General features: G+C 38.3%; 55 protein-coding genes, 1 tRNA gene, 1 pseudogene and 2 other annotated features (2 of these 59 running past the window's edge). Of the genes and pseudogenes, 10 read left to right on the top strand and 47 right to left on the bottom strand.

The window, feature by feature from the left end; translation table 11 throughout:
• Positions 1-710 carry the 3' portion of a sugar-binding domain-containing protein gene (locus PT278_RS00985; RefSeq protein WP_277129581.1) on the top strand. Its footprint begins 238 nt before the window's first position, so the window shows 710 of its 948 coding nt (coding positions 239-948); its start codon lies beyond the left edge, outside the window; the stop codon is at positions 708-710.
• On the opposite strand, the gene citX is transcribed toward PT278_RS00985, so the two are convergent.
• The 17 genes and pseudogenes from citX to PT278_RS00900 form a co-directional block, all read right to left on the bottom strand.
• Positions 703-1242: a citrate lyase holo-[acyl-carrier protein] synthase gene (citX, locus tag PT278_RS00980; protein WP_277129580.1), complete on the bottom strand. Its 540-nt coding sequence runs from the start codon at positions 1240-1242 to the stop codon at positions 703-705. The two genes, PT278_RS00985 and citX, sit on opposite strands and share 8 nt — an antisense overlap.
• An 87-nt stretch (positions 1243-1329) precedes the next feature.
• The gene (citF, locus tag PT278_RS00975; protein ID WP_280927532.1) at positions 1330-2868 is read right to left on the bottom strand and encodes a citrate lyase subunit alpha; all 1539 of its coding nucleotides are present in this window, start codon (positions 2866-2868) and stop codon (positions 1330-1332) included.
• Positions 2858-3772 (bottom strand): aldolase/citrate lyase family protein, encoded by a 915-nt coding sequence (locus PT278_RS00970; protein ID WP_277129578.1) that lies wholly within the window; start codon positions 3770-3772, stop codon positions 2858-2860. Before PT278_RS00970 ends, citF begins: the two co-directional genes overlap by 11 nt.
• Positions 3773-4069, bottom strand: coding sequence for a citrate lyase acyl carrier protein (gene citD, locus PT278_RS00965; RefSeq protein WP_277129577.1), 297 nt, complete (start codon positions 4067-4069; stop codon positions 3773-3775).
• Positions 4059-5114 (bottom strand): [citrate (pro-3S)-lyase] ligase, encoded by a 1056-nt coding sequence (citC, locus tag PT278_RS00960; protein WP_277129576.1) that lies wholly within the window; start codon positions 5112-5114, stop codon positions 4059-4061. The genes citD and citC overlap by 11 nt, the downstream gene beginning before the upstream one ends.
• On the bottom strand, positions 5102-5899 hold the full coding sequence (locus PT278_RS00955) for an alpha/beta hydrolase (protein ID WP_277129575.1): 798 nt from the start codon (positions 5897-5899) through the stop codon (positions 5102-5104). Before PT278_RS00955 ends, citC begins: the two co-directional genes overlap by 13 nt.
• 12 nt (positions 5900-5911) lie before the next feature.
• The gene (locus PT278_RS00950; protein ID WP_277129574.1) at positions 5912-7378 is read right to left on the bottom strand and encodes a DASS family sodium-coupled anion symporter; all 1467 of its coding nucleotides are present in this window, start codon (positions 7376-7378) and stop codon (positions 5912-5914) included.
• A gap of 19 nt (positions 7379-7397) precedes the next feature.
• The gene (locus PT278_RS00945; RefSeq protein WP_277129573.1) at positions 7398-8096 is read right to left on the bottom strand and encodes an RraA family protein; all 699 of its coding nucleotides are present in this window, start codon (positions 8094-8096) and stop codon (positions 7398-7400) included.
• Positions 8097-8110: 14 nt separating this feature from the next.
• Positions 8111-9040 (bottom strand): L-lactate dehydrogenase, encoded by a 930-nt coding sequence (locus PT278_RS00940; protein ID WP_277129572.1) that lies wholly within the window; start codon positions 9038-9040, stop codon positions 8111-8113.
• Positions 9041-9240: 200 nt separating this feature from the next.
• Positions 9241-10641 (bottom strand): flavocytochrome c, encoded by a 1401-nt coding sequence (locus tag PT278_RS00935; protein WP_277129571.1) that lies wholly within the window; start codon positions 10639-10641, stop codon positions 9241-9243.
• Positions 10642-10657: 16 nt separating this feature from the next.
• A complete protein-coding gene (locus PT278_RS00930) occupies positions 10658-12061 on the bottom strand; it encodes a class II fumarate hydratase (RefSeq protein ID WP_277129570.1) in 1404 nt (467 codons plus the stop codon).
• A 249-nt stretch (positions 12062-12310) separates the two neighbouring features.
• A pseudogene (locus PT278_RS00925) lies at positions 12311-12862 on the bottom strand (isochorismatase family cysteine hydrolase).
• A 111-nt stretch (positions 12863-12973) separates the two neighbouring features.
• On the bottom strand, positions 12974-15013 hold the full coding sequence (locus tag PT278_RS00920) for a copper-translocating P-type ATPase (protein WP_277129569.1): 2040 nt from the start codon (positions 15011-15013) through the stop codon (positions 12974-12976).
• Positions 15014-15155: 142 nt separating this feature from the next.
• Positions 15156-16532 carry a branched-chain amino acid transport system II carrier protein gene (gene brnQ, locus PT278_RS00915; RefSeq protein WP_277129568.1) on the bottom strand — a complete coding sequence of 459 codons (1377 nt, stop codon included), beginning with the start codon at positions 16530-16532 and terminating at the stop codon, positions 15156-15158.
• Positions 16533-16986: 454 nt separating this feature from the next.
• Positions 16987-18369: a branched-chain amino acid transport system II carrier protein gene (brnQ, locus tag PT278_RS00910; protein ID WP_277129567.1), complete on the bottom strand. Its 1383-nt coding sequence runs from the start codon at positions 18367-18369 to the stop codon at positions 16987-16989.
• A 113-nt stretch (positions 18370-18482) separates the two neighbouring features.
• Positions 18483-18731, bottom strand: a binding site (T-box leader).
• A gap of 134 nt (positions 18732-18865) precedes the next feature.
• Positions 18866-20281 (bottom strand): DASS family sodium-coupled anion symporter, encoded by a 1416-nt coding sequence (locus tag PT278_RS00905; protein WP_277129566.1) that lies wholly within the window; start codon positions 20279-20281, stop codon positions 18866-18868.
• Positions 20281-22074, bottom strand: a complete 1794-nt coding sequence (locus tag PT278_RS00900) for an FAD-binding protein (RefSeq protein WP_277129565.1) — start codon at positions 22072-22074, stop codon at positions 20281-20283. The genes PT278_RS00905 and PT278_RS00900 overlap by 1 nt, the downstream gene beginning before the upstream one ends.
• A gap of 213 nt (positions 22075-22287) precedes the next feature.
• Here PT278_RS00900 and PT278_RS00895 point away from each other — a divergent pair, with 213 nt between their 5' ends.
• A complete protein-coding gene (locus tag PT278_RS00895) occupies positions 22288-23175 on the top strand; it encodes a LysR family transcriptional regulator (protein ID WP_277129564.1) in 888 nt (295 codons plus the stop codon).
• A gap of 32 nt (positions 23176-23207) precedes the next feature.
• On the opposite strand, the gene PT278_RS00890 is transcribed toward PT278_RS00895, so the two are convergent.
• From PT278_RS00890 to PT278_RS00850, 9 genes are all read right to left on the bottom strand, one after another.
• Positions 23208-23930, bottom strand: coding sequence for an MIP/aquaporin family protein (locus PT278_RS00890; RefSeq protein WP_277129563.1), 723 nt, complete (start codon positions 23928-23930; stop codon positions 23208-23210).
• A 429-nt stretch (positions 23931-24359) separates the two neighbouring features.
• Positions 24360-24920: a signal peptidase I gene (lepB, locus tag PT278_RS00885; protein WP_277129562.1), complete on the bottom strand. Its 561-nt coding sequence runs from the start codon at positions 24918-24920 to the stop codon at positions 24360-24362.
• A 125-nt stretch (positions 24921-25045) separates the two neighbouring features.
• Positions 25046-25765: an MIP/aquaporin family protein gene (locus tag PT278_RS00880; RefSeq protein WP_277129561.1), complete on the bottom strand. Its 720-nt coding sequence runs from the start codon at positions 25763-25765 to the stop codon at positions 25046-25048.
• A 120-nt stretch (positions 25766-25885) separates the two neighbouring features.
• On the bottom strand, positions 25886-26257 hold the full coding sequence (gene dhaM, locus PT278_RS00875; protein ID WP_277129560.1) for a dihydroxyacetone kinase phosphoryl donor subunit DhaM: 372 nt from the start codon (positions 26255-26257) through the stop codon (positions 25886-25888).
• A complete protein-coding gene (gene dhaL, locus PT278_RS00870) occupies positions 26254-26838 on the bottom strand; it encodes a dihydroxyacetone kinase subunit DhaL (RefSeq protein WP_277129559.1) in 585 nt (194 codons plus the stop codon). Before dhaL ends, dhaM begins: the two co-directional genes overlap by 4 nt.
• A 12-nt stretch (positions 26839-26850) precedes the next feature.
• On the bottom strand, positions 26851-27201 hold the full coding sequence (locus PT278_RS00865) for a dihydroxyacetone kinase subunit DhaK (protein WP_277129558.1): 351 nt from the start codon (positions 27199-27201) through the stop codon (positions 26851-26853).
• On the bottom strand, positions 27167-27850 hold the full coding sequence (locus PT278_RS00860; protein WP_277129557.1) for a dihydroxyacetone kinase subunit DhaK: 684 nt from the start codon (positions 27848-27850) through the stop codon (positions 27167-27169). Before PT278_RS00860 ends, PT278_RS00865 begins: the two co-directional genes overlap by 35 nt.
• A 121-nt stretch (positions 27851-27971) precedes the next feature.
• The gene (locus PT278_RS00855; RefSeq protein ID WP_277129556.1) at positions 27972-28454 is read right to left on the bottom strand and encodes a nitroreductase family protein; all 483 of its coding nucleotides are present in this window, start codon (positions 28452-28454) and stop codon (positions 27972-27974) included.
• Between the two features lie 19 nt (positions 28455-28473).
• The gene (locus PT278_RS00850; protein ID WP_277129555.1) at positions 28474-29118 is read right to left on the bottom strand and encodes an SLAP domain-containing protein; all 645 of its coding nucleotides are present in this window, start codon (positions 29116-29118) and stop codon (positions 28474-28476) included.
• A gap of 200 nt (positions 29119-29318) precedes the next feature.
• On the opposite strand from PT278_RS00850, the gene PT278_RS00845 reads away from it, so the two are divergent.
• Together PT278_RS00845 and PT278_RS00840 are read left to right on the top strand one after the other, a co-directional pair.
• The gene (locus PT278_RS00845) at positions 29319-30173 is read left to right on the top strand and encodes a glycosyltransferase family 8 protein (protein ID WP_277129554.1); all 855 of its coding nucleotides are present in this window, start codon (positions 29319-29321) and stop codon (positions 30171-30173) included.
• A gap of 168 nt (positions 30174-30341) precedes the next feature.
• Positions 30342-30623, top strand: a complete 282-nt coding sequence (locus PT278_RS00840; RefSeq protein WP_277129553.1) for an HU family DNA-binding protein — start codon at positions 30342-30344, stop codon at positions 30621-30623.
• A gap of 55 nt (positions 30624-30678) precedes the next feature.
• Here the strand turns inward: PT278_RS00840 and PT278_RS00835 are convergent, their stop codons facing one another.
• The 6 genes from PT278_RS00835 to PT278_RS00810 all read right to left on the bottom strand — a co-directional run bounded on the left by PT278_RS00835 (position 30679) and on the right by PT278_RS00810 (position 35223).
• Positions 30679-31380 (bottom strand): methionine ABC transporter permease, encoded by a 702-nt coding sequence (locus PT278_RS00835; protein WP_277129552.1) that lies wholly within the window; start codon positions 31378-31380, stop codon positions 30679-30681.
• Positions 31373-32434: a methionine ABC transporter ATP-binding protein gene (locus PT278_RS00830; RefSeq protein WP_277129551.1), complete on the bottom strand. Its 1062-nt coding sequence runs from the start codon at positions 32432-32434 to the stop codon at positions 31373-31375. The genes PT278_RS00835 and PT278_RS00830 overlap by 8 nt, the downstream gene beginning before the upstream one ends.
• 16 nt (positions 32435-32450) lie before the next feature.
• Complete coding sequence (locus PT278_RS00825; protein WP_277129550.1) at positions 32451-33305, bottom strand: MetQ/NlpA family ABC transporter substrate-binding protein; 855 nt, start codon at positions 33303-33305, stop codon at positions 32451-32453.
• 15 nt (positions 33306-33320) lie between these two features.
• The gene (locus tag PT278_RS00820; RefSeq protein WP_277129549.1) at positions 33321-34175 is read right to left on the bottom strand and encodes a MetQ/NlpA family ABC transporter substrate-binding protein; all 855 of its coding nucleotides are present in this window, start codon (positions 34173-34175) and stop codon (positions 33321-33323) included.
• A 43-nt stretch (positions 34176-34218) separates the two neighbouring features.
• Positions 34219-34458 (bottom strand) — a binding site (T-box leader).
• 61 nt (positions 34459-34519) lie between these two features.
• Positions 34520-34711, bottom strand: coding sequence for a hypothetical protein (locus PT278_RS00815; protein WP_277129548.1), 192 nt, complete (start codon positions 34709-34711; stop codon positions 34520-34522).
• Positions 34708-35223, bottom strand: coding sequence for a dihydrofolate reductase (locus PT278_RS00810; RefSeq protein ID WP_277129547.1), 516 nt, complete (start codon positions 35221-35223; stop codon positions 34708-34710). Before PT278_RS00810 ends, PT278_RS00815 begins: the two co-directional genes overlap by 4 nt.
• A 200-nt stretch (positions 35224-35423) precedes the next feature.
• Here PT278_RS00810 and PT278_RS00805 point away from each other — a divergent pair, with 200 nt between their 5' ends.
• The gene (locus PT278_RS00805; protein ID WP_277129546.1) at positions 35424-35735 is read left to right on the top strand and encodes a TipAS antibiotic-recognition domain-containing protein; all 312 of its coding nucleotides are present in this window, start codon (positions 35424-35426) and stop codon (positions 35733-35735) included.
• Between the two features lie 55 nt (positions 35736-35790).
• Here the strand turns inward: PT278_RS00805 and PT278_RS00800 are convergent, their stop codons facing one another.
• From PT278_RS00800 to pnuC, 3 genes are all read right to left on the bottom strand, one after another.
• Entirely contained in the window at positions 35791-36705 is a 915-nt protein-coding gene (locus PT278_RS00800; RefSeq protein ID WP_277129545.1) for a proline-specific peptidase family protein, read from the bottom strand.
• Between the two features lie 24 nt (positions 36706-36729).
• Positions 36730-38496, bottom strand: a complete 1767-nt coding sequence (locus PT278_RS00795; protein WP_277129544.1) for an oligopeptide ABC transporter substrate-binding protein — start codon at positions 38494-38496, stop codon at positions 36730-36732.
• 280 nt (positions 38497-38776) lie between these two features.
• Positions 38777-39490, bottom strand: coding sequence for a nicotinamide riboside transporter PnuC (gene pnuC, locus PT278_RS00790; protein WP_277129543.1), 714 nt, complete (start codon positions 39488-39490; stop codon positions 38777-38779).
• 229 nt (positions 39491-39719) lie between these two features.
• Between pnuC and PT278_RS00785 the strand changes: the two genes are divergently transcribed.
• Together PT278_RS00785 and PT278_RS00780 are read left to right on the top strand one after the other, a co-directional pair.
• Positions 39720-39808: transfer RNA gene (locus PT278_RS00785), tRNA-Ser, on the top strand.
• Positions 39809-39922: 114 nt separating this feature from the next.
• Positions 39923-40765, top strand: a complete 843-nt coding sequence (locus tag PT278_RS00780) for a hypothetical protein (RefSeq protein WP_277129542.1) — start codon at positions 39923-39925, stop codon at positions 40763-40765.
• Positions 40766-40818: 53 nt separating this feature from the next.
• On the opposite strand, the gene PT278_RS00775 is transcribed toward PT278_RS00780, so the two are convergent.
• Entirely contained in the window at positions 40819-41151 is a 333-nt protein-coding gene (locus tag PT278_RS00775) for a type II toxin-antitoxin system PemK/MazF family toxin (RefSeq protein WP_277129541.1), read from the bottom strand.
• A complete protein-coding gene (locus tag PT278_RS00770) occupies positions 41151-41411 on the bottom strand; it encodes an AbrB/MazE/SpoVT family DNA-binding domain-containing protein (protein ID WP_277129540.1) in 261 nt (86 codons plus the stop codon). The genes PT278_RS00775 and PT278_RS00770 overlap by 1 nt, the downstream gene beginning before the upstream one ends.
• Before the next feature lie 253 nt (positions 41412-41664).
• Here PT278_RS00770 and PT278_RS00765 point away from each other — a divergent pair, with 253 nt between their 5' ends.
• A complete protein-coding gene (locus tag PT278_RS00765; protein ID WP_277129539.1) occupies positions 41665-42246 on the top strand; it encodes a phosphatase PAP2 family protein in 582 nt (193 codons plus the stop codon).
• Between the two features lie 38 nt (positions 42247-42284).
• Here the strand turns inward: PT278_RS00765 and PT278_RS00760 are convergent, their stop codons facing one another.
• Positions 42285-43115 (bottom strand): DegV family protein, encoded by an 831-nt coding sequence (locus PT278_RS00760; protein ID WP_277129538.1) that lies wholly within the window; start codon positions 43113-43115, stop codon positions 42285-42287.
• 236 nt (positions 43116-43351) lie between these two features.
• Between PT278_RS00760 and eno the strand changes: the two genes are divergently transcribed.
• Both eno and PT278_RS00750 read left to right on the top strand, forming a co-directional pair.
• The gene (gene eno, locus PT278_RS00755; protein ID WP_277129537.1) at positions 43352-44638 is read left to right on the top strand and encodes a phosphopyruvate hydratase; all 1287 of its coding nucleotides are present in this window, start codon (positions 43352-43354) and stop codon (positions 44636-44638) included.
• Between the two features lie 195 nt (positions 44639-44833).
• Entirely contained in the window at positions 44834-47107 is a 2274-nt protein-coding gene (locus tag PT278_RS00750) for an HAD-IC family P-type ATPase (protein ID WP_277129536.1), read from the top strand.
• A gap of 78 nt (positions 47108-47185) precedes the next feature.
• Here the strand turns inward: PT278_RS00750 and PT278_RS00745 are convergent, their stop codons facing one another.
• The 9 genes from PT278_RS00745 to ribF all read right to left on the bottom strand — a co-directional run.
• Positions 47186-47704, bottom strand: a complete 519-nt coding sequence (locus PT278_RS00745) for a GNAT family N-acetyltransferase (RefSeq protein WP_277129955.1) — start codon at positions 47702-47704, stop codon at positions 47186-47188.
• 128 nt (positions 47705-47832) lie between these two features.
• The gene (locus tag PT278_RS00740; RefSeq protein ID WP_277129535.1) at positions 47833-48360 is read right to left on the bottom strand and encodes an adenine phosphoribosyltransferase; all 528 of its coding nucleotides are present in this window, start codon (positions 48358-48360) and stop codon (positions 47833-47835) included.
• 100 nt (positions 48361-48460) lie between these two features.
• Positions 48461-50737, bottom strand: a complete 2277-nt coding sequence (gene recJ / locus PT278_RS00735; protein ID WP_277129954.1) for a single-stranded-DNA-specific exonuclease RecJ — start codon at positions 50735-50737, stop codon at positions 48461-48463.
• Positions 50738-50760: 23 nt separating this feature from the next.
• On the bottom strand, positions 50761-52599 hold the full coding sequence (lepA, locus tag PT278_RS00730) for a translation elongation factor 4 (protein WP_277129534.1): 1839 nt from the start codon (positions 52597-52599) through the stop codon (positions 50761-50763).
• A 127-nt stretch (positions 52600-52726) separates the two neighbouring features.
• Positions 52727-53872: a molecular chaperone DnaJ gene (gene dnaJ, locus PT278_RS00725; protein WP_277129533.1), complete on the bottom strand. Its 1146-nt coding sequence runs from the start codon at positions 53870-53872 to the stop codon at positions 52727-52729.
• 81 nt (positions 53873-53953) lie between these two features.
• Entirely contained in the window at positions 53954-55807 is a 1854-nt protein-coding gene (dnaK, locus tag PT278_RS00720) for a molecular chaperone DnaK (RefSeq protein WP_277129532.1), read from the bottom strand.
• Between the two features lie 17 nt (positions 55808-55824).
• Positions 55825-56397, bottom strand: a complete 573-nt coding sequence (gene grpE, locus PT278_RS00715) for a nucleotide exchange factor GrpE (protein ID WP_277129531.1) — start codon at positions 56395-56397, stop codon at positions 55825-55827.
• Between the two features lie 12 nt (positions 56398-56409).
• Positions 56410-57459, bottom strand: coding sequence for a heat-inducible transcriptional repressor HrcA (gene hrcA / locus PT278_RS00710; protein ID WP_277129952.1), 1050 nt, complete (start codon positions 57457-57459; stop codon positions 56410-56412).
• Positions 57460-57613: 154 nt separating this feature from the next.
• Positions 57614-57671 carry the final stretch of a riboflavin biosynthesis protein RibF gene (gene ribF / locus PT278_RS00705; protein ID WP_277129530.1) on the bottom strand. Its footprint extends 872 nt past the window's final position, so only the last 58 of its 930 coding nucleotides appear in the window; the start codon falls outside the window, past its right edge — the gene reads right to left on this strand; its stop codon occupies positions 57614-57616.

The following is a 57671-nucleotide window of genomic DNA, read 5'->3' as shown; positions in this document are numbered from 1 at the left end:
TAGAAGACTTAGAAACTAAGAATCAAGATAACGAGATGATCGTTAATTACGCTGCTAAACAAATTCAAAATTATACTAAATCGGCTCACGTAGTTGGCCTAACTTGGGGAACTTTAATTCGCGATATTATTAATAACTTTCCTGAGACTGAACGTGAGGATTTAACTTTTGTACAACTAGTTGGTCAAGCAGTTAATGCAAGCAAACGCAAAAACCAGCTAGTACAACAGGCTGCTGATAAATTTGGCGCCAACTGTCTAACTTTCCCAGCTCCGCTTTACACAATTAATCCTGATTTTGTAAAAGACATTCTGAAAGAGCCGTTCTTTGAATATATTAAAACTTTTTATCCAAGAATAGATCTAGTCTTTGCAAGTATTGGAACCCCGCAATCGTTAGAATCCGGACAATTTTTCATGGATTATTACGCAGATAAGATATTTAGCCACATTGACCGCAGTAAAGTTGCCGGCATGATTTTTGGGCGACCATATGACATTGATGGTAACTTCTTTAAGCCGATTGAAACACACATTTGTGGCATTAGTTTTGCAGAAATTATGCAAATTCCTAACCGCTTTGTGATTGTCAAGAATCGTTTTAAAGAAGATGCCCTCCTAGGTGCATTAAGAAGCGGGATAGTTACCCACTTAATTACAACTAGCGGTATTGCAGAACGAGTAATTCGCAAGAATATTGAGTTTAGTTAAACTCTTCCTCATATATTTTACTAATATAATCCTGTAATTCTGCAACTTGGTGACGGCGTGAACGGGCACATTCTTTAGCTGGCCGCTCACATAAAAAGCAGTGTCGTATGGGGAATCCTAACTTTGATCGTGATAAGGCTGCTGGTTGATCTTTAACTAGCACATCAGCATCAAACAGACGTCCTAATTTGTTTTTATCTTCAAATTCAATTGCGACTTCTTTTACAGACTTGGCAGCATCATTTAATAAGTAGAAATTTTCACAACCGCTTGACCTGTCCCAGCTATTTACCAAGAAATACTTGAGTCCTTGAGCGGTTAAGTCTTGCTCTAAAGCTGCACAGCCTTTGGCAAATAATTTTTGTAAATAATGATTATTTTTAATTGGCCCCGGGATATTTAGCTTTACATCTAGCAGTGTACCTTGCGGATTTTGACTAAAAATCTCTGCTTGCAATGCTGCACGCTGATCTTTAGCAGCCAATACATCAGGAATACTTTGCGGTTCACCCGTTAAAAAAATTGATTGCATTATTATAAACTTCCTTTTATCATTATTATAACTAAAAAGCGTGGAAACGAGCTATTACTTATTTCCACGCTTTTAATTTATAATTTTTTAGTCTTTAACTTGCTTGATAGTATCAATAATTGAACCATCACGATATTCAACTAAAGCAACTGTTCGATCAGTATATTCAAGCGGCTTTGGTACACCAACTTGCTTTTCAGCCATCTTTTGCAAATCCTTAATATCAAGAATTTGCAAACCAGGAACCTTACTAAACGCAGCGATTAAATCTTGCCGTTTAGGATTAATGGCAATCCCGCGTTCAGTTACTAGTACGTCGATGGAGTCACCTGGTGTAACCACTGTTTCAACAGATGGCACAACTGTTGCGTTACGTCCACGAACAAGTGGCGCGGTAATAATTGTCATTTTGGCATTAGCTGCATCTTGGTGACCACCAATCGCACCCCGAATAACACCGTCTGAACCAGTCATTACGTTAACGTTGAAGTCGGTATCAATTTGAAGAGCCGATAAAATTGCAACGTCCAAATTATTAACAACTGCACCCTTATTATGTGGATCAGCGTACCAAGAAGCATCAATTTCTTGTTGATCCTTATTTTGAGCCATTGAAGCTGCAGCACCCTTATCAAAGTCCTGAACATCCATGATTTTCTTGACTAATCCTTCTTCAAGAAGATCAGTTGTTGGCTTAGTAATACCACCCAAAGCAAATGAAGCTGTAATACCATCATCAAGCATTGATTGCCGTAAATAACGCGTTACAGCTAATGCGGCACCACCCGAACCGGTTTGGAACGAAAAGCCTTGCTTGTAATATGGTGAGTTAGTAATTACTTGGTTAACCATTTGCGCAATCTTTAATTCTTTTGGATCTTTAGTAAAGCGGGTTGCTCCTGAACCAATCTTATCTGGATCACCAATCTTGTCAACTTTAACGACATAATCAACTTGATCTTGTTTAATTGAAGCTGGTGTATTTGGATAATCAACAATGTTGTCAGTTAACAACACAACTTTATCAGCATATTGCGCATCAATTAAGGCATAGCCAAGTGAGCCAAAGACAGCATCACCATCTTGACCATTGGCGTTACCAGCTGGATCTGAAACTGGAACACCTAGAAAGGCAACATCAATTTTAATGTCACCCTCTTCAATTGCCCGAGCACGATTACCATGTGAACGGAAAATAACTGGGTTCTTGAGGCCACCATGAGAAATAAAGTCACCTAGTGAACCACGCATTCCTGAAGAAACAATGTTAGTAATAACGCCCTTTTTAATTGCTTCAATTACTTTATCATTCATCACGCCAGTAAGAGAAGATGGTGCCAAAGTTAAATCTTTATAACCCATTTCGATAATCTTATCCATTACTTTATTAAAAGCAAAGTCACCATTTCTGAAATGGTGGTGGAAAGAAATTGTCATGCCATCTTTAAGATTATTTTTAATAACATCTTCAAGTGAATCGACAACTTTATCTTCGCCTGCAGTAACCCGTACTTTAGGTGCAACTCTTTGAACTTCTGGATTACCAATAGCAGCTGATTCAAATGGCTTTAAATTCATCTTTGACATTAACTCATCTGGTAACTTACGGTTAACTTTATTCTCCAATGTAATTACCCTCCTCATCAATTAAGTTCGAAGCTTTGGCAGTTTCAATAACGCGGTTTGCCTTGGCAACAACTGGCTTATCAACCATCTTACCATTCATTGAAATAACACCTGAGCCCTTGGCTTTAGCTTCTTTAATCGCATTTTGAACGTTTTTGGCGTTTTCGATTTCTTCTTTAGATGGGTTGAACACTTCGTTAACCATTGGAATTTGCCGTGGGTTAACTAGCGACTTACCATCGTAACCAAGTTCATAGATATATCTTGTCTCGCGATAAAAGCCTTCGGTATCCTTCATATTTGAAAAGACCGTGTCAAAAGCATAAACATCAGCTGCCCTAGCTGATTGTAAAACCATATTCCGAGCAAATTCAAGTTCGCGGCCATCTGGATAACGGTGAGTATGCATATCAGCAGTATAGTCTTCACCAGAAACAGCAAGTCCCATCATTAATGGTGTTGATGATGCAATAGTTGGCGTATTTAAAACACCCTTAGCACTTTCAATCGCTGCCATAACACCGATTGAACCTTTTTCAACACCGTATTCTTCTTCAGCCTTTTCCATATCCTTAACTAATTTTTGGATCATTTCAGCTGATTCAGTCTTAGGCAAACGAATAACGTCAACGCCGGCCTTAACCATAGCTTTAACGTCTTCGTCGTAAAATGGTGTATCTTGACCATTAATACGTACAACAATTTCAGCACCGCCAAAATCAACGTGCTTAATTGCGTTATAAACAAGCATTCTGGCAGCATCTTTTTCAGTTAAAGAAACTGCATCTTCCAAGTCAAGCATAATTGAGTCAGCACCATAAATTCCAGCATCTTTAACCATTGCTGGGTTATTGCCAGGTACAAACATCATCGTCCGACGTAAACGATTTTTTACGTAAGTCATTTATTGCAATACCTCCAATTCTGGTTTATCAGTAGTTTCAGTTGCTCTTTGTGCTGCTGCTAAAGTACGTGCAGCAATAACACAATCAAGCGCACCCTTATCAGTTGCTTTGACCTTGGCATTATTAATGCCAAATTTGTTCAAGGTATCTGTGATTACCTTTTTAATTTGATCGCCATATGCCTTGATTACTTCTGAATCTAAGTCAATTTGGATACCATCATTGCCTTTAGAAATCATAATTTGGATATCTGAGGATTCTAAAGTTCCTGCGACGCCAATTGTTTTAATTTCCATTAATATTCATTCCTTTCTGAATTCTAGTTTGTAAAATTTTTTGATTACTTTTAATAAAGTCCATTGTCGAAAGTGGAACAAATGACTTAATTGCTTCTAAGTCTCCTGCTTTAATCAGCCGTCTTACTTGAGTCGCCGTGATTACTTGATTATTATTGCTAAACCGTGGCACAACTTTGACGTCAATCTGGGGACTAAGTTCGTTAATTAAACTCTCATTGTAGAAATTAGTTGTATGTGAGAAAGGTTCCGTCCCCAAATATCGTCTACTGATTGCTAACTTAGGTGCAATAATATTTTTAAAAACACGTGCATCAATTGTAGTCTGAGTCTTAATTAAATCATCCGATGTTTTTAAGAAGTATGCCGGAAAAGTCGCTTTGGAAACCAAATAGTCACCACCACTGACAACAAGGACATTTTTTAAATCAGCAGTTCCATTCTTAACTAACTGCATTCGCTCACTAGTTTTAAATAAAGAAGCATCTGTTGCGACAACAAAAACATAGACTAAGTCGTTTTCTTGACTAGCCAATTGGACAAGCTGTCGGTGACCCAAAGTAAACGGATTGGCATTCATGACAATCGCTGCTACTTTTTTAGAACTTTGATTTGGAATTTGCGGAATTGCTGCTAAGAAATCATCTACATCTGGCGTACCGCTCTCTAAAAAAGCAGCCTGTCCAGTATGCGCCAATTCCGTAAAGCCAAGATGCTGAAAACTAGTTGAGTATTGGGTCTTAGTAAAGACAAAATTATGAAAAATCTTGCGGTTAAACTGGTATTGCTGTAAGGCCGTCACTATCTGATTAAAACGGCTGCCGGGAGTTGCGTCTTGATTGCAAACGCCGATGTATTTTAAAACATTGCCAGCAACACTACCCGTTCCCATTAACTGACCTTCATCATCAACAATACCTAAAGTATGGTCAATGGTATTAACTTCGCGAGCACTAAAATTGCTTAGACCTAGTTTTAGTAATAATTGCTCCCATTTGGTCCGTACTGCTTGATCGCTTAAATAAAGATCTACTATTTGGTCCATTGGGCAGCTTCCTTTAAAAAATTATTAATTTCATGATACATAGCACGTGGCTGTTCAGCTTGAATTAAATGGCCACAATTATCGATAATCTTAACCTGAATCTTAGGATTCAGGTTTTGCATTTGAAATGCAAAATGATAATCGAAAAACGGCGAATTTTTTCCAGCTAGAACAAGCATTGGTACTGACATCTCCATTATGACGTCGCGCCAGTCTTGCTCTGCGTGATCGATTAGGCAAAGATAATTATCTTCAGCAAGATATGGATGCTCTTCAGCTTCTTTTTTAGCCTTTGCAAACATTTCATCATCAATGTGAGCATAAAATGCATTACCAAAGTCTATTTTTAAATATTCGGGGTAATTATCCCACGTTAATTCTTTAAAGCCATACTGCCAAGTTTGGTCACTAATCATTTTGGGTGGTTGGTCCAAATCAATGATTGCACGTAACCTTTCACTGCCATATAAAGAAATATATGACCATAGAGTAGCTGCTCCCATTGAATTACCAATGCCAATCACATCATGTAAATCAAGCTTTTGCAGTAATTCTGCCAAGTCTTGAGCGTGCCGGCTAATTCTCTGTCCCTGATAGGTCCTTTGCGACAGACCTTGATTGCGAGGATCTAAGATAATGAAGCGAAAATCATTTTTAAATAACTGCATGACATCAAGCCACATCTGACTCGACCCGCCAATGCCAGGGATAGCAACAATTACAGGTTTGGCTTCACCTGTATCGTAATAATGCAATTGGATACCATCGTTAGTGGTAAAATCCATTGTTGTTACTCCTTACCACATACCAATGACTTTCATCCATAATGTTCCAATAACACCGAAGATTAGCAGATAAATAATTCCTAACAGGAAGTTCATCTTCCACCATTCGCCCTGTTTAACGTAACCTGTCGTAGCTAAAATTGATGCGGGCCCGTTAGCATAGTGAGTTGTTGAAGCGTTAATTGCACCAGTGAATGCAAGTAGCATTGCAGCTAACTTAAGTGGTGCACCAGTTGCAACTGCAACTGATAGGAATGGTAAGTAAAGTGCTGTTATATGAGCTGTACCACTGGCAAAGAAGTAGTGAGTATAGAACATTAAGATAACTAAGATCAACAGTACGATTTGCCAACTAACACCGTGCAAACTTGTTTGAATTGTCTTGGAGAACCAATCAATGAAGCCAAAGGAAATCAGTTTACCGGCCATAAAGACTAAGATTGACAGCCAAATCAGAATATTCCAAGCACCAGTTTGCTTTAAGGCGTCGTTCATTGTTAAGACGCCAGTTAACAGAAGCAAACCAACAGCTAAGAAAGCAACAAAAGTAGAATCTAATTGTGGAATTTTAATAATTCCAGATAAAACCCAAAGAATGATTGCAATCAAGAAGACACCAGCCATAATTTTTTCAGGTTTTGAGACTGGTCCCATTTCTGTTAACCGATCGTCAGCCCATTTTTTAGCATTCGGTGTTTCCTTAATCTCTGGTGGGAAAATCTTATAAATAACAATTGGCACAACAATCGTGGCAACAATTACTGGAACTAATGCGGCGATAAACCAACTAATCCAACTCATGTTATAACCCTTTTGGGCAGCCATTTGTGAAGCAACCAAGTTTGGTGCCGCACCAGTAATAAACAATGCCGTTGAGATTGTGTTAGCATGAAAGGCCATAAAGTCTAAATATGCACCAATCTTCTTTCGTGAAGGATCGTTTGGTTTTGAGCCGTAACTTTCTGAAATTGATTGGGTAACTGGCCAAACTACACCACCAGTACGGGCACTGTTAGAAGGAATTAAAGCTCCTAAAATCAGTTCCAAACCAGTAATTGCGTAACCAATTCCGATTGACTTTTTACCAAAACGCCGGATCATCCAGTAAGCAATCCGATTACCTAAACCAGTCTTACTAATGCCGTAGGCCATAATGAAAGCCATCGCAATTAGCCATGCAGCTGAATTACTGAATGCACTCAAGATACCCTTGGTGACAACACCTGTTTTGGGATCAACAACATCGCCAATTGGGGCAAGTCCAACCAAAACAGTTACAATCAGACCAATTAAAGTTGTTCCCCCAATTGGCAGCGGCTTTGTGATACAACCAACAATTGTCGCAACAAAGACGGCAAACATTTCCCAAGCTTGCGGTGTTAACCCGGCTGGTCGCCAAGGCGTAATACACCACAGGACAATTCCAATTATTAAAGGCCAAATAAAGCCTTTATAATTCACTTTTTCTAAAGTTTTCATAATTATCCTTCTTTATTATTCAAAGGCGATATATATCGTCAATAATCTTATAACCCTTTTCAGCAAGCTTAGTGTCAACCCAGTCTAAATTGCCAGTACCATCATGATAACTTGCAGCTTTAGCATCGTCTTCTTTGTGAAAAGCCTGAACCTTTGGCAATAGTTCTGCAGCATCTTCGCGGCCTACTCTAACAACCCCATCAGCATCACCTAAGATAATATCTCCGGGATAAACACTGGTATTACCACATGAAATTGGTACATTAATTTCCCCAGGACCTTCTCGATAAGGTCCATTAGGTGTTGTACTAACCGCATAAATTGGCAAATCCCAATCTCTTAATGTATCAATGTCGCGCATTGGTCCATCAATGACAACTCCGGCAACATGTCGTTGGTCTCTCAGCCACGTCATCATTACTTCACCGATAATAGCGCGAGTATTGTCGCCTTCATTATCAATCACAACCACATCGCCTGGGTGACAATATTTTAATGCGGCAAATATTGTCAGGTTGTCACCTGGCCGATTATGAACAGTAAAAGCTGGACCGCACATTTCCTTTTTCGGTTTAGACATTAATCTAATCCGCGGTGACATTGCCCCGGTCCTGTTCATACAGTCAGCCACGTTAGATGAAGGTAATTCCGTATATGCTTTAATTACATCTGCATCTGGCAATTCTCTTTTTAAAAAAATTCGCTTGCCATCTTCCATTAAAAACGCCCCTTCTAATCTAAATTGACACCTGACAGAACTTCTTGCATCTTATCAGCTGAATTAAGCATTTTGGCTTGTTCTTCATCTGATAATTTTGTTTCAATAACATGACTAATTCCTGTACCATCAATAGCAGTTGGTGTTCCTAAGTACAGATCATGCTTAATACCATATTCACCATTAATTGGTGCGGACAATGGCAAAACAATCGCGTGATTATCCAAAATTGCGCCGACAATCTGAGCTAACATTACAGCAATACCATAGAAAGTGGCACCTTTATTTTCAATAATGTTGCCACCCTTTTGCCGAACATCACTTTCAATAGCAGCTAAAACATCATCATTAATTTCATCATAATCACGCAAGGCTTTACCAGCAACTACAGATTCATCAAAATTCTCAAATGATGTGTCACCATGTTCACCAAGAACCATTGAGTTAATACTTGCAACGGGAACATTTAACTTTTTAGCCAATTCAACTTGTAAACGAGCTGAGTCGAGAGAAGTACCTGTTCCAATAACTTTATTCTTAGGAAAACCTGACAACTTTTGAGTTAAAGTAGTCAAAATGTCAACTGGGTTTGCAGAAACTACAAAGACACCATTAAAGCCTGAATCAACAACTGGTTGAACGATACTCTTTAAAATATTGACATTCTTGTTAACTAAATCCAATCTGCTTTCACCAGGTTTACGTGGCACACCAGCAGTAATAACTACAACGTCAGCATCTTTTGCATCGGAATATTCACCTGGATGGATGTTGCATTCACCAGCAAATGGAATAATGTCTTCAAGATCCATTGAGTCCCCAATTGGGCGTTTCTTCACAACATCAGCAATAATTAATTCATTTACTTTTGTGTGTTGAAGTAAATCGTTAGCAAAAGTTGAGCCAACTGCGCCATCACCAACAAGTAATACTTTTCTGTTCATAGTCAAGTTTCCTTTCAAAAATTTAAAAACATTGTACTTAATTACACAAATTATTATAAATCCGATTAGTATGTTTTTCAATATTTAAAATAAATAATTTTATTTTTAAATATTTTAATTAAGCTAATCTGCTGCATTTTGGACAAAAAAAGAAACCATTTCATTTGAAATAGTTTCTTTGTGATTAATTTTATTAATAATTACTTGTTACTTTTTTGAACAAACTCTGTCATCTGGATACCAGCTTGACGACCAAAAACAACAGTTTCAGCGATTGAGTTACCGCCAATTCGGTTGTTCCCGTGCAATCCACCTGAGACTTCACCAGCAGCATACAAGCCCTTAATGATATTACCATTTGTATCCAAAACTTCAGTTTTTGGCGTAATATGAATTCCACCCATCGTGTAGTGAATTGCAGGATGAATATGAATTGCATAGTACGGACCGTGATCAATTGAACGATCCATTCCAGTTGTTCTGCCAAACTCTGTATCATTTTTAGCGGCAACAGCATCATTCCAGTTTTTAACGGTTACTTCCAAATTAGCAGCATCAACGCCCATTTCTTGAGCCAGGTCACTAAGTGTCTCGCCATGTTTAACTAAACCAACATGATCATAAAATTCAACTGCAGTAAAGTTATCACGGATACCTTGATCAAATACTAAATAAGCGCCGTCTTCATGTAAATTAGTAATTGCATCAGAGACAATCTTTCTAGTATTCAATTCGTTAACAAACCGTTGTCCAGCTTGATTAATTAAAATTGCACCTTCACCGCGAAGACCTTCACCAATTAAGTAAACGTGATCGGTATCAGTTTGAGCTGTTGGGTGAACTTGAATAAAGTCCATTTGTTCTAACTGGGCATCAATTGTACTTGCCAGTTTCAAACCGTCACCAGTGGCACCAGGTTGGTTAGTTGTCTTATATTCAGCTAAGTCTGGACGGTACTTTTTAATCATTTCTTTAGAAGCACCAAAACCACCTGAAGCAAGCATAACTGCCTTAGCATTAACGGTTTTAACGCCAGCATCAGTCTCAACTTCAATTCCAGTAACTTGCTTTGCATCGTTTTCAATTAACTTAATTACTTTAGAATTATTGAAAACAGGAATGTTATCCTTTTGAACTTGCTTCAAAGAACCTGTAACAAGGTAGCCGCCAACTGGAGCCATTGATGCTGGACGGTGAGCACGCTTCTTGCTCATTCCACCAGTAATCGTTAAATTGGTTAATTCAATTCCATGTTCCATTAACCAACTAATAGCAATTGCTGAATGATCGACAAAGTAGCGTAAAAGGTCGCGATCGTTCATTAAACCGCCGCCCTTTAAGGTTTCTTGGTAAAAATCTTCTTTATTATCAATAATGCCGTCATTTAATTGCACTAAACTTTCGGAAGCGTTCATCCCAGATGATGCCCGGTTAGTGTTACCACCCAACGCATCGTTTTTTTCAAAAATTGCGACATTTAAGCCTAATTCATGTGCTTGAATAGCAGCAGTCAGACCAGCACCACCAGCACCAACAATTACTGCATCATAATTACTTTTGATTTCAGAACTTTGATTTGGGGTAAAAATAAATTTTGCCATATTTCTCCTCTATTAATTATTCTTCAGGTTTTGTCCGGTCAATATTGGTCATTTGCATGTAATCCATCCACTCATCATATTGAGCTTCCGTAACTTTACCGCTCTTTAAAGCTGCTTCTTTCAAGGTAGTACCTTCTTTATCAGCAGCCTGGGCAATCTTAGCAGCGTCATGGTAACCAATATGTGGTGATAATGCAGTTACAGTCATCAATGAATCTTCCAATAATTCGTCCATTCTTGCAGAATTGACAGTTAGACCAGCAATCATTTTATCAGCAAACCCAGTGATTGTACCAGTTAAAATATCACAAGAATCTAAAAATGCAGCAATCATCACTGTCTTAAAGACGTTCATTTCAAAATTACCTTGTGAAGCAGCAAAAGTAATTGTTGTATCATTACCAAAAACTTTAGCAGCAGCCATTGTGACAGCTTCAGCTTGTGTTGGGTTAACTTTACCCGGCATAATTGATGAACCTGGTTCATTAGCAGGGATATTTAATTCATGGTAACCAGCACGAGGACCTGAAGCCAAGAAGCGAATATCTTGAGCAATCTTGAACATATCAGCAGCTAAAGTCTTCAAAGCACCGTGAACAACATCAAGACCGGAATGATGAGCTAAGCCCCAGAATTTATTAGTCTTAACTTCAAAAGTATGACCGTAAACTTCCGATAACTTACCGGCAATCTTTTCAGTCATTCCTGGTGCAGCGTTTAATCCCGTACCAACAGCCGTACCACCGATTGCTAATTCGTACAAGGTTGGCTTTAATTCCTTGATGTAAGCCAAATCATGCTTCAAAGCTGAAATATAACCGGATACTTCTTGACCAAAAGTAACAGGTGTTGCATCTTGCAAGTGAGTCCGACCAACCTTAACTGTCTTCCAATATTTGTCTTGCTTAATCTTTAATTCATCAATTAAATGTTGAATAGCTGGTTCTAACTTGTCCAAAGCTTCAACTGCCACAATATTCATTGCAGTTGGGTAAGTATCATTGGATGATTGTCCCCGATTGACATCATCATTTGGCAAAATGTCTAAACCTGGATGAAGCTTATTAGCTAAATTTGCAACAACTTCATTAACATTCATATTACTTTGAGTACCTGAACCAGTTTGCAAAACGTGCAATGGAAAATCTTTACGCAAATCAACATCATCTAGCTTTAAAAGCTGGTCAATGGCATCTACTATTGCGGCACCCTTTTCCTTTGGTTCATCCCCTACTTCAACGTTTGATTGAGCAGCGGACTTCTTCAATTGCAAAAATGCCCGAATAATAGCTAATGGCATTAACTCACCACTTGGGAAGTTATTGCGGCTGCGTTCGGTTTGTGGACCCCATAATGCATCTTTAGGAATTTTTACTGGACCAATCGTATCACTTTCAATACGGTATTCTTCTTTGCTCATAATAAGTCTCCTTTTGGGACTGACGTCCTAATATTTTTAAAATTATACTTTAGTTTTTTAAATTCCACATTAATAATACATTTTTTGCTTTTGTTTTTCAATAATCTCAAAATAAAAGGGTATTTTTTAATTTTTGTAATAAAATTATTCAGAAATTTCCTTTTAATTCATTAATACAAATTGATCCAAAAAAGGCCACGTAAAATTTACGTGGTCTTTACTTAATTTAGCTTTAATAAGTGCAACTTGCTAAATAATCTCTGCACCCAAGTTGTTTTTCATATTTTCTAGAGCAAAGCGATGATTTTCCGGTGTTGTTCCGGCTACGCCAGCTTGATGGACAACAACTTTATACCCCAAATTGTAAGCATAAATTGCTGTCTGCAGGACACAAATATCTGTGCAGACACCAACTAAATGAAGTGTTTTAACATTGCGCATGCGCAAGTCAAGGTCAAGATTAGTTCCAACAAAAGAGCTATAACGTGTCTTATCCATTTGCCAAACTTTATCAGATTTGTTTTCTTCATACCAAGTCTTTAGTTCGCCATAGAAATCGCGGCCGCTTGTACCTTCAATATTATGCGGTGGAAACAGCTTGCTTTCTGGATGAAACGGGTCGTTAAGATGATGACAATCTGTTGGTAAAACAACATAATTACCATCCGCAACAAATTGCTTAGCCAGCTTCATAATTGTTGGCTCGCAATCTTATCCAGCCTTCCCGCAAGTTAGGGACCCATGATCGTCAACGAAGTCATAAGTATAATCAATAATTAAAAGTGCTTCTTTATTTTCCATATGCTTTCTCCAAGTAATAAAATCTAAACATTAATCACAATTATACTATATTTTTTAATATAAACCGAATTATTTTTGTAACATCAAGCAAATTTTGCTAAAAATTGTTAATTATACTTTCAGCGTTTCAGCGTTAATTGCAACAATCACAGTTGATAAGGACATCAGAATTGCCCCAAAAGCAGGATCTAACATAATCCCCAGTGGAGCCAAAATACCGGCAGCTAATGGGAGGGCAATAATATTGTACCCTGCACCCCACCATAAATTTTGAACAGTCTTGCGGTGAGTATTTTGCGCCAATTCTAAAAAGTCAATGATATCTGATGGCCGGCTATTAACCAAAACCACATCTGCAGAATCAACCGCAACATCAGTACCAGCACCAATGGCAACGCCAATATCTGCCCGTGCTAGGCTTGGTGCATCATTAATTCCATCACCGACCATCATGACCTTGTTGCCTTGCTCTTGCAATTTGACAACAATTTTTTCTTTATCAGCAGGCATTAATTCAGCATGAACCTCACTAATCCCTAATTGCTGAGCAATGCTTTGCGCTGCCTGCTGATTATCACCGGTTAACATCACAGGAGTAATGTTGTGCTGCTTAATCTTGCTAATTAACGAAGCTGCATCTGGTTTAATCTGGTCACCAACAGCCACATAGCCTAATATCTGCTGGCCTTGGACCAAGTAGCTAACGGTATAATCGCTAACTGCAACTTGCGGAAAGTCATGAACTTGCTCACGGGCGGCTTTTTCATTAATTAAAAAATATTCCTCACCAGCAACTGTCGCCATAACTCCCTTACCAGTAAGATTTTTACTATTAGCAATCGGTAAAAGTGGAATTTCATGAGCATGTGCAAACTGTAAAATACTTTGGGCAATTGGGTGTGTTGAATCTTGCTCAAGTGAAGCAATCAGCGTCATTACCCGTTTTGATGACATTTGTTCATCTAAACTATCATACTTGCGAACCTGAAACTTGCCTTCAGTCAACGTGCCAGTTTTATCAAGCAGTAAATAATTAATTTTGGGGCTAATATCAATCACATTCCGGTTCCTAATTAATAAACCGTGCTTAACTCCAAGAGACATACTCTTGGCACTAACTAACGGAATTGCCAATCCCAATGCGTGCGGACAAGCAATTACCAAAACTGTCACCATTCGTTCAAGTCCGGCAGCAATCCCCTGATTGGCAGTCCAAACAATTAGAGCAATTATGCCAATAATTAATGCAGCGTAAAATAACCAACCTGATACTTGAGCGGCAAGAGTTTGCAATTTTGACTTGTTCATCTGCGCAGATTGAACTAACTGATTAACATTAGCCAAGAAGCCGCTGTTTGCCGAATTAGTTACTTTAATTGTCAATTTCCCTGAGCCATTAATTGCACCGCCGATTACGTGGTCACCTTTTTGGCGTGTGATTAAACGCGCCTCTCCAGTAACCAAAGATTCATTAACGTCACTTGATCCCTCAATGATAATGCCATCAAGTGGAATACTTTCACCGGACTTTACTACTACCACATCGCCACTTTTGACTTGCGCCAAGGGAACATCACTTATTCCCTTATCATTTTGGATATGAACTCGATCAGGCAGTAATTTAGCCAAATCATTAACTGAACTGCCAGCCCGCATAACCGAATTCATCTCAATCCAGTGGCCTAATAGCATAATCAAAATCAAAGTCGCTAGTTCCCAGAAAAAGTCCATCACGTGATGAGAACTTGAATTGAGATTATTCTGAATAAAGGCATACAGACTATAAATGTAGGCTGTAATAATCCCCAGTGAAATTAGCGTCATCATTTCTGGCTTCTTATCTTTTAATTCATAAAAAGCCCCCTTAAGAAATGGCTCGCCACCGTAAATAAATAGGGCAGTCGCAAATAGCATCACGACCCATTCTGAACCAGGAAAAGAAAACTGGAAGAACAAATGAACGCCCATTGCGGGACTCAAAAATAAAATTGGTAACGCTAAAATTAATGAGAACCAAAATTTTTGTTTCAGATTACCCATGTGCATCATGTGCCCGCCATACATCATCATATCGCTATTGTGCATTGGCATCTTGTTATCATGCATCATTGGCTGTTTATGCCCCATCTGCATTTTATGATTATCTGTCATGTTCATTTTTGCCAAAATAAATCAGTCCCATCTTTTACAATTAACTTTGTCTAGTCTGCACTTTTAATCTACTGTGGTAAACGATGGATGTCAAAAATTCGATACTAAAAAATCTAGGATTATAATCCTAGATTTTCATTAACTATTTTGCTAATTTTGCTTTACGATAAAAGTGACATGCTAAACCGATAATTAAACCAATTAAGGCGGGAATAATCCAATCCATTCCAATTGCCGCAAATGGCAGAATTTTTAATTGGAATGCGCGAACTTGCAGTGCCCAATGCATTTGACTAATAACCGGCGGGAACGAAGCAATCATATCGAAGATTGCAGGAATAACTGTAAATACAACTACCCAGAAATAAACTATCGGGTCATGGTCAAACCAACTAGCTGTGATTGACAAAATGATTAGAACCATCGCAATTGGATAAATGAACATCAGCATTGGCGTTGACCAAGAAATGATTGTATCCAAGCCGCAGTTAGCAGTTAAAAATGAGGCAAAGGTCATAATGCCAAGCCAGGCATGATAACTAACCTTGCTAAAACTGCGGTGAAAGTCTTGGGCAAATGCGGCAATTAAGCCAACGGCAGTTGTCAAACAAGTTAAGGTAACCAAAGTTGCTAATAAAGCATGTCCAATATTACCTAAGTAATAGGTAACAATTTGGTTAAAGACAGTCCCACCATCTGGTGAAATCTTGTAATGATTAAGTGTAGTTGAGCCAAGCCAAATCAAGATAATATAGATGATACCAATTGCACCAGTAGCTAATACTCCAGCACGAGCAGTAACCTTGGCGTTGCTCTTGGCACTTGTCTTACCTAGTTGGCGAACAGCTGAAACAATCGTATAACCGAAGGCTAGGCCTGCTAAGGCATCCATTGTGTTATAGCCTTCCAAAAAGCCGTTAAAAAATGGGGCACTTTGATAAGCTGCAGTTACTGGCTGGTGTTTTGCTGCTCCCATTGGCGAACAAAAGGCCATTAAGAAAATTACAAAAAGCAATATCAAGAAAATTGGATTTAAAATTCGACCAATACTGTCTAAAATTGTTGATTGCTCATACGAAATAATAAATGCCAAAATAAAGAAAATCGCGGAAAATATCAGCAATCCAGGCTTAGCTAATTTTTGCGGTAAAACTGGCTGTAATCCAACCGAAAAAGAAATACTCGCTGTTCTTGGCGTAGCAAATAATGGCCCTAGTGTTAAGTGAATTAAAACCATAAAGACCAAGGCAAACTTGGGCCCCAACGGCCGACCAATATCAAAAACTCCTTTAGCATGACTGGCACTAATTGCCAAAACTGCACATAGTGGCAGGAGCACGGCAGTAATTAAAAAGCCAATCGTGGCAATTCCCCAATTAGCACCGGACATTTGTCCTAGATGAATTGGAAAGATTAAGTTTCCTGCTCCAAAAAATAATCCAAATAGTAATGAAGCAACAACTAAATATTGTTTCCACGTAAGTGGTTTGGTATTTACGTCTTGTTCAATTTCTTCCATTTAATTAACCTCCAGTTTTATTTAATGCAATAAGTTCGTTATTATTGCTAGCACACGTATTTTTTCAAAATTGTCACTTCCTAAAAAACGAATTACAAGGTAACTAAAAAAGCACCCTTGATTATAAAAAATCAAGGGTGCTTTGGCACGGTACCACCTATCTTACTGTTAAATCTAGCTTTGACTAAATTTAGCAGTCACTTCACGTACGGCAATTACTTGCGATACGCTAACACGTTAATGGGTGTTACCAATACTAGCTACTATTACTTCACTAGATAGCTCAAAGTTACTTTCCAGTTGCTGTCGTGGTTCATTTTCACCATCTGAACTCTCTGTGGCACTACTTGCAACTGTACTCTTCTTTTCTTCGCTTGTTAAATATTAATAATATTCTAATCATCGACCCATTTTTTGTCAACTAAAAAACAAAAAAGTTTGGTGCAATGAACAACTATGCCTCTGCCCGAGCTGCTCTTTCTTTAACAAAATGACAAACAAGTCCGATAACTAAGCCAATAAGAGCAGGAATTAGCCAATCCATCCCAATTGCCGCAAACGGTAAGTACTTAAGCTGCACGACATGTAAATTCAAAGCCCACGAACTTTGACTAATTACTGGCGGCAAGGCTGCAACCATGTCTAAAAAGGCTGGAACTAAGGTAAACAATACAACCCAAAAGTAAACAACAGAATCACGGTGAAATAGTGGTGACGTAATTGACAACAGAATTAGTACCATGGCAAATGGATAAAGGAACATCAACATTGGCGTTGACCAAGAAATAATCGTATCAAGGCCAAAATTAGCGGTCAAAAATGATGCTAAAGTCATCAAAAACAGCCAAGTATGGTAGCTCACTTTAGAAAAACTACGATGAAAATCTTGGGCAAATGCGGCAATTAAGCCGACAGCAGTTGTTAAACAAGTAACGGTAATCAATGTTGCTAATAGTGCATGCCCGAAACCACCAAGATAATAGGTAACAATTTGATTAAAGGCAACCCCACCATCTGGCGACAACTTGTAATGATTTAATGTCGTAGCGCCAAGCCAAATTAATGCAATGTATATTAAGCCAATCGTACCTGTTGCCAAAACGCCGGCTTTAGCGGTTACTTTGGCATTACTCTTAGCAGTCGTCTTTCCCATTTGGCGGACAGCAGTTACCACTGTTACCCCAAAAGCCAGCCCAGCCAAGGCGTCCATCGTATTATATCCTTGCAAAAAGCCGTTAAAAAATGGTGCTTGCTGGTAGGCAGTAGTAACTTTTTGCGCATTAGCACGACCCATTGGTGAGAAAAAGCCTAGCAAAAAAATTACGAACAATAACAGCAAAAAGAGTGGATTTAAGATTTTACCGATACTAGTTAAAATATTTGATTCCTTATAAGCAACCAAAAAGGCACAAATAAAAAATAATGCCGAAAAAATAAACAGACCGACTTGTGCCCATGACTTAGGCAGCATTGGCAAAACGCCAACTGTAAACGAAATACTGGCAGTACGCGGTGTCCCAAAAAGTGGGCCGATAGTCAAGTGAATTAAGACCATAAAGACCAAGGCAAACGCGGAACCCAGCGGCAGACCGATGTCATAGACCCCCTTTGCATGTGTCATACTAATTGCTAAAACTGATAGTAACGGCAGTAAGACTGCAGTTACCAAAAAGCCAAGGGTCGCCTGTCCCCAATTCGCTCCTGCCATTTGGCCCAAGTGAATTGGGAAAATCAAATTACCAGCACCAAAAAATAGCCCAAACAGTAACGAGGCAACAACTAAATACTGCTTCCAAGTTAATGGTTTTTGATTAACATCTTGTTCTAACTCATCCATACTTAACCTCCATTTTAATAAATTGTCTAACTTTTACTCGGATGCTAATTTTAACTTTCATGAGTCCATCACCTGCCCTATTTTTAGCAATAAAAAAGCACCCTTGATCTTACTTCAAGGGTGCTTATTCGGCATGGTACCACCTATCTTACTGTTAAATCCAGCTTTGCCTAAATTCAGCAGTCACTTCACGTACGGCTTTACTGCGATACGCTAACACGTTAATGGGTGTTACCAACTCTAGTTACTTTGTTCACCAGATAGCTCCAAGGGATTTTCTGTTTGCATTCGTGGTTCCATTTCAGTAGCCGGAACTCTCTGTGCATTACCTGCAAACATACTTTTCTTTTCATTGCTTTTTAAATATTAAAAATATTTTAATAATTAACTCATTATTTGTCAAGCGGGAGGTAAATTATTTTAATTCCTTGCCCATAATGCCTGATAATAAAAAGCCTTGTAGCATTTTTAAAGTGCAACAAGACTTTTTTGTTTTTTACCACATTCCAATTACCTTAGTCCAAAGCAATCCGCCGCCAAGCCAGATAACGTTAAGGACAACCCCAATAATTGCACTTAATTTCCACCAATCTTTATTAGATACATATCCAGTTGATGAAAGTAAAGCAGCAGGACCAGCAGAATAAGTTGACGTTGACAAGTATAGTGAGCCATCAAGAGCCAGCATTAAGGCTGCCATCAATGGTGGCACGCCAGCACCGATTGCAACTGACAAGAATCCAGCATACAAAGCAGAAATCTGCGTTGTAATACTTGGGAACAAGTAATGCAAGTAAAAGTAAACCAAGTAAAGAATTACTAAAACCCAAATCCAGTTCATGCCGTGTAGTGCGTTACCCAAGGTCTTTGAGAACCATGGGAAGAAGCCTAATGTCATTAACTTCTGAGACATTAACATGATAATTGACAGCCAAGTTAAAATGTTCCAAGCAAAACTTTGACCAAGTAAGTCCTTAACATTAATTACTCCCGTAATCAATAATAAGGCTACGGCAATAAAACTAACTTCAGTTGCGTCGATCCCGATTTTAGAACCTACAAGCCATAAGATAACTGCCAAGATAAAGACAGCAGCCATGATCTTTTCTGCAACTGTCGTTTTACCCAATTCTTTTAATTTGGCATCTGCCCAAGCATGAGCATTTGGTGTTTCTTTAACTTCAGGCGGATAAATCTTATATAAAATAAATGGAACAACAAGTAACGAAATAATTCCTGGGACAATTGCAGCAATAAACCATTGCATCCATGAAATCGAAACGTTCTGCGTCTTAGCGATTCCCAATGCCACCATGTTACCAGCTAGGCCAGTAAGAAACATGGTTGAAGTAACAATGTTGACTTCGTATTCATTAAAGACCAAGAATGAACCCATTTTTCTTTGGGTTCCCTTTTTAGGATCTGAACCCATTTCTTTTGATAAATTATCAATGATTGGGTACATGATACCGTTAACCCGGGCATTATTACTTGGAATACCGATTGCCAATACCGTTTCAACCATTGATAAGGCATATGCCAAGCCTAAAGTTCTCTTGCCGAATGTCTTAACAAAGAAATAAGCAATTCTTTTGCCCAAGCCTGACTTAATAAAGCCAGCAGCCATGAACATACACATTGCAACCATCCAGGCAGTTGAATTACCAAAGCCGGCCGCAACTTCGTCCATTTTAAAGATACCAGTTAAGGTAGCAACAACAATGGCAATAATCGTGACTGCCATCATCGGTAAGGGCTTAGTAACACAGGCAATGATTGTTGCAATAAAGATTGCAAACAAATGCCAAGCAGGAACACTGATTGCTCCTGGCTTTAATGGCGTTAATAGCCATAAAATGATGCCGACTGCTAAGGGCAGCACCCATTTTTTCCACTGAAATTTGTCTAACATTAGTTCTCTCCTTCACTTTTGGCGTTACTAATTGCCTGCTTAACTGCAGCTTTAAAGGCAGCACTAGTTACACTCGCGCCACTAACTGCATCGACATCAGTAGTCTGCTTAGCCAGCATTTCTTTAGTTAACGCCGGAATGGCACGTCCACCAAGAGATGGCGTTTCTTTTTGCTGTAAAGTTTCAATATTGGTAATTTGATTGTCACTTACAGTTGCACGGACAACAATCGGAACGTCGTTGATTCCGTTTTCACTAATTCCAATCCCTTGATTTGGACCAGCTTCATAGTCACTTGAGGAAGCATGAGCATCAGATTTCAATTCTGGTGCCTTACTTGCATGACTAATAAGGTCAAAGTCGACAATCTTCCGTTTTGGCCATGCGGCATTTTCTCCCGCAATTTTGCCAGAAATTAGTAAATCTGCAATACTGTTAGCACCAATATACTTAGTAGCAAAAATGTCGCCTAATTCCCCCGCTTCATACAGATGTGGAATTACATTATCAGCCATATCAAGTACTTCACAATTTTCATTGCGGCGGGCGCCACCATGAGTATGTAAAATATTATGCCGAATTGGAATTGCATAGTATGGACCAGCACCAAAGGCACGCATTGTTTCAATGTTCCTGTTCAAAAGCAGATCGCGCTTAGTTACTTCAGTTACAAAGCCAAAATCTTCAACGGCTTGCAGCAATTTAGGTGCATTAATCTTCTCACCTAATTTTGGAATTGTATCAGCTTTAATTGCATAGGAGATTAGTTCTTTAATTTGGTCGGCCTTATCAGAAGTGTCATTAGCCAATTGCTCATATTGTCTTTGGTCCATCACAATGTGCGGGTGATTTTGGTTCGGCAACATAATCCAGTTACCATGATTATATTTATAACCATGACGGTCTTCTTCATCTTCGCGATAGTAACGGGTACCATCATCACCTGCGACAAAAATACTGCCGTTAAACAAACTCTTCCAGTTAATCATGTAGGCAAATTTTTCTCTTGGTTTGCCTTCGTTCAGTGAAAAGCCGTGAGAATCATAGTTAGACATGTGCCATAAACGCGCACCAGCTTCAACAGCCAAATCGATCCCTTTACCTTGGTTATATAAAGTTCCAATTGGTGCCAATGATCCTTGTCCCAAAAAGTTCTGCACCATATCTTGGTTATTTTCAAAGCCACCACATGATAGAATCACACCATTCTTGGCAGCTACATAACGAACTTGCCCTTGGTGCTTAATTTGAACACCAAGAATTGTTTTCGTTTCTGGATCTTGAATTAGATGTTGTGCTGGACTTGAAAACCAAATATCAATTTTGTCTAGTCGTTCATAAACTTTTTTGCGTAATAACTTCCAAAAGCCGCCATTATACATTCCTTGGGTCATTGATTGTGAACGCATCGTATCTGCATGGCGATATTCTGGGTATTCACCTTGAGGTCTTCTGCCTGTGTATTGGGCATCAATTCCAAAATATTCTTTTGAATATTCTTTCATTTGTAAAACGTTGTTAACAAACGCGTCTAGATCTTTAGGATCATACTTGAATGGATAATAAGTTTGCTTATAATAATCACGCAAATCATCGAAATTATCACTCCAAGCAAAAGCCCCGCCAGCATAACGGGTATTGCCCCCTTCTTGACCTTCTGGAGCAGAATCAATTAATAAGACTTTGGCATTATTGTCAGCTGCAAATCTGGCAGCGCCAGCGCCAGCACCACCAAAGCCAACAACAATAACATCATAAACTGCATCCCATTTAAGTGTTGAATTGTAAATCAAAATAATTACCTGCACTTTCATAAATCTTTACCAAAAATAAATATATCGGTTTCATAAATATAAATCTACTTTATTTTTAGCTAAAATCATTTTTAAAAAATGCTAATAAACGTTGAATTATCAAGTATTTATTGCTATTATTTAGGCAATTTAATATAATTTAAAAAGATTTACTTATAAATAATATTTATTATTTTTTCAAAAGGAATACAAATGAATGAAAAAGATTTGGTTTATTTTTGCAAATTAGTCGAAATCGGTAATTACACTACTACTGCAGCTTATTTTGAAGTTACACAGCCAACAATCTCAATGGCCATTAAGCGGCTTGCCAAAAAGTTCGACGACCCACTAATTATTCAAAAAAATCGTAAAAGCAAGTTGCTTTTGACTAATGCTGGTGAATTACTTTATCAAAAAGCCAAAATTCTTATCCAAGATATTGCAAGTATTGATTACGATGTTAAACACGCAAGCGACAAAAAAATCCGGCTTGCCTTTTCTGGCGAAGCCGGAAGCTCTTATATCCCCGATGTTATTCAAAAGTTTTTTCAGGCAGGTCTTACCCACCTACTCGATACCCATATTGAACGATCAGCCGATGCTTTTTCCGATCTGACCAATGGCAAAGTAGATGTTGCGATTTATTCATGGATGGTCAAAATCAACGACCCGGATTACTTTATTCATAATTTACACAAAACAGAATTAGTAATCATTACCAGCTTAGATGATTCTTTAAAAGACGTTCATGAGCTCAGTGCCGCACAATTACGTAATAAGCGTTTTATCGCCCGTGAACGTGGTTTCTTAACCAGAGAATGTCTTGAACAGGAAGCAAAACTGGGCAATTTCACGCCTAATATAATTTATACAGCAACAACGATGAAGTTAATGATTGACCTTGTCAAGCGTAATGTTGGGATTGCCTTGGCAATGGAAAGCAGCATTAAAGATGTTCCTGGAATCCATATTGTTCGCCTGCAGCCGGGACAAAAATTATGGGCCTACATGCAGATTGCAATGCGCAAAAGTTTTGTTCCAAACAAGTATCAACGTGAAGGAATTGAAATTTTGCGACATTTTAAACCAGAAAAATAAGCTATTCAGATTTGAATAGCTTATTTTTTATTTTATCTAAGACCAACGAATAATAAGGCAGCTAAAATTCCACCAACAAATGGTCCAACAATTGGAACCCAGCTGTATGCCCAATCTGACTTACCTTTGTTAGCAATTGGCAGTACTTGGTGAGCAAGCCGCGGACCAAAATCACGAGCCGGATTAAGTGCGATTCCCGTAGGACCACCAAGTGAAAAGGCAATCGCGGTAATTAGAGTACCTGCAAGAACAGGATTAAGTGCTGGATTCACGCCGCTCTTGCTAAATGCGAGAAGTCCATATACTAAAACAAATGTTGCTAGCATTTCAGCAAAAAAGTTCCAAAAGTAATTTCTAATGGCAGGTGCTGTAGCAAAACTAGTTAAAATAGCTTCTTGATCTGTAGTTTCCTTCCAATGTGGATAAAACATTAGCCAAACCAAAATGGCACCAACAAACGCGCCGGCAACTTCTGCAAGTATATATGGCAAAACATAAGACCACGAGAAACTACCCGAAACTGCCATAGCGACTGCGACTGCTGGATTGAAGTAGCCGGGAGTTAGCCATTTGACAAAATATACGGAGAAGGTGATTGCCATTCCCCAACCAAAGGCGATACCAACCCAATTAGCACCCTTAGCCTTTGACTTCGACAGTCCCATGTCAGCACAGACACCGTCTCCTAATAAAATCATCATTGCCGTTCCAACAAACTCGCCAAGCAATTGCATACCCAAACTATTATGTAACATCTTAACTCCCAATCTTTCTAAAATTAGTAATTGAATTATTAACCTCATATTTATAAATATTAAACATTGTGGAAGCGCTTGAGTAAAATATATAATATTTTTTCACAATTGTAAATAGTTTTTTAACAAATATTTTTGTGAGCAAAAATGTTGTTATCACAACAAAATTATGATTTTTATTTTTTGACTTTGTGAAATAGTTTGTGAAAATTGTTTTATTAATCAGCAGACAATAAAATATGTAAGTATCGTTAATTTATTGACCAGCATAATGACATAATTATCGGGCTTATTAAGGTTTTAATGACTAGCTTTATAAGTGAAAAATTATTTTGAAAGATACATTTTTACTTAAATATGTGATTTTTTTGCTTTAACAAAAAAATTCCCCAATAACCAAATATTGGGGAATTATTAAATTATTTACTTTTAAAATGTTTGGATTTTATTAAGCGGCCAATAACGTAAGACTACCTTACCAATTATTGCCTTTCTTGTTATCGGACCAAAACGACGTGAATCCTTTGAAATATCACGATGGTCGCCCATTACCCAATAGTGACCTTTAGGAACCCGATACGTAAAATTGGTTGTATATGTTTGGCCAATTGCATTATCAGCTTTTTTATAGTCATTTTCTAGATAGGGTTCTGGCAATAATTTGCCGTTGACGTACAATTTATCATTTTCAGACACGATTTTATCACCTGGCATGCCGATTACCCGCTTAACATAAACTGAACCTGGGGTATCCTTTGCAGCTTTAGGTGCATACAGAACAACTATATCGTTTCGCTTAAAAGAGCTATGACGCGATGCAATCAGCCGCTCATTACTTTCAAAATTGGGTTGCATTGAATCGCCAGATACCCGATCATTCGAAATTACAAAAGTCAGCAGCAGATAACATATTCCTAGGACAACTGCCATCATGACAATCAATTCACGAAAGAAACTGCCCCAACCTTCATCATTATTTTCTTTTTTCATTAAAATCTCTCCTTATATTTTGTTATTATATACCAAAATAAATTGTAAGCAAAAAATCCTTTAGACAATTTTGCCTAAAGGATTTTTAAAAGTATCAGTACTTGTGGTTAGTCAACAAGTACTAATTATTTAATTACTAAAAATAATAATGCGGCCAAGATACCACCAACAAATGGTGCAACAACTGGAACCCAAGCATATGCCCAGTCAGACTTGCCCTTATTAGCAATTGGGAACAATTGGTGAACCAATCTTGGTCCCAAATCACGAGCTGGATTAAGAGCGGCACCAGTTGAACCACCTAATGAAAGGCCAATAGCGCCTAATAATAAGCCGGCAACTAGTGGATTTAGACCTGGAGCAAATTGGCTCTTACTGAAGGCTAATAAGCCAAAGACAAGCATAAATGTGCCAATCATTTCCGCAAAGAAATTCCAGAGATACTTTCTAATGGCTGGTTCAGTTGCAAAAGTACCCAAAATAACATCTTGGTCTTCAGTTGCCGCAAAATGAGGGTAGTATGTCAACCAAACAAGAATACCACCAACAAAGCCTCCGGCAACTTGAGCAACAAAGTATGGCAAAACAGAACTCCAAGGTAAGTTACCAACAATTGCCATTCCCAAGGTAACAGCAGGATTCAAATGTCCTGGACTAAGCCAGCTTACACAGTAAATCCCAAAAGCTAAGGCAAAGCCCCAGCCAAGAGTAATTGCCAGCCAACCGGCACCATTACCTTTTGACTTTTTCAAATTAACAACGGCACAGATGCCATCACCAAACAAAACAAGGATAGCGGTTCCTAAGAACTCGCCAAGCATTTGCATTGCTAAACTATCATGCATTCTTTTTCTCCCTCACTTAAAAAGCATCAATACATTAATTTTACCTTAATCAATGATAACTTAACTTGTGAGGATGAAAAACTTTTTTGCTTAAAATCAGGTAATTAGGAATTAAATTCCCTAGTCTTTTACAACCAGTGGCTTAAGTTGAGCTTCGACTTCCGTGCGTGTGACACCAGCTTGAGCAAGTGATGCGGCAGTGTATGCTCCCTCAATGAAGGCAGTATTGTATAAATGAACTGGCTTAACGGTCATTTCAAGCGCCATTTCCAAATTCATCTTGGCACTGCCAAGGTCATAAAACGCCAAAATTTCGTCAGCTGAATTATCCGCAAATGCCTGCATAATCTTATCCATACTGGTACCAATATCGCCATCATTGGTGCCGGCAGCGACAGTAATTGGGACATCAGCTGCCACTTGGTCCAGTAATTTTTTTAAGCCGCTTGCAATTTCGGGAACATGAGACACCAAAGTAATTCCTAAACTCATAATAACCCCTTTGTTTCTAGCATTGCTTCAAACAAGTAGCCGCTGGATTGGGATCCGGGATCAACATGTCCTTTTGAACGTTCGCCTAAATATGAAGCCCGACCTCTTTTGGCAACCATCTCTTTAGTAGCCTCAACAGCTGCCGCTATTTTATCTTGCGTCAGATTGCCAGCCTTGACATCGGGAATTAATGCCTGCCAAACATCAACCATGGTTTTATCACCTGGCTTTGCGCCGCCACGCTTTTCAATTCCAGCAAGAGCTGCATCTAATAATTCGCTCAAGTCCGTTGTGGTATTACTTTTCTTAGCCATTTCCAAAAAGGCAGTACCATAAAGCGGCCCTGAAGCACCACCAACAGTTGAAATCAGCGTCATTGCAATTGTTTTAAAGGCTGCAGTCACATTGGCTGGCTTTTCAGTTAACTTCTGACTGACCGCTGTCATCCCCCGATTCATATTAAAGCCGTGGTCGCCATCGCCGATTGGCGTGTCCAAATCACTTAAAAGTTGCTGATTTACGGCAATTTTAGCCGCAAAATTATTCATCCATTCTGTTAAAGTATCGACTGTTAATGTCATGTTTAACCCTTTCTATTTCCAAGCAATTGTTGCAACTGGCATATTTAATGCATCAAGCCACTTGTCATCCTGTAATTCAAACATGGTAAGTGATATTCCCGCCATGTCAAGTGATGTCATGTAATTGCCGATTTTGATAAATGCCGGCTTAATCTTAAATTGCTCAAGTTTATTTAATAAATCATTACTAAAAATATACTGTTCCATCAGTGGCGTTGCCCCCATCCCATTAACAAGTACCGCATATTTTTTACTGCCATCAAGATGCATCTCGCTATCAAGCTTATTAACTAATTCTTCAACCAAATCCTTGGCAGGCTTAATCTTTTCACCGCCGATAGCCAGGCTCTGAATGAACCCCAACGCCAAACTCAATCTCGTCATCTTTAAGGACAAAGCCGGGCTTGCCAGTTTCTGGATTAGTAGCTGCGGACAGGGCAACGGCAATTGTTTTAATATTTGGCAGAACCTGCTTGGCTAATTCGGCAATCTCATCAAGACTGGCACCATTTTGTGCAGCTGCTCCAAGTACCTTATGCATAAACAATGTCCCAGCTACTCCACGCCGACCTTGTGTAAAAGTGCTATTTTCTACAGCGATATCATCATCAACAACGATTGACTTAACCTTAATGTCATCCATTTCTGCCAAATCTTTCGCCATATCAAAGTTCATGATGTCACCTGAATAATTTTTAATTATTAAGAAAACTCCTTGCCCTTGATCGACGGCCTTAATAGCCGCATAAATTTGGTCTGGTGTCGGTGAAGTAAAGACCTGTCCGCATACAGCTGCACTCAACATCCCTTTACCGACAAAGCCAGCATGAGTTGGCTCATGTCCAGAACCACCACCGGAAACAAGCCCGACTTTACCCTTCATTGATTCCTTGTCTGAACGCATAACAGCTTCGGCATCAGGAACTTGTTCAATAAATTGCGGATAAGACCGGACCATACCGGCAACCATTTCTGGTACTACATTAGCAGGATCATTGATAATTTTTTTCATTTTGGATCTTCTTTCGGTTTGCAATCTAAAATCTTATTACAATCTGATTATATCAGCAAGCGCTTCCATAAGCTAATATATTATTAACAAAAAAGGCGAAGATTACTCTTCGCTTTTAAAACTATTTTCGAATTACTTGATACCGGTTTGACCGATCTTCATGTGGCGCTTCTGAAGCATGACCGACAGCAACAATTACTGAAGTCACATATTCAGGAGTTATGCCTAATTCTGCTTGCAAATCTGGTGCAGTATTTAGCTTGCCGGCAGCCATCATTAAGTAAACGGAACCTAAATCAAGATTGGCGGCTTCGACCATGATGTTTTCAGCAGCAGCTGAAGCATCCCGCTCACCGTAACGACTCTTCTTTTGAACATTAATTACAAATAATAATGGCGCACCATAGCAGGCATTGTCAGTTACCTGTTCAATCTTTTTCAGTAAATTCTCATCTTCTACTACCGTCATTTGCATAACTGCTGTTTCATGCATGCCACACGGTGCTGCTTGGAACGCCTTAATTAGTTGCTCAATCGCTGTTTGCGACACCTTTTCATCGGTATATTTGCGAACAGCAACGCGCTTTAAAATTGGATCTGACATTTTGGGACTTCTTTCTTAACTATTGGTTTAAAGCTTGACCACTCTTATGATTCAAGTCTGACCACTTAATGTAGTAAGTCTTTAAGCTTTCTACAAATGTAATGCCAACAAACTTGGTCTTATGAATTTTCTTGGTTTTAATGACTAAAACATTTTGTCCTTTAGCAATTGTTCCGCCCAAGTTCTTACCCTTACCGTTATAGGCATAAGCTTTACGCTTTAATTTATAAGATGCGGCTGGTGAAGTTTTTACATTCTTGGCATCAATGTATTGCTTCTTATTATCAAATTGCAATAAGCTCTTGCCCTTAAGTGAGATAAAACCTGTAACGTAAATAAACATATTCTTCTTTAGCTTGGTTTTACCTTTTTTAACTTTGTTGCCCTTAGCATCATAAATAGTTGAATTTTTCTTCAGCTTAACATACTTATTAATGTAACCTAAGGCAGCTGTATTACTAGTTGAGCTACTAGATGCCGGTTGGTCCTTGGCTGGTTGATTATCAGCAGTCGTCGTTCCCGTCGCATTTTGTTGCTGATTAGTATTAGCAGGTTGACTAGTAGCCGGTGTTTCTTCAGTTGCCGCATTTACTGGTGCTGCGATCGTTAATCCAAGTGATAAAGAAGCAGTACCAATTAGGCCTAACAATAAATTTTTCTTCATATTTACACCTCATAATGTAATCATTTTATTTCTTATGATTTATTTTACTACATTAACTTTGTAATTACTCCTTATAAAAGTAAATGTAATACTTTGTAATTTCTTCTTCAGCTGCTAAATAAGAAAGTTTAGCTTTAAAACCAAAATAACTTATAATAAATATAATGTAAATCATAACCGCTATTTTTAGAAAGATGAATATGGAAAATATAAACGATCAGCCAATAGAAATCTTAGTTACTATCGACCAAAACTACATCAAACCGCTTGAAGTCATGATGTATTCACTCAAACTTAATAATCTTGAGCAACAGATGCGCATTTGGATCATCTACGATAACATTAGTACCTCTGCCTTAACTGCCTTGCAAAACTTCGGGCAAAAAATTGGTATCCAAGTTGAAGCTTTAGCAATGAATGCCGACTTTACCTTCCCTGAATCTCTACTGAACCTGCATGATTACCCACAGGAAATGTACTTTCGTCTACTGTCCGGCAAAATTCTGCCTTCTAATTTGCACCGTATTATTTATCTTGATCCTGATATTCTAGTAATCAATTCAATTAGGTCGCTGTGGGATTTAGACTTGCAGGGCAAAATGTTTGCTGCGGCCGTCCATGAGGGTCTAACCGATATCATGAGTTCAATCAACAACATTCGCTTAGGGACAACGACTGCCTATTTTAATTCCGGTATTATGCTGATGGATCTGGATCAGATGCGGCAAAAAGTTAAACTTGACGATCTTACCAATGCAATCAACGAACATCATGACACTTTGATTTTGCCCGATCAGGATATTCTAAATTATTTATATGGTGAAGATATTCTTCAAATTCCGGAAACACAATGGAATTATGACGCTCGTGCCTACTCTGTCTATCTAACCAGAAGTACGGGCGAATATAACCTTGAATGGGTAATGCAAAATACCTCAATTCTGCATTTTTGTGGTAAGCCAAAACCATGGCAAAAAGAAAACCATTCACGCTTCAAGGCACTCTACTTAAATTATCAGCAAATGACTAACAATTTAACAAAAGCAAAAAAATAATTTGCACAATCGCAATTTTTCTATTGAAGGTCTGCTTAACTGTGCTAAAATAATTAAAGTTGCTGGATATCAAGCGACACAACGCATTACGTGAATTACGTGCCGATTGTTTACAATCGATTTTGTGTTGTCTATTTTATAATTTTTATAGAAAAGAGAAGATACATTATGGCTTCAATTAACAAATCTGAACTTACTAAAGAAGTTGCAGCAAAGACTGGCCTTAAGCAAAAGGAAGCTGAAGAAGTTATTGACGCTTTCATCGGCTCAATCAAGGACAACTTGACTAAGGGTGAAAAGGTTCAAATCATTGGCTTCGGTTCATTTGAAGTTCGTCAACGTGCAGAAAGAAAAGGTAGAAACCCACAAACTGGTAAGACCTTAACTATTCCTGCTACTCAAGTACCTGCATTCAAGCCTGGTAAGGCATTAAAGGATGCAGTTAAATAATCTTTTAACTTAAAACATAAAAGACCAGCAAGCAATCTGCTTGCTGGTCTTTTTTTTAACGACTTTGGTGATTTAGTTTCTTAGCAAAGAAGTCACCGATAATTTGCACAATAAAAATCAAAATAATTACGAGAATTGTCGCCACAAGGGTTACATCGTTATCAAACCGGTTATAACCATACGAGATAGCGGTATTCCCTAGTCCACCAGCACCAATGGCCCCAGCCATTGCAGTTAAGCCAATCAAACTAATAATTGTCACTGTGGACACGCGAACTAATTCAGAACGAGCTTCATTTAAGTAAACACTAAAAATAATGTCCCAGATAGTTGCTCCTAGGCTCTGTGCGGCTTCAATCTTGCCCTGTGCCACACTCTCTAAGGCAACCTGTACTTGCCGAGCATAAAATGGAAAGACGCCTAGGGTTAGCGGTACCAAGGCAGCCTTCATTCCGATTTGAGTACCTACAATCTTTTGCGTTACTGGTGCAATAAAGGCCAGCAAAATGATGAAGGGAATTGCCCGGAAAATTGAGACTACTTTATCACAAATATTAAACCAGAATTTGTTCGGACGAATGCCATCATCCTTGGTCAAAACAAGAATTACGCCAAAAATAATTCCTAAAATTCCACCAAAGATTGCTGACCAAAAAGTCATAAAGAGTGTTTGCACGATACTGGTGCCCCAGCCGGCATCCCCACTCCAGCCAAGTTGAACCACATTTGGAAATACACTACTAAACCAACTACTCATACAAATTCCCCTTCTCATCAAATCTAGTTAATGATACTTGTTGCTTTTGCAAAAAGGCAACCGTTTCTTTTTGTTTTTCACTATCACCCTTGACCAAGACCAACAAGGTCCCAATTGGCTCGTCATCAAGCAGTTCCACATTGCCATACAGCATGCTGACTTCAACACCAAGTTCACGATACAGGTCAATGACAATCGATTTAGTCACATTGGCTACACTGTATACCAGTTGATAAATAGCTTCATCTTCGTTCAAATGGTCTAAATTCAGCGTATCTAGAGTATTAATGACTTCAAGTGAGCCACCAACAAAGCTCTTAGTCAAAGCATTTTGTGGGTTTAAGACAACATCACGCAACTTGCCCTTTTCAACAATCTTGCCTTGTTCCATCACGGCCACTTTGTCACAGATTTTTTTAACTGCATCCATTTCGTGCGTGATTAAAACAATTGTTAAATTCAACTCTGCCTTCAGCTTTTTCAATAAAGCCAGAATTTGTTGCGTATTCTGTGGGTCTAAGGCACTAGTTGCTTCGTCCGAAATCAGAATATCTGGTTCGTTGGCAAGTGCGCGCGCAATTGCTACTCGCTGCTGCTGTCCCCCAGATAATTGAACCGGATAAAAGTTAGCCTTATCTTTTAGATCAACCAAGTCTAATAGGTGCAATGATTTTTCTTCAATTTCTTTGTCTTTTAAACCTGAGTGCTTCAAGGCAAAGGAGACATTTTCAAGAACGGTTACTTCATTTAATAGGTTGAAACTCTGAAAAATCATGCCGATATTTCTACGTGCTAGTTGCAGCTGCTTATTGGAAATGACTTGCTTGCCATCCTTAATAAAGTCGATACCGTTGACTTGAATGTCACCAGCAGTTGGCTTTTGCAGCAAGTTAATTGTTCTAACCAAGGTAGACTTGCCGGCACCAGAGAAACCGACAACACCATAAATGTCCCCTTTTTCAACTTCTAAATTGACATCTTGCACCGCATGAACGACTTTACCTTTTTTATCTGGAAAATCCACATTAACGTGCTTTAACTCGATAATACTCATTAACAATCACCCTTTACTAAAACTTGATATCCCAAGCTGGTAGTTCCATTTTACCAAAATACTTCTTAAATAATTTTTTGGTTTCAACCGTTTGATATGCCTTCACAACAGCTTGATAATCTTGATTATCTTTTTGATCTTTTCGAGCACAAATGATATTCACCCATTTTTCTGAATCTTTGTTAAGCGGCTCAACAAAGATGGTTTGCTTCTCACCAAGACCTGCTGGTATCGCAAAAGTATTATTAACAATTGCCGCATCAACACTATTAACTACCCGGCCACATTGATCATCACTAACTTCCTTGATTTTTAAATTATGCGGGTTCTTGACAATATCTGCAACTGTTAGTAACGCCTTATTTTTACGTAATTTAATTAGACCCGCATTTTTGAGGACGATTAATGAACGTGATTCATTTGTGGCATCATTTGGTACCGCAATCGTCGCACCATCTGGCAATTGACTCAGCTTATGATACTTTTTAGAGTAAATTCTGATTGGCGAAATTTGTGTTCGGCCAATAGCAACAATATCACCATGATTTGCCTTATTCCATTCCTTTAAGAAAGCATAGTGTTGGAAGGAGTTAAGATCAATATCGCCGTTTTTTAGTGCCTTATTAGGTTGATTATAATCGGTAAAGTTTTTAAGCTTAATCGAAACGCCATACTTCTTTTTAGCTAAAGCAGCCGTATGATCCCAAATGTCCTGATCGGATTTGTTAATACTTACGACCCCGACAGTTACAACGTGATTTTGCGATTTGGGCTTGTTTAGACCAGGTCCAAAACCAAACCAAGCAGCAATAATAATAACTACAGCAATAATTAACCAAATAATAATATTCTTGCGTTTTTTATGACTCATGATAAATGTTTCTTTCTATTTTAAAGTAATATCCCAAGCAGCAATTTCCATATCGCCATAATACTTTTTATATAAATTCTTAGTTTCTTGCGTTTGGTAAGCCTTCACAACATCTTGATAATCCTTGTTGTTAGTCTGACCTTTTTTAGCACAAATAATGTCAATCCATTGCTGTGAATCCTTATTAACCGGTTCAACAAAGATTGTCTGTTTCTTGCCTAGACCTGCTGGTCCAGAAAAGTCATTGTTGACGACTGCGGCATCAACAGAATTAATCACGCGGCCACATTGTTCAGCACTGATTTCTTTTATTTTTAAGTTACGGTGGTTTTGAATAATATCAGAAACCGTAACTAAGCTTTTGCCTTTGCGTAAACCGATTAAGCCAGCATTTTTCAAGACGAATAATGCTCTAGATTCATTAGTTGGGTCATTGGGTACTGCAATCGTTGCGCCGTTAGGTAATTGACTAAGCTTGTGGTACTTCTTTGAGTACAACCTAATTGGAGCAATGTAAGTTTTACCAATTGGTACGACACCGCCATGATTGGCCTTGTTCCAGCTTGCCAAGAAAGAATAATGTTGAAAGGCATTCAGGTCAATATCACCATTTTTCAAGGCTTTATTTGGCTGATTATAATCAGTGAAATTTTTGATTTGCACGGTAATGCCGTATTTTTTCTTAGCGGTTTGCTTAACATGCTGCCAAATATCCTGTTCCGGCTTGCTTTCACCAACTACCCCGACAGTTACTGTATGTGATTTTGAACCATGATTCAGACCTGAACCAAAGCCAAACCACGCAGCAATCAGCACAATGACAACAATCAATATGCCAATAATTAGCTTGCGCTGTTTTTTCTTACTCATTAATCCTTACCTCCAAAATTGCAATAAAAAAGCACTCATCCCAATCAAGGACGAGTGCTCGTGTTACCACCTTTAAATTTATCTATTACTCACGTAATAAATCTCACTAGCTATCAAACAATAGCTTGCAAAGATAACGGATGCAACTCCGCCATTAGCTAAATATCACTAACAGTCATCATTTCAAGCCCATGTTCGCTACTACTTAACTGCTGGCTCTCACCACAATGCCAACTCTCTTTATTGTTAAGAAAATAGTTACTCTGCTTTTCAAGATGTATTAATTATTTAATTGTTTATTAATTTATCATTCAAGCTGGGTGCTGTCAACCCTAGAATAAAATTTATTTATTGTTAGTTTTTTTGAAAGCTTTAATTTGGGTCATGTGATAACGACCAACGCCATAGGTCACAATTGCCATCCCGATAACCTGCCACCAAAAGTTATGATTTGTTGCTTCTGCTTGAACAATACTGCCCACTAAAATAACCATACAAATTAGAAGAATTACGCCGGACCAGATAATTTGTTTCATTTTTGAACTTCCTTTCGCAAATAAGTTAGAAAAGCATAAGGATATTTATCTTGGTAATTAGGTGCATGACTTACTTTCTTAACTAAATTGAATTGCTGATAATCAATGACCGTCATTACTGTATCACCAGCAAAAGTGGCATCAATTACGGTTCTTTCAAGACAATCAACGCGATCTTTCAATGCAGAAAAAACCGAATTGCCACCAATTACACTGATTTGCTCCTGCTGGTGAGCAGTCAGCCAATTATTTAATGCAGTAAGTGAGTCTAACATCACAACTTGCTTATTTTCAGCATATTTGGCAATTAACTGTTCATCTTTAGTCAAAACAACGTGCAGTCGCTGCGGCAATAACCTTGGTAAACTCGTAAAAGTCTTGCGCCCCATAACTATTGGATGGCCAATGGTTAGTTCCTTAAAATGTTTCATATCACCAGGCAGCTGCCATGGCAAATGTCCATTTAGACCAATTTGGCCTTTTTGATCTTCTGCCCATACAAAAGTAATCATCAATTCACCTCTAACTTTATTATACGGCTCCATTAGCTTTAATTGTTCCGTAATGCTTTAGCTTGACCAATTTTGTAATTGCTTAAACTTCATCCTGGGCAATTAAGCAGCCTAAATTAGAAGTTGAAAATTAATTCGACCATTCTAACATGCAATATGCTATAGTTAATAAGATAAAATTAGATTGAGGAGTATCAGTAATGACCAAAAAAGACGATCAAAAAACGGTTGAAAATTTTAACAAAATGAAAGTAACTGAAGCTAACCTTGTGCGTGATTTACAAGCTGTCGTTAAAGATCCTGCTAAAGAAGCAGAATTAAGCGACGACATTTTTGCTAATCATAAGTCATGGCTGCAAATAATTATGCCTAATTATTCGCCTGAAATGCACTTAGCATTAGTTGACAACTACGAAAAAGAAAGTCGTTACAAGTCATACTATGATGATAAGGCTGGCAAAGGTGCGACTGCAATTTTAGTCAAAGTTGTTAAAGAGCATTTAGCAAAATAAAAGGTGAAGTTCTTCAATTATTGAAGAATTTCACCTTTTTTAGTATTTCAAAAAGTTACTCACCTTTAAATGTGCCCGCCTCAACTTGCTTAATAAAGTCGGCAACGTGCTTATAGTAAACATCAGGATTATCTACCATTTGGTGATGGCCAGCATCCGGTGTTGTTACTAAACGAGAATTCGGGATTTCTTTTTGCATAATTTTGGCTGTTTCTAGTGGCATCGTATCTTCTTCACCAAAAGTCAGCAAGGTTGGCATCGTTATCTGTTTTAGATATTTTCTAAAATGCCAATCCTTTAACTTACCAGTAACCACAAATTCATTATCACCTTGAAAAGCATGATAGACAGGTAACCCGCCAATTCTTTTAATATGATACAACTTGCAAGGCTGGCGCCGATCAAGGAAGTTAATATTTAAGATTTGAATGTCTTCACGATAACGTGGATTGGCAAAATCATGGTTATCCTCACATTCACGCATAAAGTCAATTTCTGTTTGCGGGAAAATTTCTTGTCTACGGCGATTAATTGATTCAATATAATCATCAATTTCATCTACCATTGAAGAAATAATCGTCCCCTTAAGGTGAGAACCATATTTTACAGAATATTCCTGTGCAAGCAGTCCGCCCCAGCTTTGACCAATTAGATAAAAATGATCTAATCCCAGTTTGTCTCGAACTTCATCAACCTCATCAAGGAAGTATTCATAAGTTAGATACTTTTCAGCAATTTTGGGGTCAGAATAATCTGGCTGATCTGAATAAAGCGACCCTAATTGGTCGTACATCGTTACTTGAACGTGCAGACCTTGCTTTGCTAGTTGATCGGCAGCATCCTCCCAATATTCATGATTACCACCAGGCCCACCATGTAACGCGAGCAAATGAATATCGCCCTCACCTTGCGTACTAGTCCATAAATGATAGCCATTATCCAATGTAATAATTTTTGATCCAGTTTTCATGTCTTTTCCTCATATATTTAATAGTTATTTGCTATATCCTACCTTGTACCATAAAGGTTGGGAGTTATTTGTGTGTGACGGCTTGAGTGAATAGCCAGTTAATGCATCATTGACGGCAGTAATTTGGTAAGAATTATCGATTGGGATAACGTAAGCTTCATCATTCATGTATTCTTGCCACTCATGGAATTTTTGTACCCGATATTTATGGTTAAATGCCTTTGAAGAATTGAGTTCTGCCATCAATTGATTATTTTTGGCAGTCACAAATCGAGACATGTTAAACTGTGCGGTTTCACTGTAATAAGTTTGCGGCGATGGTTCTGATGGCATAGACCAACCACCAATAAACATATCAATTCCCAGATCATCGTGTTCTAACTTGTCATAAAACGAGTTGTGTTCAATTAAGCGTCCTGATGCCAGTTGAACATTTAGTCCGATTTTATGCCATTGCTGAATATAATTTTGGATAATAGGTTCTTGAGTTGAGTCACCACTCATTGCAGCAATATTAATCGTTAATGGCTTACCATTAGGCTGAATGCGCCACTTCCCCTTCTTTTTATAACCAGCTTTATCTAAAATACTATTAGCCTTTTTTAGATTGTAGGAATAGCTCTTAGCATTTTTATCAAAGTAATCGCCAAATTGTGCTGGGATTAAGGTAGGAACTCTAAAAGTTAAGCCATAACTATAACGTTTATCAACTGCATCAACATTCATTGCATAACCAATCGCTTGGCGCAATGACTTGTTATTCATTTTTGCCTTAGGATTTTCAACGTTTTTACTTGTCTTATTGTCCCATTTCCCCACCTTAAAGGCTAAATAGTGATAACTCAAAGGAATTTGGGCAACGAAATTGACTTTTTTAGTATCTTTAACTTGGTTCCATTGAGTGTTAATAACCTGCATTACGTCAAACTTGTGACTTTTAATTGCTTGTGAAGCGGAATTAGGTGAAACCACTGAGATGACAATTTTATTTAATTTTGGCGTGCCACGCCAGTAATACTTATTAGGCGTCCAAGTAACAGATTGACCACGGACAATTTTATTAATTTTAAAGGCACCAAAAAACAGTGGCGTTTCTCTAATTTTATCTGAAGATTTTAACTTAGAAAAAGGTACATCCTTTAAATAGTGATATGGTTCTACCGCATCCCACAAATAGCGATTTCCTGTATTGAACATACTAGGATTGACCTCTTTGAAGTGCATAATAATAGTTCTACCATTATCACCATCAGGCATTTCAATTCCCGAAATAGTCTTAGCCTTCCCATCATGATAGGCTTTTAGCCCATTAAGAATTTCAAATTGATTGCTGTATCTTGGGCAATTGGTATCCTTATTAGCTAAAATTTCATAAGCATATTCATAGTCCTTGGCAACAACTTGCTTACCATCAGACCATTTGACACCCTTTTTAATCGTTATCGTAGCCGTTTTCTTTTTTACATTTAGCTTAAGAGTAGCCGGTCCCTTGTCAGTAACTTTATAATGGTCGTCGCTATCAAACAATGTTTCTAGACCTGGAGCCGCAACTTGAGAGTCAATGTCATCAGAAGACAATTCTTGTGAAAATATTCCAGAAAAAGGAGTGTCTGTTTCAAGGCCAATCTTCACAGTGCCGCCCTGTTTACTGGCTTTTTGCGGAGTTGACATAGGAAACTTGGATGCCATCTTAGTTTCATCCTTGGCAGTATTGTTCTTACCACATCCAGCTAAGACAAGACCAGAAAGACTGATAATTCCCAAAGATTTAAATAAATTTGGTTTGTTCATTGTGATATATCCCTCATTTCTACATTTAATTTTTATATTTAAATAATATATCACAATATTTTAATAAAAACATCATATTTTTTAGAAAGAATACTTAATTTATCGACTAATATACCCTGATATTTCAGAATAATTGAGAGATAAATAATGATAGAATAATTAAATACTTTTATTTATCAAGTGTGGGCATTGAGATGAAGATTTTAGCCGAATTAGACAAAAAAATACACGCCCCCAACAAAATGTTGAAGTCGTGTATAAAGCAATATAAATACTATGATTAATGGAACCAGTGCGTATTTCTATCAGTAAACGCAAGCAAGTCATTACTCATGTATAAAATATACGTAATAAACAGCGTCAGATTGGCATCACCTTGAAAGGCAGTTACACCCCACAAAATAATTGACATAATTCCTTGAACCGTCCAAAAGTAGTACTGCTCACGAAAACGCAAGGTACATAATAATGATCCTGTTACTCCAATTGAGCCGGCAAAAGCATCAATCCATGGCCGTGGACTGATAAAAATTTTCGTATCCATAAAATACAAGGCAGCAGTAACAACGGCAAAGAAAATCAGTGTTAACAGCCATTTAGATGCGTTTAATCCGTGAATATGCTTTTCAGCGTCTTTGGCCCATGCAGGCAATAGCAAAACCGGCAAATCTAGCAGGACAATATATGAAGCCTGCAAGACAACATCGGCATAATTGCGGGCGTTAATTGCTACAACAATGTAGATTAACGCTGATAACAGTCCTAAGACACCATTTAAGGGTTTAGCATTGGTAATTGCCAATGTACAGGTAAAGCCCATGATTGCCGCAACCATTGTGACCAGTGAAATGGTATTTACCGGCGAACTAACTGTCGTGCCAATAATCACACCAATTCCCAGCATTAATAGCATATACGTTTTAAAGCTCCAACCACGCATTTGCTCGACATACCATTTAGGTCTGAAGACATCAGTATTTGGCTGTATTTTCATTACTTCTACTCCTCACATAAATACGATATTTATTAAAAACACATGTTATCTATCATAACATGTGTTTTCAGTAAAATAAAATTTTTCAAATGATAAAAATACCTGCAAAATGATACGGTAAATTTTCAAGAATGCTATAAGGAGAGTCCAGGACTTAACCCCCAAAAATAAAAAATTGCAAAATTAATTTGGAAAAATACGACTAATAAGGTATAATATCTTTTGTTGCGGAGAGTTGGCAGAGTGGTAATGCACCGGACTCGAAATCCGGCGAACCAAGTTTTCCTTGGCGCGCAGGTTCAAATCCTGTACTCTCCTTAAATATAAAATATTTAGCTAAGTAAACTGGACTAACCAATAATAGGTTAATCCAGTTTTTTGTAAAAGCATTATTTTTAAAATTAATATGTCTTATTTTTTAGCAGGTGGATTATGATTTTACTAGACAAATATTTTTGGTATCTCTTATTGAGTTGTTTCGCTTTGATATTGATTATTCATTTTTTGGAAAAAATAATTAATGTAATCAAAATCATCATCAACTTTTGTATTCAAATTAAAAATAAATATAAATTACTACAAAGCGCTTGGTTTTGGTTTATTACTGGTGCTATTACAATATTTCTAATTATGGGTTTTATATCATCTTGGAAAACAACAGATTTATCTACAAGTAGCGCAATTATGTCAGCGATAGCAGCTTTCATGTCGGCAATAGGAACATTTATATCAGCAAAAATAGCAAAAATGTCTTACGATAAACAAAACAAAGAGGCAACTAGAAAATCTCAAATTAGGCCCCGCTGGTTTTATGAGAATATAGATAGTAAGAACCACAAAGGATACCTATGCTTATGTATATCTGTTTTAAATCTTTCTTCAAGGCCTGTTGAAATAAATAATTTTGGTTTTAATGAAGATAAAGATGGCAAAGATCAAACTAATGAACAAGAAGGAGCATCTCCTGCTCCTATGAAAGTAAATGCTGGATGGATTTCATCTTTTAGTGAACCTAAGGGTACTATAAATTTTGTGACTGATGCTTGTCCGTTACTAGTGAAGCCATATTCTTCTAAAGATTTTTTGCTTTATTTTCCAACTATAAGAAATAAATTTTTTTGTGAAGTAGGATTATTTCATTCTTTTAATTTAAAATGGAATTGGAACTCCAAAAAGGATTATTTAGATAGTTGGCCAGTTAAGAGAATTGGTAATAAAGAATTAGAATTAATTTTAGAAAATGAAGGTTTCGCAATTTCGAAAGAAGAATATTAAATAGCAAAAAAGATCACCTATAGAAAATGAAACTCTACAGGTGATCTTTTTTGCTAAATTACTTGTTCTTTAATAAATTTGCTCAATCCAATAATATCAATTGAGCTTAGTTTACCAATTGGACGTCGGCTAAAAACGGCTTCTCTAGTAATTTCATAATTCTTATGAATATCAACATAAGATTGCTTTTTAAGTCCTGCTTCTTGCCACAACTTAATCGGATAATATAATTTCTTAATCTTATTTGACTTGTTTTCGTACTGGCTAGTAATTTTAAACACTGTTACATATTTTTGCTTAACAACTAATACCAATGCTGGTCGCACTTTACTGCCGATATGCTCATCAAAAGGCACATTAGCAATGTATAACTCCATCGGCTGCATTAGCCATTAACCATCCAATCATGAAAATCAGGTGATTTTTTCGCATCGTAGTGTCCATTTTTATCTATATCAACTTTTTCGGTAGGAATGTCTTTAATTAAATCAGCCCACTCTAATGCTGTTGGCATTTTTTTAATAATCAATTCATCATTATTAACACTAATTGACAATTCATCGCCATCTTGTAAACCCAGTTTACGCCTTATTGCGACTGGAATAACTATTTGTCCTTTACTCGATAATTTAGAAGTTTGTTCCATAATAATTTTACTCCGCTCTTGTATCTTACGTCTTACATTTTACTTGATTATTATACAAAATGCAATTCACTCGAACATTAGAAACCAAAATTAGTTTTTACCGCTAAAATATAATTTTCCATTATTACAAAATAGTTACAAGAAGCATTGATTTCTTAAGTTTTGCTCAAGACCAGTTTTAAACGGTACATACCGGTCTAAAAATCCTGTTAAAATAACCTTAAGTAAGTATTTCTAGGTAGTGATTTTATATATGCAAACAAGTATTTGGCTGGCGGCGTTGTCCGCTTTTATTCTGCTAATTCTCATTGTTAATATCCGCAATTCACGTCGCTTTAATCTCTTTGACCATTGGCTGCACCATAAGTTAGTCAGAAATCATGATGGCTTCAGCTGGCAAATAATTGCTTTTATCAATGACCCCAAGTTAATGGTTGTCTGGGATATTCTACTTGCCAGTTTCCTAATTAATGAAGAAAGAAATATCACTGCTCTTTGGGTAATTGCTACGTTGGGCTTTACTGATATTGCTGGCATCTTATTAAAGCGGTGGGTGCACCGTAAACGACCAATTGAGCATTCTGATCTAGAAGACGGTTACAGCTTTCCCAGTGGTCATGTTTTAGGAGCAACCTGTATGGTATTAATTATCTTGCAGGTTTTCGGCAATGAACTCACTAACTGGCTGGTAATTGCTCTAGGTGCAATCTGGTTAATGGTTGTTGTCTCACGTTTAAGCCTTAGGGCACATTATCCATCTGACGTTATTGGCGCGACTAGTCTAGCGATATTTTGTTTTACAATTTCTCAGCAAATATTATTGGCTATCATTTAAAAAGACAAGTTTCAATTTGAAACTTGTCTTTTTTTACTTTATAAATCTTCAAAACCAATCATTAATCCGCCCTCTTCAGCGTAAAAGGTACATAGACCTTTCATTGAGCGAATAATTACTTGAGCTTGCGGGTACAGCTCAATAATTTTTTCTTTGAGTGTTTTAGCGTCCTTTTCATTCTTGCAGTGGTCAATAATAACTTGCCCACCCTGATATTTCATATCAGTCATCCGCTTAATAACTTCTTTCAGGGCCCGTTTCATTCCCCGAACCTTTGCCAGCGGCTCTAATTTACCCTCATCACTGGCAGTACCAACGAGGTCAATCTTTAACATATGCGCAACTTTGGCAACAGCAGGACTAACCCGGCCATTAAGAGATAAGTTATGCAATGATTGCAAAATGAATAACAAATGAGTATGCGTTTTATAATCGTGGATTTTTTGTTCTAAATCAACAAACCGTGATTTACCCTTAACCATTTTCTTAATTTCATTTAAAACAACCGACATTTCTGGACCAGCAGAACGCGAATCGATAACAATTACATGACTGTCAGGATGTTTCTTTTCATACATTTCTTTTGCCTGAAATGCCGAAGAATAACTACCACTAAGACCGCTAGTAATTGTCATTAAAATTGCGCGCTTGCTGCCCTCTAATGCTTCAAGCCACTCATTAATGCTTGGACAAGATGTCTTACCTGCCTCTGTGTTCTTTGCCATCTCAGTAATTAGCTGGTCGACATCAAGCTGCTCGTTGTCAACAAAATCTTGACCAGCAATTGTCATCGTTAACGGTACCACCTGAAGCGTTTGATCGGCATTTTCGTTAGCGCTAGAATCGATTATTAATTTTACTTCTTCCATTTATTGATACATCCTTAATTGAATACAAAATCATTTATGAATTAAATTGTATAGCTAAATAATAAAGCAAAACTGCCAAAAAAGCGATTAAAAATTTTTAATCTTAGAAATCGCTTTCAAATGTTTACAGAATCACAAACTTAGGCTAAAATTTGTCATGTAGATATGGAGCCCTTGCTCCAGTTAATGTATGTACAGAAAAGTTGTACAACATTTATTATTTAGGAGGTTTTTAGATGTTAAAATCAGTCATTGAAAATGTTCATGCACTGGAAATCTATGATTCACGTGGTAACCCAACTGTTGAGGCTTTTGTTACCCTTTCAAACGGTATCGTAGGAAAGGCTGAAGTCCCATCAGGTGCTTCAACTGGTGAAAACGAAGCCGTTGAATTGCGTGACGGTGGTAAGCGTGTTGGCGGTAAAGGTGTTTCTAAGGCTGTCAACAATGTTAACACTAAAATTGCTAAAGCCTTAAAGGGCTTAGATCCTCACGACCAAGCAAACATTGATCGCGTTATGATCGAATTAGACGGTACTCCAAACAAGGCTAAGCTTGGTGCTAATGCTATCTTAGGTGTCTCAATGGCTACTGCCGCTGCTGCTGCCAAAGATAGTCACCAACCACTTTACAGATACCTTGGCGGAACTGATCTTGAAATGCCACAAACTTTCCATAACGTTATTAACGGTGGTGAACACGCTGATAACGGTATCGATGTTCAAGAATTCATGATTACCCCAGTTAAGAAGACTTCATTCCGTGATGGTTTTGAAAAGATTGTTAACACTTACCACACTTTGAAGAAAGTTCTTGAAGATATGGGTTACGAAACTGGCCTCGGCGACGAAGGTGGTTTTGCTCCTAACATGAAGAGTTCAGAAGAAGCTTTGAAGGCTTTGCACGAAGCAATCATCAAGGCTGGCTACAAACCAGGCGAAGATATTGCTATTGCTTGTGACTGTGCTGCTTCATACTTCTACAATAAAGAAGACAACAAGTACCACTTTGAAGGTAAAGTTCTTGACGACCAAGAATTGTCAGATTACTACGACAAGTTGCTTGGTGAATTCCCAGAATTAATCTCAATCGAAGACCCATACGACGAAAACGACGTTGACGGTATGATTAAGTTTACTGAAACTCACAAGGACAGAATTCAAATCGTTTTGGATGACTTTATTTGTACTAACCCTAAGCTTTTAACTAAGGCTATCAAGGAAGGTGCTGGTAATGCTTCATTAATCAAATTGAACCAAATCGGTACTGTAACTGAAACTTTGGAAACTATTCGTCTTTCACGTAAGAATGGCTACAACACCATGATTTCTCACCGTTCAGGTGAAACTGGTGACACCTTCATCGCTGACTTTGCCGTTGCTGTTAACGGTGGTCAATTGAAGACTGGTGCCCCAGCTCGTTCAGAACGTGTTGAAAAGTACAACCGTTTGCTTGAAATCGAAGAAGAACTCGGTGATGGTGAACGTCTTGCCTTCTTCCCAGACAATGTCGACGAAGACTAATTAAAATTAATAAATAAAAATAAAACCCCGAAATTGCTATAATTCGGGGTTTTATTTTTATTTTAAAACGACTTTTTTTGCTAAATAATTATTCATATATCAAGTAAGTATGCTTTTATTTCCTAGCAAACTAGTAAAAAAGGCTCAACTGTGCTAATTTAGATAAGGTATAAATTAATCAAAGGAAGGCAAATTATGTCTGAAAAAATTACCGGCTTAAGTCAAGCCGAAGCAGATAAACTTCTTAAAGAAAAAGGTTTAAATGAAGTACCTGAACCAAAATTCAACTTTTTCAAAGAATTTTTATCTAAATTATGGAATCTGTCTGCTTGGATTCTGGAAGCAGCCCTGCTCTTAGAATGCATTCTAGGCAAATGGATCCAATCATTATTTGTATTGCTAATGTTACTATTTGCAGCATGGAACGGTGCCACGCAGAAAAAGCGTTCACGCCGCGTGTTAAACAATATTTCTCACAAGTTAACGCCCACTGTTTCCGTTCAGCGCGATAACCAATGGCAAAATATTGATTCCAAATATCTTGTCCCTGGCGACCTGATTAATTTGCAGCCAGGTGATGTGTTAGCAGCCGACGTCAAGTTAGTTGATGGTCAACTTGCAACCGATGAGAGTTCAATCACTGGTGAAGCTAAGACCGTTCATAAGAATATTGATGACACAGCCTTTGCCGGGACTACCGTTGTCGAAGGATCTGGATTAGCAGTTGTAACCGCAACTGGTTCAAACTCTCGCTCAGGCAAGACTATTAATTTAATTAATAATTCTGCTGCTCCTGGACACTTGCAACAACTATTAACCAAAATTATTTATTATCTTTGCTTACTCGATGGTTTCTTAACGCTAATTATTATTATCGCTTCCTTCTTCAAGGGCGGCGATCTTAACAATCTGGTTAACATGCTGCCATTCTTAGCAATGATGTTCATTGCTTCAATTCCAGTGGCCATGCCGTCAACCTTTGCCCTATCTAATTCATTCGAAGCAACTAGATTGAGTAAGGAAGGTGTTCTAACTGCTGACTTAACTGGTATTCAGGATGCCGCGAACTTGAACCTGATTTTACTAGATAAGACAGGTACAATTACCGAGAATAAGACAGCAGTTGCCCAATGGACTAATTTCAGTGAGCTTGATAACAAGCTAGTACTTGAATTGGCTACAGCCGCAACTGACCAGCGTAATAAAAAAATTATTGATGCCGCGATTGATGAATATGCCATTGAACAAGGTGTAACAATTAAAGCAAGTGATGATTTTACCCCCTTCACTTCTGATACCGGCTACTCAATGGCTAACATTGATGGCTACAACGTTAAATTAGGTTCATTTAAGCAGCTTTCATTAATTGACAAGACTGCCAATGACAAAGTAAAAGAAATTGACTTTGGTGCTGGCCGTTCCTGTGCCCTACTAATTAATGATGAATTAGCCGGTGTCTTCATTCTGCAGGACAAGGTTCGTTCAGATTCCAAAGCTGCCTTAGCTGAATTAAAAAAGCGTGGCGTGCGCCCGATAATGTTAACTGGTGATAACCAAAAAACAGCTTTGGCCGTTGCTAAGCAAGTTGATTTGACCGGTGACGTGATTTCAATCCATAATTTTGATGAAAATACTGACATTAATCAATTAGCTGGAATTGCGGATGTCCTACCAGAAGACAAGCTGCGCATGGTTAAATTCTTCCAAAAGAAGGGTTACATCGTAGGTATGACCGGTGATGGTGTTAATGACTCACCTGCTCTAAAACAGGCTGAAGTCGGTATCGCTGTATCTAATGCAGCCGACGTCGCTAAGCGTTCTGGTAAAATGGTATTATTGACCGATGGCTTGAGCTCAATTGTCAAAATTTTGGATGCTGGGCACCGCGTTTACCAAAGGATGACCACGTGGTCATTAACCAAATTAGCAAGAACAGCCGAGTTAACAATGCTGCTGACATTTGGTTACCTGTTCTTCAACTACATTCCAATGGCCCTGAATGCCATGGTTATTTATACAATTATGAATAACATGGTAACAATGATGATTGGGACCGACCGGACACATATTACGTATAAACCTGAGAATTGGAATATCGCTAAATTAGCTAAAATCGCCTTCTCACTCGCCTTTGGCTGGACAGTAATCGGCGTTATTGCAGTCGGCTACCTGAATACCCATGGCTTCAGTCACGGTACGGTTTCAACCATGGTTTACGTTTACTTAGTACTGAGTGCGATGTTTATCTTGCTGATTACCAGAACCAAGCGGTTCTTCTGGCAAGATTATCCATCTAAGGCTGTTGGTTTAACCCAAATTGCGGACGTGATTTTAACAATTATTCTGGCACTATTTGGAATTGCAATGACCAAAATTAGTTGGACTAACTTATTGATTACATTTGCCATTGCCTTAGTAGCAGCTATTGTAGTTGACCTAGTCTATCAACCAATTATGAAAAACAAATAATTAATCTAAATAGAACTTTTGTAACTGAAAGTTCTATTTTTTTGCAAAAAAATACTCCTAAATCTAGGAGTATTATCTTTAACGCGTTAATTCATAAACGTATGAGGTCTCATCGGCACGATAAACACCATATAAAGTTCCAACCTGCTTAAAGCCCATTTTGTTAATTAAGTGCTGCATTGCTTGATTGTCTTCATGGGTATCAATTCTAATTGAATCAACTTCAGGATGACTATCTCTAATATTTTCAATTACAGCCCGCAGAAGTTTGGTAGCATAACCATGGCCAGCATGCTTAGAACGAATTGCAACCCGGTGAATAACTACATAATTATCCGTTTGCATTAACCATTCACCATTTAAGTTGTCATACGCATGATCGGGCCCGGTAACAATCGAAATTGCTCCAACTGTTTCTTCATCATCAGAAACAGCCAAGTATGCCCAACCATTCTCAATGTCTTCCTTAATCTGGTCAGGTGATGGATATTCACCCTGCCACTGATTAACACCACTTTCTGCTAATTGATTAGCACCATCTTTCAAAATCATCATAATTTGGTCAAAATCAGCCATTGTTGCTCTTCTTAATTGCAAGTTCTTCACTTCTCCTTTTAAAAAAACATACGATCTATTATACCGACACCATTTAAGTATGTAAAAAAATTTGTTTTTATAACGCTAATAAAAAAACAGTTTTCTTTTTTAAAGAAAACTGTTTTGAATTAAGCACCGTGATATTGAACAAGTGAATAAATATCAAGTCCCGGTAACTTTTCCTTACCCTTTAAATCAGGTAATTCAATGTAAAATGCGGCACCAACTAAAATACCACCTAAATTTTCAATTAATTGCTTGCAAGCACGCAATGTTCCAGCAGTTGCAAGTAGATCATCACAGATAACTACTCGTTGTCCTGGCTTAATTGCATCCTTGTGCATTTCCAAGACGTTAGAACCATATTCCAAATCGTATGAGGCCCGTTCTACTTCTCTTGGCAACTTATGCGGCTTTCTTGCGGGAACAAAGCCTAAGCCTAATTCAGTGGCAACAGGACATCCCACAATAAATCCCCGAGCTTCAGGGCCGACAATTACATCTGCCTTTCTGCTCTTAGCATATTCTGCAAGCTTATGAGTAGCTGTCTGGAATAATTCACCATCCTGCAAAATCGGAGTAATATCCCGAAAGACAATTCCCTCATTTGGAAAATCATTAACACTTGCAATTCGTTCTTCAAAAATGTTTGCCATAAGAAGAAAAACCTCCAAAACTTCATTTGCTTTCTTAAAGCACAATTTAACTTACATATTCTAACAGATTTAACCATAAAAAGCACTAAAAAACTTGCTGTTAGTGCTTTTTCAGCTGCTGATTAACATACATTAATAATTTATTAGTCGGCATTTGTCTTAATTCACTAGCAAAAGTAATTTGCGAAGTCACCGCAGTAAAGTACTTAGATGCAGACAATGGCTTTTTGGTAGGATTAGGTACCCCAACAATCTGATTATCTTGCAGCTGAACAAAATTAAGTTCAAAGAAAACCCGTAAAATAAACAACAAACTATTATAATCCAATCCTAAAAATGGTGCTACCTGACGATAATCTGCTGGCGACAAATCCGGGTGAGCATAAACATACTTCAAAACGCGAGCAAAATTATCCTTGGCAGGAATACTCTCAACTGGCAGCTGATCCAATAAAAAGCGCAAGTATAACTGCTGATAATCACTATTTAAGGCCAAATTCAGTTCTGCTTGGTTATGCGGCACATCAATTAAAGCTGCAACCTCACCATCGCCATGATAGTCACTTACCAAAGTAATTTTATCAGGATTTATTCCGAGACTATTGGCAGCAACTGTCTGATTTTTAGCATCAAACAACAAGTAACGGTCAGCAAAGCCCATTACATACTTTTCTTGCCGTAAATCAACTACAGGAGCTGGGACAGCTAACCGAGGTGCCTTAAAGATAATACCATCAATAATTCCCTGCAATTTTGTTTGCTTGCGGTACGTATTAAGCCCTAGTTGAATAAAAATCTGGTCAACAAACGGTAGCAGATTACGTGTAATGTATTCTTTGTTAAAGCCAACAACATCTAACTTACCGCCATCTTTTACTGCTTGAAAACGAATATGGGTCTTGTCTTTGCCCATAAAATCAAAATTATTAATTCTTGCATGAGTAATACTAAAAGTTGGTTTAACATTATCCGTTCCAAAGGGCCCAGCAAGGTTAATCTCTGATATCGCGTCAGTTGTCAACTTAGCTAACGGCAATTCAAAGTCATACTGGTCTACTGCTAAATTAGGCGCACCCTTAAAACTAGCCTCAAAAGCATCCCGCAGTGCATCAACTTTGTCAGCGGTCGTCGATAACCCACAAGCAAAATCATGCCCGCCAAATTGCGTTAACAGTTCCTCTTTTAGCGGCGATAATGCGTCAAACAAGTTAAATCCTGAAATAGACCGACCTGACCCTTTAACGACGCCAGCTTCATTCTTAGTTAAAACAATTGTCGGCTTATGGAATTTTTCAACAACTTTATTAGCTACTAATCCAAGCACACCCTCGTGAAATTCAGGATCATAAATTACTAGGGTATTCTTCGTTTGCCAGCCATTAATCTTAATCTGTTCTATGCATGATTGATAAACTACTGTCGTTAGTTCCTTGCGCCTATCATTTAGTTCTTCAACTTGATCGGCCAACTGTCTTGCTTGTTCTTCATCATCAGAAAGTAGTAATTCAACGGCTAAACTAGCATTAGCAAGTCGGCCAACAGCATTTAATCTTGGAGCAATGTTGAACCCAACGTCAGTTTCATCAATTGATCCTAACTTTAGACCCGCATTTTTAATTAAAGCTCGCAAACCCGGGCGCTGCGTTTGGTTAAGTGCTGCTAAACCGCGTTTGACAATGATGTGTCCTTCACCCGAAACCTTAACCATGTCGCCAATCGTGCCAATCATGACAAGATCTAACAAGTCAGACATTGGTTCCTGCATTAATTCGCGACAAATTGTGTAAGCAACACCAGCACCACAATAGTCATCGAACGGATATTCTTGCCCCGGATAATTACAGTGCACGATTGCATAAGCATCTGGGACTTCTTCTTGAAAAGTGTGGTGATCCGTAATAATTGTATCAACGCCATGTTCTTGAGCGTAAGCAACTTCCTTAACGCCAGTTACCCCATTATCTACCGTAATAATCAGCTGCGTACCGTCGGCAACAATCTTTTGGTAAGCCTCAAGATTAGGACCATAACCATCACGAAAACGATCAGGAATAAAATAATGTACATCAGCACCCAAGATTGCTAATGTTTCCATCATAATCGTTGTCGCTGTAATACCGTCGGCATCGTAATCGCCGTAAATCGTTATCTTTTCACCCTGTTCAACTGCTTCAGTAATCCGGTCAACAGCCTTATCCATGTCATGCATTAAACTAGGCTCAGCCAGATCTTCTTCAGTCGCATTAAACCAAAAAGCTAATTGCTCATCAGTATTAATTCCACGTAAAGAAAACAACTTAGCCGTAATTGGGCTAAGTTGATATTTTTCAATTAACTCAGAAGGCAACTCCTCAGCGGAACGTTGTTTCCACTCAATCATTAAGTTTTCTCCTCAATATTTTACTTTGAATTTAAATCGTCATCGTTCATCTTCAAGACAGCCATAAATGCGTCTTGTGGCACTTCAACGCGGCCAACAGCCTTCATCCGTTTTTTACCACGCTTTTGCTTTTCGAGCAGTTTAGCACGGCGATCGGGATCACCCGTATGAATTTTCCAAGTAACATCTTTACGGTATGGCTTAACAGTCGCCCGCGAAATGATTTTTGCACCAATCGCTCCTTGAATATCCACTTCAAAGTTTTGCCGCGGAATTAATTTTTTGAGCATTGAGGTCATTTGCCGTGCCCGCTTTTGTGCTTCATCACGGTGAGCGATGAAACTCAGCGCATCAATTGCCTGCTTATTAAGTAAAATATCGATTTTAACTAAGTCAGTTGCACGATAGCCGGTAATTTCATAATCAAGTGAGGCATAACCCTTGGTTGAGGACTTTAAATCATCAAAAAAGTCGTAAATGATTTCCGCAAGCGGCATGTTGTAAATTACGTTTACGCGATACTTATCCAAATAATCCATTGTCACAAACTCACCGCGCTTACGCTGGCATAACTCCATCACTGGCCCCACGAAGTCATTAGGAACCATTACTTCAGCCTTAACATAAGGTTCTTGAACTTCCCGATATTCACCAGCAGATGGCAAATCGGATGGGTTATCAATTACCTTGGTTGAGCCGTCATTCATAATTGCATGGTAGTCAACTGATGGTGCTGTCATTATTAAGTCAAGATCAAATTCTTGTTCTAACCGTTCCTGAACGACATCCATGTGCAGTAACCCTAAAAAGCCACAACGAAAGCCAAATCCCAGTGCCGTTGAAGTTTCTGGTTCAAATTCCAAAGCAGCATCATTTAACTGTAATTTTTGTAAGGCTTCTTTTAAGTCGTCATACTTGGCATTATCAACGGGATACATTCCTGAATAAACCATTGGTGGAATTTGCCGATACCCTGGTAATGGTTCTGCAGTTGGCTGTTCTGCCGAGGTAATGGTATCCCCAACTCGCGTTTCTCGAACCGATTTAATATTAGCGGTTAAGTAACCAACATCCCCAGCAATTAAAATATCTTTCTTAACCGGCTGCGGACTAGTAACCCCAACTTCGGTTACTTCGTACTTTTTGCCAGTGTTCATGATTTCAATTTGATCGCCCGGCTTGACTGTCCCTTCCTCAACGCGAACAGACAGTACAACACCGCGATAATCATCATACTTTGAATCAAAAATCAAAGCCTTCAACGGTGCTGTTAAGTCGCCAGCTGGTGCCGGGATTTCCTTAACCACCTTTTCAAGCATGTCAGCTATCCCCTGACCTGTTTTACCAGAAACTTCAGCAGCATCTGAAGCATCAAGGCCAAGCATTTCGCCAATTTCTTCCTTAGCTTGTTCTGGATCAGCTGATGGCAAATCAATCTTATTAATTACTGGAAGGATTTCTAAATCATTGTCGATTGCCAAATAAGTATTGGCTAAGGTCTGGGCCTGAACTCCTTGTGAAGCATCAACAACTAACAATGCCCCTTCACAGGCCGCAAGTGACCGTGACACTTCATACGAAAAGTCAACGTGCCCCGGGGTATCAATTAAGTGAAAAATATAGTCTTCACCGTCTTGTGCGTGATATTTAACTTCTACCGAGTTCATCTTGATGGTAATCCCACGTTGCCGCTCTAAAGGCATGTCATCAAGCATTTGGTTTTTTAGTTGTCGCTCTGACACCGTATCGGTCAGTTCCAAAATACGGTCAGCAATTGTTGACTTACCATGATCGATATGGGCAACAATTGAAAAGTTGCGAATGTGTTTTTGATAATCTTGTAATTTTTTTATATCCATAAATTATTTGCACCCTTTAATTCTATCTCTACTATTATAGCAAATTCGTAAGGGCAGTTGAAATTAATTAGAGGCTCCACTAATTTTTAAAAGAAAAAGAATCCTAAAATATAGGATTCTTAATTAATTACTTCAATTTTTCTTTTAAGCGTTCAAAAAAGCCCTTCTCTTGTGGGGTAATTGAACCACCACCAGCCTTGACAAAGTCAACCAATGCTTCTTTTTGCTTGTCGTTAATTGACTCTGGAATTTGCACTTGAACGGTTGTTATTTGGTCACCATTGCCATTACCGCGCAAATATGGGACACCTTCGCCGCGCAACGTAAATTTCTTATTCGGTTGCGTACCAGCAGGAATCTTCAGCTTACTCTTACCGTGAACCGTCTTAATATCAATTTCATCTCCCAAAGTTGCTTGCGCAAACGAAATTGGTACTGTGGTATAAATTGTATTGCCACTACGTTCAAAGTCTTTGGATGGTTTAATCCGGTAACTAATGTACAAGTCACCGTAAGGTCCACCGTTTTTACCGGCTTCACCTTGACCGTCATAACGTAACTGTTGGCCATTATCAATACCAGCGGGAATATTAACTTCAATAGTATTTTTACCATCGACAGTTCCGTTGCCATGACAGGTTTGACATGGGTGTTCAATAATAACACCCTTACCATGACACTTATCACAGACTGTCTGACGACGAATCATTCCAAGCATCGACTTTTGCGTCACAGTCATATAACCAGAACCATGACACTTATCACAGGTAATTGGGTGCGTGCCCTTTTCAGCACCAGTTCCTTGACAAGTAGAACAAGTTTCACTACGAGTATAAGAAACTTGCGTCTTTTTACCCGTAATTGCATCCATAAAATCAATTGTTAATGTGTAGTCTAGGTCTTGACCACGCTTTGGAGCAGTCGGATTAGCTTGAGCCTGGCTACTACCGCCGCCACCGCCAAAGAAATCATTGAAGATATCGCCAAAATCACCAAAGCCGCTAAAGTCGCCATAACCTTGACCAGCACCGCCGCCAAAACCGCCTTGGCCATTGACACCGGCAGAACCAAATTGGTCATACTGAGCCCGTTTTTGCTTATCATGCAAAACCTCATAGGCTTCATTGACTTCTTTATACTTTTCTTCAGCTCCAGCTTCATGATTTAAGTCTGGGTGATACTTCTTAGCTAATTTACGGTAAGCAGAGTTAATTTCTTTATCACTGGCATTACGATCAACGCCTAGCACATTATAATAGTCTTCTTGTGCCATCTATTAAAAGCTCCTCACTTTCCAAAAGAAAAGAACTACTTTTGTGGCAGTTCTTTTCTAATTTATTCAATTATAAACCCTTTACTTGTCTGGGTCTACTTTGTGGAATTCGCCGTCAGTTGCAGAACCATCACTAGCATTGCCGTCTTGTGAACCTGGGTTCTGTGGACCAGCTTGGCCAGCTGCATCAGCGCCACCATTAGCTTGGTACAATTTAACAGCTAAATCTTGAGCAACCTTAGTCAATTCATCCTTCTTGGACTTCATTTCATCTAAGTTATTGTCTTGTTGCGCCTTCTTCAAAGCATCAAGGGCATCTTGAACCTTCTTGGTGTCGTCTTCGGAAATCTTGTCGTTATCCTTAACTTCCTTTAAGGTCTTTTCAGTTGAGAAGATCAATTGGTCAACTTCATTACGTAAGTCAACTTCTTCCTTCTTCTTCTTGTCCTCTTCGGCATGTTCTTCGGCTTCTTTTTGCATCTTCTTGATTTCTTCATCAGAAAGACCGGATGAACTCTTAATGGTAATCTTTTGTTCCTTACCAGTACCCATATCCTTAGCAGAAACATTAACAATACCGTTCTTGTCAATATCAAATGTAACTTGAATTTGTGGGACACCACGAGGTGCAGCAGGAATATCAGTTAATTCAAAACGACCTAAAGTCTTGTCGTCTTGAGCCATTGGGCGTTCACCTTGCAAAACATGAACGTCAACGGCTGGTTGATTATCTGCAGCAGTTGAGAAGATTTGACTCTTAGAAGTTGGGATAGTTGTGTTCTTTTCAATTAACTTAGTGAAGACACCACCCATGGTTTCAATACCAAGAGATAATGGCGTAACATCAAGCAAGACAACATCCTTAACATCACCAGAGATAACCCCACCTTGAATGGCAGCACCTAAGGCAACGGCTTCATCAGGGTTAATTGAGTGGTCAGGTTCCTTGCCAGCCCACTTCTTAACAGCTTCTTGAACAGCAGGAATTCTTGTTGAACCACCGTTTAGGATAACTTTATCAATGTCGCTAACTGTTAAATCAGCATCCTTTAAGGCATTGTCAAAAGCAACCTTAGTACGGTCAACCAAGTCACTGGTTAATTCGTCAAACTTAGCACGAGTTAAGTCAGTTTCAAGGTGCAAAGGTCCAGCTTCACCAGCAGAAATGAACGGTAAGGAAATGTGAGTTGATGATACACCAGACAAGTCCTTTTTAGCCTTTTCAGCAGCATCCTTTAACCGTTGTAAAGCCATCTTGTCTTTAGATAAGTCAACACCATTTTCATCCTTGAAGTTTTGGATGAGCCAATCCATGATCTTGTTATCAAAGTCGTCACCACCAAGGTGAGTATCACCGTTAGTTGATAACACTTGGAAGACGCCGTCACCTAATTGCAATACGGAAACGTCGAAAGTACCACCACCAAGGTCGTAAACTAAGACTTTTTCATCTTCAGCATCTTTATCAAGGCCGTAAGCAAGTGAAGAAGCAGTAGGTTCGTTGATAATCCGCTTAATGTCTAAACCAGCAATCTTACCAGCATCTTTAGTAGCTTGACGTTGTGCGTCGTTGAAGTATGCAGGAACAGTAACAACAGCGTCAGTAACCTTTTCGCCTAAGTAATCTTCAGAGAATTTCTTAATGTATTGCAAAATCATTGCTGAAATTTCTTGAGGAGTGTAGGACTTGTCACCAATCTTAACTTTGTAATCTGCTTCACCCATGTGACGCTTAATTGAAATGACAGTATTTGGATTAGTGATTGCTTGCCGCTTGGCAACTTCACCAACTTGAATTTCACCGTCTTTGAAAGCAACTACTGATGGTGTAGTCCGGTTACCTTCTGGGTTAGTAATAATTTTGGGTTCTTTTCCTTCAAGAACGGCAACTGCTGAGTTAGTCGTTCCGAGGTCGATTCCGATAACTTTTGACATTGATTAACATCCTTTCACTATTGTGCAACAACAACCATTGCTGGTCTTAATGTACGGTCTTTATATTGATATCCTTTTTGTAAAACTTGGACAACGTGGTCCTTTTGATCATCGCTGCTGGCTGCAACTGTTTGTACAGCTTGATGCAGTGTCGGATCAAATTTAACACCTTCAGCCTCAATTTCACTAATTCCGTGATCTTTCATGGCCTTAACTAAAGAATCAAGTGTCATTTGTACACCCTTCTTTAGTTGCTTCGATGCTTCATCATCAACTTCAGTAGCCAAAGCCCGCTCTAAATTATCCATTGCTGGTAGAACATCCTTAGCTAAAGATTGTGATTCGTACTTAATTAATTGAGCCCGTTCTTTATTATAACGGCCCTGCATATTCTGCATTTCTGCCTGACTACGCAAATACTTATCTTCAAAATCTTTACTATCAGCTTGCGCCTTAGTTAATTCTTCTTGAAGCTTTTGCTCAGGTGTTTTTTCTTGTTTGTTAGCTTCAGTAGTCTGCTCTTTTGTTTCATTTTCTGATTCTGAATTTTCAGCAGTTACTTCTGTTTGATCTAAATCTTTTTTACTCACAGCTAACCTCCTTTATTTAAATCGGCCGTAGTATTCAAGCAACTTTTTTGCAAGTTCATTTCTAAAATATTCAAGCAAGCCGATTACTTGTGAATACGGCATATTAGTTGGGCCCAGCAAGGCAATAATGCCTTTGCCATGCGAACCAACACTATATTCTGCAGTTAACAGACTGTAATCCTTTAATAACTCGTTTGGTAATTCTGAACCTAAGCTAACTCTAACAGGAAAACGTCCTGAATTGGAAGTTGGCTTATAGGCTTCAAGATTTGCAAGCAAATCATCGTGGTCAACCAGTTCATATAATGAACGGATATCTGAAACATCATTAGTCGAAGAATTATTCAATAAATTGATCTGACCATCAACATATAATTGTTCGCTGGCAGCATCGTTAATGACATCTTCAACTAACTCAATCAGCTCACTAGCATGCTTACTGTTGGCATTTTCACCCAAGGCTTTACTAAGCATCTCCGGCGTAATTTCAGCTAAGCTCTTACCAACCAGTTCATCATTAATCATGCGAACAGCTTTTTCGATTTCATCACCATGAATATTGCGTGGCAAGTGATAAACTTGATTTTGTACGCTGCCATCACTGGTAACCAAAATTGCCATTACTTGCCGACCAACCAGTGGCACAATGCGAAAACCCGTTACGGTCACATCGCGGCTTTCTGGCCCTTCCGCAAAAGCTGTATAGTTGGTTAAATCGGATAAGATTCTAGCTGCTTCCTGAACGATTTCGTTTACTTGATGAAATGGACGGTCAAGCTGATTAATAATCTTAGTGTAAACAGATTCAGTAATCTGCAGCGGCTCAACTAGATTATCAAGATAATAGCGATAGCCTTCAGTAGAAGGAACTCGTCCACTAGAGGAATGAGTTTTTTCAATCAGCCCTCGATCTTCCAAAACAGCCATTTCGTTCCTGATTGTTGCACTCGATACTTTAATCGGCAACTGACTCATTACCGTCTTTGAACCTACCGGATCATGAGTCTGTGTAAAATCGTTAATGATTGTTTTTAAAATAAGTTCTTGACGCTCGGTCAACATAAATATCGCCCTCACTTTTAGCACTCTCATATCTTTTGTGCTAACAATTATTATGATACTAGCATTTAGCAGAATGTCAAGCCGAGTGCTAAAAATATTTACATTTTCCAGCAATTAAAAATTTCCACCTACTTTTTAAGGTAGGTGGAAGTCTTTATTTATCAGCAAAGTAAGCCTTTATCTCTGCTTCGTCATGCGCCATTTGTTTTTTT

Origin of the sequence: Lactobacillus sp. ESL0703 (assembly GCF_029433435.1) — a bacterium.
Lineage (GTDB): Bacteria > Bacillota > Bacilli > Lactobacillales > Lactobacillaceae > Lactobacillus.
Note: the sequence above shows the minus strand (reverse complement) of the source record. Positions and strands in the feature narration are given on the sequence as shown.

Excerpts from the sequence above, each read along its gene's own strand:
- dnaJ (WP_277129533.1), bottom strand. The coding sequence starts at position 53,872 with ATGGCACAAGAAGACTATTATAATGTGCTAGGCGTTGATCGTAATGCC.
- PT278_RS00760 (WP_277129538.1), bottom strand. The coding sequence starts at position 43,115 with ATGGAAGAAGTAAAATTAATAATCGATTCTAGCGCTAACGAAAATGCC.
- PT278_RS00890 (WP_277129563.1), bottom strand. The coding sequence starts at position 23,930 with ATGTTACATAATAGTTTGGGTATGCAATTGCTTGGCGAGTTTGTTGGA.
- PT278_RS00860 (WP_277129557.1), bottom strand. The coding sequence starts at position 27,850 with ATGAAAAAAATTATCAATGATCCTGCTAATGTAGTACCAGAAATGGTT.
- PT278_RS00800 (WP_277129545.1), bottom strand. The coding sequence starts at position 36,705 with ATGAAAACTGGATCAAAAATTATTACATTGGATAATGGCTATCATTTA.
- PT278_RS00970 (WP_277129578.1), bottom strand. The coding sequence starts at position 3,772 with ATGACTTACGTAAAAAATCGTTTACGTCGGACGATGATGTTTGTACCT.
- citC (WP_277129576.1), bottom strand. The coding sequence starts at position 5,114 with ATGGACCAAATAGTAGATCTTTATTTAAGCGATCAAGCAGTACGGACC.
- lepA (WP_277129534.1), bottom strand. The coding sequence starts at position 52,599 with ATGGATATAAAAAAATTACAAGATTATCAAAAACACATTCGCAACTTT.
- PT278_RS00780 (WP_277129542.1), top strand. The coding sequence starts at position 39,923 with ATGATTTTACTAGACAAATATTTTTGGTATCTCTTATTGAGTTGTTTC.
- citD (WP_277129577.1), bottom strand. The coding sequence starts at position 4,069 with ATGGAAATTAAAACAATTGGCGTCGCAGGAACTTTAGAATCCTCAGAT.
- PT278_RS00940 (WP_277129572.1), bottom strand. The coding sequence starts at position 9,040 with ATGAACAGAAAAGTATTACTTGTTGGTGATGGCGCAGTTGGCTCAACT.
- brnQ (WP_277129567.1), bottom strand. The coding sequence starts at position 18,369 with ATGGATGAGTTAGAACAAGATGTTAATCAAAAACCATTAACTTGGAAG.
- PT278_RS00850 (WP_277129555.1), bottom strand. The coding sequence starts at position 29,118 with ATGAAGAAAAATTTATTGTTAGGCCTAATTGGTACTGCTTCTTTATCA.
- PT278_RS00805 (WP_277129546.1), top strand. The coding sequence starts at position 35,424 with ATGACCAAAAAAGACGATCAAAAAACGGTTGAAAATTTTAACAAAATG.
- PT278_RS00845 (WP_277129554.1), top strand. The coding sequence starts at position 29,319 with ATGGAAAATATAAACGATCAGCCAATAGAAATCTTAGTTACTATCGAC.
- PT278_RS00775 (WP_277129541.1), bottom strand. The coding sequence starts at position 41,151 with ATGCAGCCGATGGAGTTATACATTGCTAATGTGCCTTTTGATGAGCAT.
- PT278_RS00810 (WP_277129547.1), bottom strand. The coding sequence starts at position 35,223 with ATGATTACTTTTGTATGGGCAGAAGATCAAAAAGGCCAAATTGGTCTA.
- PT278_RS00740 (WP_277129535.1), bottom strand. The coding sequence starts at position 48,360 with ATGGCAAACATTTTTGAAGAACGAATTGCAAGTGTTAATGATTTTCCA.
- eno (WP_277129537.1), top strand. The coding sequence starts at position 43,352 with ATGTTAAAATCAGTCATTGAAAATGTTCATGCACTGGAAATCTATGAT.
- PT278_RS00905 (WP_277129566.1), bottom strand. The coding sequence starts at position 20,281 with ATGTTAGACAAATTTCAGTGGAAAAAATGGGTGCTGCCCTTAGCAGTC.
- hrcA (WP_277129952.1), bottom strand. The coding sequence starts at position 57,459 with ATGTTGACCGAGCGTCAAGAACTTATTTTAAAAACAATCATTAACGAT.
- PT278_RS00835 (WP_277129552.1), bottom strand. The coding sequence starts at position 31,380 with ATGAGTAGTTGGTTTAGTAGTGTATTTCCAAATGTGGTTCAACTTGGC.
- lepB (WP_277129562.1), bottom strand. The coding sequence starts at position 24,920 with ATGAAAAAAGAAAATAATGATGAAGGTTGGGGCAGTTTCTTTCGTGAA.
- dhaL (WP_277129559.1), bottom strand. The coding sequence starts at position 26,838 with ATGACATTAACAGTCGATACTTTAACAGAATGGATGAATAATTTTGCG.
- PT278_RS00825 (WP_277129550.1), bottom strand. The coding sequence starts at position 33,305 with ATGAGTCATAAAAAACGCAAGAATATTATTATTTGGTTAATTATTGCT.
- PT278_RS00795 (WP_277129544.1), bottom strand. The coding sequence starts at position 38,496 with ATGAACAAACCAAATTTATTTAAATCTTTGGGAATTATCAGTCTTTCT.
- dhaM (WP_277129560.1), bottom strand. The coding sequence starts at position 26,257 with ATGAGTTTAGGAATTACTTTGGTGTCTCATGTTCCCGAAATTGCAAGC.
- dnaK (WP_277129532.1), bottom strand. The coding sequence starts at position 55,807 with ATGTCAAAAGTTATCGGAATCGACCTCGGAACGACTAACTCAGCAGTT.
- PT278_RS00750 (WP_277129536.1), top strand. The coding sequence starts at position 44,834 with ATGTCTGAAAAAATTACCGGCTTAAGTCAAGCCGAAGCAGATAAACTT.
- PT278_RS00765 (WP_277129539.1), top strand. The coding sequence starts at position 41,665 with ATGCAAACAAGTATTTGGCTGGCGGCGTTGTCCGCTTTTATTCTGCTA.
- PT278_RS00830 (WP_277129551.1), bottom strand. The coding sequence starts at position 32,434 with ATGAGTATTATCGAGTTAAAGCACGTTAATGTGGATTTTCCAGATAAA.
- PT278_RS00815 (WP_277129548.1), bottom strand. The coding sequence starts at position 34,711 with ATGAAACAAATTATCTGGTCCGGCGTAATTCTTCTAATTTGTATGGTT.
- PT278_RS00930 (WP_277129570.1), bottom strand. The coding sequence starts at position 12,061 with ATGAGCAAAGAAGAATACCGTATTGAAAGTGATACGATTGGTCCAGTA.
- PT278_RS00855 (WP_277129556.1), bottom strand. The coding sequence starts at position 28,454 with ATGTCAGATCCAATTTTAAAGCGCGTTGCTGTTCGCAAATATACCGAT.
- pnuC (WP_277129543.1), bottom strand. The coding sequence starts at position 39,490 with ATGAAAATACAGCCAAATACTGATGTCTTCAGACCTAAATGGTATGTC.
- citX (WP_277129580.1), bottom strand. The coding sequence starts at position 1,242 with ATGCAATCAATTTTTTTAACGGGTGAACCGCAAAGTATTCCTGATGTA.
- PT278_RS00945 (WP_277129573.1), bottom strand. The coding sequence starts at position 8,096 with ATGGAAGATGGCAAGCGAATTTTTTTAAAAAGAGAATTGCCAGATGCA.
- brnQ (WP_277129568.1), bottom strand. The coding sequence starts at position 16,532 with ATGGAAGAAATTGAACAAGACGTAAATACCAAACCACTTACGTGGAAA.
- PT278_RS00895 (WP_277129564.1), top strand. The coding sequence starts at position 22,288 with ATGAATGAAAAAGATTTGGTTTATTTTTGCAAATTAGTCGAAATCGGT.
- PT278_RS00955 (WP_277129575.1), bottom strand. The coding sequence starts at position 5,899 with ATGGATTTTACCACTAACGATGGTATCCAATTGCATTATTACGATACA.
- PT278_RS00950 (WP_277129574.1), bottom strand. The coding sequence starts at position 7,378 with ATGAAAACTTTAGAAAAAGTGAATTATAAAGGCTTTATTTGGCCTTTA.
- PT278_RS00840 (WP_277129553.1), top strand. The coding sequence starts at position 30,342 with ATGGCTTCAATTAACAAATCTGAACTTACTAAAGAAGTTGCAGCAAAG.
- PT278_RS00920 (WP_277129569.1), bottom strand. The coding sequence starts at position 15,013 with ATGACAGATAATCATAAAATGCAGATGGGGCATAAACAGCCAATGATG.
- PT278_RS00935 (WP_277129571.1), bottom strand. The coding sequence starts at position 10,641 with ATGGCAAAATTTATTTTTACCCCAAATCAAAGTTCTGAAATCAAAAGT.
- PT278_RS00820 (WP_277129549.1), bottom strand. The coding sequence starts at position 34,175 with ATGAGTAAGAAAAAACAGCGCAAGCTAATTATTGGCATATTGATTGTT.
- PT278_RS00880 (WP_277129561.1), bottom strand. The coding sequence starts at position 25,765 with ATGCATGATAGTTTAGCAATGCAAATGCTTGGCGAGTTCTTAGGAACC.
- PT278_RS00770 (WP_277129540.1), bottom strand. The coding sequence starts at position 41,411 with ATGGAACAAACTTCTAAATTATCGAGTAAAGGACAAATAGTTATTCCA.